Below are 49,148 nucleotides of genomic sequence, written 5' to 3' on the forward strand. Positions count from 1 at the left end.
GAGCCATTCCTGCACAATATATTCTAGTGGAATATACTGAGACATATAGACAACCTTCCAGGATAAATCCCAAAAGGCTCCAATAAGGAACGGCCCAATTTAACCGATCACATGACGCCTGAAAGCCGCCACAGACCGGAGCCGCCGCCCACATGTCCCTTCATCTAACCGACAATGTCAAAGAACCGACAACCTTAGCGGGACAGCAATCCTTCCCTGAAACCTTGTCCAGGGGAGGTGCATCCCGTCTATGTTGGCGACCGTTCCAAACGCTCCCTGATGGCAGCGCCCCGTCCGGTGAAAAGCCCTCTAGATACCACCGACCAAACCGTCAACACACTTTTTGAAACTTTCGTGAAGGGGACCGCATCGACAAGCGAAAACCCCTCAAATTTAGGGGATTTTGCTGCATCGGAAAAAAGAAGGGCGCAGAAGGCCAGAACCCTCCGCACCCCATATCGTATCCCTTCTCATCGCGAATCGGCGAATCAAGCCATTGAAACAGCCCGAGAATCACTGACTCCGATTCAGGCCAGCGGTTCGCCTTCCCAGATTTCGGTATCGACCTGTGCCTGCGCCTCCCTGGGATAGCGCGGCCCCGACGCTGCATCGAAGGGGAAGAGCGCATCGACCGCAGCGATCAGGTCCGTCGACCATTCGCGCGACAAAGTCTCCAAATCCTCGTCCAGATGGGCGATGCTGGTCGTCCCCGGAATCGGCACAATATGATCGCCCTTCGCCAGCAACCAACCAAGGCATAGCTGGGCGGGGGTACAGCCTGCTTCGCCTGCCAGTGTCGCCAGTTGCCCCGCCAATGCCAGATTTGCCTCCAGATGCGGCGCCTTGAAACGCGGCATGAAGGCGCGAATATCGCCCTGCGGCAGATTGGCAGCATGGGGATTGCCCGCGAGCAGCCCGCGTCCAACCGGCGAAAAGGCGACGAAACCCACGCCCAGTTCGGCGCAGGCATCCAGTACCGCCACTTCGGGATTGCGGGTCCAGGGCGAATATTCGGTCTGCATCGCCGCGATCGGATGCACCGCATGCGCACGGCGCAGCGTCGCCGCCGACATTTCCGACAGACCGATCGCACCGATCTTCCCTGCTTCGAGGCCGCGAACTAATGCACTCACCGAATCCTCGATCGGCACATTGGGGTCAAGCCGGTGGAGATAATAGAGATCGATATGGTCGACCTTCAGGCGCCGGAGCGAATCTTCCAATGTCTTGGTGATCGCGGCAGGCGAACCGTCCAACCCACGCTTGCCGTCAACCTCGCCCAGCACGCATTTGCTGGCCAAGGTAAATTCCCCCCGCCGGTCCATTAACGTCCGGCCCAACAATTCCTCATTCGCGCCGAAGCCGTAAAGGGCGGCGGTGTCGAAGAAGGTGACGCCGGCATCGAGCGCGTGACGCAGAAGCCGTTCAGCCTCCGCCGCGTCAGGACGCGGCAGATAGGCGTGGGACAGGTTCATGCAGCCAAGGCCGATGGCCGAAACGGTGAAGGCGCCGATTTTGCGAGTGGGAAGGCTGGTCATCTCTACAGGGGTAATCCTACATAATTTTCCGCGATCGTCGTCTGCGCCGCGACCGAGGATGCGATATAGTCGAGGTCGGCGACCTGCATCCGGCGATCGAACGCATCGCTGTCGGGGAAGCGGTGCATCAGCTTCGTCAATTGCCATGAAAAGCGTTCGGATTTCCAGACGCGGGCCAGCGCCTTGTCCGAATAGCCGGCCACCGCGTCGCTGTCATGATTTTTGAAGAAAGCGATCAGCGACTGCGACAGATAATGCACGTCCGACATCGCCAGATTCAGACCCTTGGCACCCGTGGGTGGAACGATATGGGCGCTGTCGCCCGCCAGCATCAGCCGGCCATGGCGCATCGGTTCGAACACGAAGCTGCGCAGCGGTGCGATGGACTTTTCCAGTGCCGGGCCACGGGTCATGTGCGCGGCCGCTTCCGGCCCCAGACGAACGGCCAGTTCGTCCCACAGGCGATCGTCTGGCCACTCCTCGATCTTCTCGTCCAGAGGCACCTGAATATAATAGCGGCTGCGCGTTTCCGACCGCATCGATGCCAGGGCAAAGCCGCGCTCGTGATTGGCGTAGATCAGTTCATGGTTACAGGGCGGCACATCCGCCAAAATGCCGAGCCAGCCGAAGGGATAGACTTTCTCATAGGCGGTGGAGACCGATGCCGGGATCGCCTTGCGCGACGGCCCATGGAAGCCGTCGCAACCGCAGAGGAAAGCGGCATCGATGCGATGACTGGCACCATCCTTGTTATAGGTGAGATAAGGCGCATCGCTGTCCACATTATGCAGCGCGACATCGGCTGCATCGTAGATGATTTCCAGCCCGCGTTCCGGCGCCGCATCCATCAGGTCGCGCGTCACCTCGGTCTGGCCATAGACCATCACCTGCCTGCCGGTGAGTGCGGCAATATCTATGCGGATCAGTCGCTCCCCATCGGCCAGATGGAAACCGTCATGCGGCAATCCCTCCGCATGCATCCGCGCGCCCAGACCCAGACGATCCATCAGATCCGTGGTGGTACGCTCCAGCACGCCCGCCCTGATGCGGCCCAGCACATAGTCCGGCGATGCCCGCTCGACGATAACCGCATCAATGCCTTCTGCGCGCAGCAGATGGCCAAGCATCAGTCCGGCGGGGCCTGCGCCGACGATGGCGACCTGGGTCTTCATGATCATCCTCTCCAACCTATGCAGAATTGAAGGAGAAGATGCCGCGCCGCGCCTGTGACGCCCATGGCCGGAACAGCCATTTATTTGGACGATCGATCATCCTGAATGGCAAGTATCGATATTAATCGGCTTATTTCATAGCAAATAACCTGCTCTGGCGGCGGATCAGCAATGGACAATCCATCCGCATCCTTTTCCATCATGCGGCAGGAAGAGTCACCACGCTGTCGGGTGCATCGCGCAACCGAAGATAGAGTTTGCCATCCTGCGGCGCGGGGGCCTTGAGCGTCGATCCGGTATAGCCCTGCGCCACAGGCGCGGCCTGATCCAGCGCGGGCGTGCCACCCACCGCGTCGATCAGGAAGAGGTCGCGTCCCTTGATGGTGCATCCCTCCGCCTTCACCTCACAGGAAACAGCCTCAATCTGCGGCAGGCGCGCCAGTGTCACCAGCGGCTGCCAGTCGCTCGCCTCGTCACCGTGGCGCAAGCGAAAGCGCAATGGCCCGAACAGCGACGGTGGCATGGCCTTGGGGTCCAGTGTCGCAACCATCACCTGCGGACCTTCAAGGCGCACGCCATTGGATGCGGTCAACCGGATCGCCGCACCATCGTCAGCCGGTGCAACCTCGATCAGATCCCCGGCCGTGAATTTCGTGCCATCATTGGCGCGAACGGAGAAAACCAGCCTGCCATCGTCGGGCAGCAGCGCATCGCCCGTTAATGTCAGCGCCTTGCCGTTGGCAGGCGGGGCGCCCGCTGTGATGCTCTTACTGAGCAAACCGACCTGCGGCCGCGCCGCCGTTACCGTCATGCCCAGACCGACCGTCCGTCCATCGCGCAGCTTGACCTTGGCAATGACGTCGCGTCCCTGCTCCAATGTCCCACCGCCATCCGATGCGACCAGTCGCAGCCGATCCACCGACCCGTCACGGGTCAGGCCATCCGGGCGCAAGAGCAGACCCGCGACATCGACGCTTTCCACCTGATCCAGCCGCTGCCCCGACAGCAGTGCGGTGCGATCCCCGGCATGCAGTTGCAATCCATCCAGCTTGCTCGCCTGCGCATAGCTGCGCAGCGATATGCTGGCTGGTTGCGCGACGCCCTGATATTTGACCTCGATAGCGAGCGGACCCGGCCTGCGGTCGGCCAGAGGCAAGATCAGCGCCAGCCGGTCCTGCCGCTCCACCTTCCATTTGACCTGCTGGGTCGCATCCCCCTGTCGCACAGTCACACTCTCGACACAGGCTGGCGCGCCGCCTTTCAGCATCAGATCATTATCACGCCCGACCACCAGAGCCGGCGTCTCACCGTCTACCGCCCAACCCTTTTCGTCGGGCATCTGCAACGTGAAATCCGGGCCTTCGAAGCGGTCGAAACCCCATTGGCCATAAAGATGCCCCTGCGCCGTTCCCTTGAATGTCGCGGGCAGCACTGCATCGCGAGCCAGCACATAGCCGCCCCGGTCCGCGCGTGCCTCCACCGGTAGTTCCACCGTTTCGCCCGACGCCGATTTCAGCGCCAGCATCATCGATCGGGCGTAACTGGTGGAATAGATCAGCGGCGCCCCTTCCACCGGCAGCACGGCATCCGGCCGCGCCGCGCAGATCGGTCCGCTGGCCCCACTGCGCAGGCGGGGCGGACTATTGGCCTCGATCGCGGGCATGGCGACGACCATCACCGACTTGGGCTTCTGGAACGAAGGCGCGCTATTCAGCAGCAGACCGATTCCGTCACCCTTGCGCACACTCAGCGTGGGGAGATAACCGAATTCGGGATTGCTGAAGGCGCCGAATATCTTGGCAACGTCCCGCACCACGGCGATGTAGGCGCTGTAATAGCCATAGCCCGCCTCCCGCGTGGCGCTGAGTTGCAGGGCGAGATCGGTCGGCGCGCCCGTCAGCGTCTCCGCCATGGAACTGGTGTGCACATCTGACAGCACCAGCGTATCCCGGTTGTCGAGCAAACAGGAGGCCTGCATCTCGATCACCTTGGACAGGCATTCCTCATTCAGCTTCATCGACAGGCTGCGCGCCAGAACGGGCGCGAGCGTGCGAAGATATTCGGGATGGCTGTTATCCTGCGCGCGGATCGCCCCCATGAAAGCGTCCAGCCGCGACCGGTCGAGCGAGGCCTGGTTGAGATCCTGCGTCGCACGCACGAACTCGCCCGGCTTGCCCCGTACAGAATCGGCCAAGGTTCCTTCGGCGCCGCCAGTATCAGGCACCAGAAATGCCACCATCTGTCGCGCGCCCTTGGGCACGGTCAGGGTCAGCAGCTTGTCCTTGGGCTTCTTCCGCCAGGTTTCGGCAAAGCTGATCCAGTCCTTGGGCGGCGGATTGGTCGCGCCGCGCAGGAAGGCCGACACCAGGATGAAGCGAGCCCCTTGGTCCCCTTGCAGGTCCGCTTCGACCGTCAGCTTATCCCCTTCGGAAAGGCTGGGAACCTGCGCAATGGGCAGGCTTTGGCCGCCGCGCGTCACATTCACCCGCAGCGACGGACCGGTCAGTTCGAATGGTGCGGGGTCGGCAGCATAGGATGGCACCGACACCAGCAGCACCGCCGCACACAAAGTGAAACGCATCATCCTGTTGAACAACAAAAGCCTATTCCTGTCATCGGGCAGCCAGGCCACCCTCTACACCGTCCCTCCCCCGCCAAGGGACAAAAGGCGGATGGTTGGAGTAACGCCGCTTCGCACAAAGTTGTTCATCCTGCATGAACAACGCCTGTCCCCGCCGTTGAAATGAAACCGATCAATGCCCGATGATCAGGCAAGCATCGTCATTGCGGTGCAACAGGCAGCCACACTGCACTGGCCGCATCGCCGCCCCAATGAATCGTCTCGGTCGCCTTCTGATAATCACCGGGCTTCGCCTCCATGATCGAGGGCACCCAGCTTTGCGGGTTGCGATCATAGAGCGGGAAGAGGCTGGACTGGACCTGCACCATGATTTTGTGGCCGGGCAGGAAGACATGATCGACATTGGGCAGCGTCCATTGGAAGGCATAGGTCTTGCCCGGCTCCAACGGCGCGGGGGTCGCAAAACCGTTCACATAGCGCCCCCGGAAAATCTCGATCCCGATGCCCAGTTGATAGCCCGCCATGGTCGGATCGGCCGAATTTTCCTGCGGATAGACATCGATCAGCTTGACCACGAAATCGCTGTCCCGCCCGCTGGTGGCGGCGCGCAGGTCCACCTTGGGCGCACCCTTGATATGCACCGGCTTGTCGAGCGTGCCCGTTGCATAGCTCAGCACGTCCGGCCGCCCGTCGACGAAGCGCTGGTCATGGACCAGCCAGGTGCGCCATTCGTCTCCTTGCATATGGATCGGCCGGGGCAGCATCGGCACCGGCTTGGCCGGGTCGGACACATAGCTGTCGCTGCCCGCCTGCGGCTTGCTCCACGACAGGCCGAAATTCTGCCCCAGATAAAGCGGCGTATAATCGCCCGCCGGCCATTGTTTCGACACTTCCCACCGGTTGGTGCCGCTGGCGTAGGTCAGCACAGGCGGCGTGTCGCATTTGGGCGCGACCGTCTTCAAATGGCAGTCCAGGAATGGCTTCATATAATTGGTACGGAATTGCAGCCCGGTGTCGCCCTCCCATTTGAGCGGTCCCAGTTCGCGGGCTTCATAATTGACCTGGCTATGGCGCCAGGGGCCGATCGCCAGACTGAGCAGGTCATTATTGGCATCCTGCTTTTCCAGCGCCTGATAGACGGCGGGCGCGCCATAGCTGTCCTCCTGATCCCACTGCCCCACCACCAGCATGGTCGGCACGGTCAGCTTGCGCGCAGCCAGCAGCTTGTCGACCGCCTGCCCCTGCCACCAGGCGTCATAGGACGGATGCTCCAGCACCTTGCGCACGACCGGCAGGTCGGTCAGGCCATAGGTGCGGGCATAATCGCCGGCCGATCCGGCCGCCAGATAGGCTTCATATTCGTCGCCCGTCCCCTTGGGCACGGACCCGCCGCCCTTCTTCACCGTCTGGCCCAGATCATAGTCGAAGCCGAAGGTGCGGAAGGCCCCATTATGGAACCAGTCGTCGCCCATCCAGCCATCGACCATCGGGCTTTGCGGGACGGCGGCTTTGAGCGCCGGATGCGGATCGATCAGCGCCATCAGCGATGTGAAGCCCAGATAGGAGGAGCCGGTAATGCCGACCTTCCCGTTGCTTTCCTTCACATTCTTCACCAGCCAGTCGATCGTGTCATAGGCATCGGTGGCATGATCGACCTTGGTCGGGTTGAGGAGGCCATGCAGCGGGCGGTTCATGACATAGTCGCCCTCCGACCCGTCGAGTCCGCGCACATCCTGATAAACGCGGATATAGCCGTCATTGACGAACGCCGCGTCCATGACGGGCAGGATTTCCTCGATCTTCTGGCTGCGATTCCGACTGGTTGCCTTGTCCGCATTATAGGGCGTCCGGCTGAGCAGGATCGGCGCGTCGGTAACACCCTTGCGATAGACGATGACGGTGTAGAGTTTCTTCCCGTCACGCATGGGGATCATCACCACCTTGCGCACATAGTCGGCCTGCGGGCGAACCCAGTCATAGGCCTTCACCTGCTCGTTCATCATCGTGTCGGTCGGCCCCGTCGCACTATCCTGCGCAGCGAGCGGCAGGACGGGCGAAAGCAGGGCGAGCGCGGCAGCGCTCAGGCAGGCGACGGTGCGGAAGGGCTTTTTCATATGTCATGGGTTACCGGCCGCCATCGCCCGGTCAAGCGGGAATCAGACGCCTGACACAGGCAATATTATAACCGCCGCCCGCACGCCCGATCCGGCATCGAAAAGCGGGGATCGGTCGTGAAATGCGTATCGCTCAGGCCTTGCAGAAAGGCGATGATTGCAAGCATATCCTGTTCGGGGATCGCTTTGCCATGACGACGGATGGCACCCTCCAGCGTCCGTTCGCTCCCGTCATGCCACCATGGCCCGGTCAGCGCGACATTGCGCAGGGAAGGCGTACGGAATCGACCGGCGTCACCAGACAGACCGGTCCGTTCCACAAGGCCCGGATCACGCGCCGCCACAGCCTCCAACCGGTGATAGTCCATATCGGTCAACAGGCGCCCCGCATGACAGCTGGTACATCCCGCCTGCGCAAAGACCCGAGCGCCCCTTTGCGCGGCCGCTGACAAAACCGTCCGGTCACCCCGCCCGAACCGATCATAGGGACTGTCGAGCGCGATCATCGTCCGCTCGAATGCCCCCAGTGCCGCCGCAACATTGTGCAGGTCGATCCGTCCCCCTCGCTCCGGAAAAGCACGCGCGAACATGCGCCGGTAACAGGCGTCCGCGCTCAGCCGTCGGGCAAGCTCCGCCTCCAGCCCCTTCATGCCCATCTCCACCGGGCGCTCGCCCAGCAACGGCACCAGCACCTGCGCCTCCAGCGTCGTCACATCCGGATCGGCGGCGGTCAGACGGCTGAACCAGCCGACATTGGCCAGGCCAGGGACATTGCGCCGCCCCGGATCGCCATGCACGCCCGGTCGCGTAGCGTTCCCATCGGCAAAGGCGCGCTTCTGTTCATGGCAGGCCGCGCAAGCCATGGTGCCATCGTCCGACAGATCGGCATCATAGAAAAGCCGGCGGCCAAGCTCGACCTTGGCGCTGCTCATGCGATTATCGGCCGGAACCGGCGGCGGCGCGACCCCAGCGGGCAAATCCCAGCGCCATGGCGCCCCGGCCGCGATCAGCAGCAGCGCCGCGATCGCCAGAAAGACGCGCGTCACGGCAGGCGCGTCACCAGCAGCGTCAGGCTATCGGCACCATTGGCAGCGACCTGCACGCTATAGGTGCCGGGCTCCAGACTATAATCCACCATCTTGCGCACGCCGCTGCAATCGGGGCCGTGACCATGGGCAATAGAGGTCGCCGCTTTGCCATCCTTGACCACATCCACCCAAGCGCTCGATCCCAGCGCCACCCGCCATGTGCCGGCCTGCGCCACGGTGAAGCTGGCAAGGCCGCCATAGCTGACCGATCCGCCCGGTTTGGCCGGACGCACGGGATAGGCGATCTTCGGCGTGGGGCTGAGCGCCAGCGTCACCGCCTGCCCGGCCGTCAGCATCGCCTTCGCTGCCGTCTTGCGGTCGACGCCCGCTTTCAGCGGAACCGGGCTGCGCCAGGATTGCAGTTCTGCCGGCAATTCGGCTGGCGCAGAACAGGTCGCAGCCTCCTGCCCCATGGGCATCTGCGCCAATGCAGGAGCCCCGCAGCCCAGGACGACCAGGAGAGGCAGTGGCAGCAGGCTGTTCAAACGCATGATCTCTTTCCCCGAAGACGACGATCTATATACAGCCAAATATAGCGAGTCGAACGACCAAGATAGGGGGATTTCATGCGTATCACTTCAACTGCCCTGCTGCTGGCAGGCAGCATCCTTGCGGCCCCGGCCATGGCCCAGACGGAAGCGGTCCCGCAGCCCGACACGTCGGACCGTTTTTCGCTGGGCCAGATCATCGTCACGGCGCCCCGCGCACAGGGCATTGAAATCGACAGCAACAGCCTGTCTTCCGACGCCATCTATACGTTCAGTCGCACCGCGCTGGACGATGCCGTCAACCTGATGCCCGGCGTTTCGGCTGGCAATAGCGGCGGCACGCGCAATGAGCGGCTGGTCTTCGTGCGCGGCTTCGACCGGTTTCAGGTGCCGCTGTCGATCGACGGCATCCGCGTCTATCTGCCGGCGGACAACCGGCTGGACTATGGCCGCTTCCTCACCACCGACATTGCCGAGGTACAGGTGGCGAAGGGCTATGCCTCCGTGCTCGACGGCCCCGGTGCCATGGGCGGCGCGATCAATCTTGTGACGCGCAAGCCCACCAAGGAATTGGACATCGACGTGCGCGGCACGGTCAATTTCGACAATGATGCCGATTATGCCGGTTACTCCACCTCCGCCATGGTCGGGACGAAACAGGATAATTGGTATGCGCAAGCCAGCTACGCCCGCAGCTTTACCGACCATTGGGATCTGCCCAACGACTTCACGGCGAAGGTGCCGACGCTGGAAAATGGCGGCGCCCGCGACTTCTCCCGGACCGAAGACTGGCGCGTCAATGCCAAGGTCGGCTTCACCCCCAATGCCACGGACGAATATGCGCTCAGCTATACCTATCAGGAAGGGTCGAAGGGCGCGCCGCTGCACATCAGCGATACGGTGACGACAGCCCGTTTCTGGGACTGGCCGCAATGGAACATCACCAGCCTCTATTTCCTGTCGACGACTGCGCTGGGCGATCGCGCGACACTCAAGACCCGCGCCTATTATAACCAGTTCGATTCCATATTGCGGTCCTTCAACGATCGCACGCAGACGACGCAGAGCCGCCCCTATGCCTTCGATTCCCCTTATGAAGATCGTGCCTGGGGTGGATCGGCTCAGCTCGATTTCGATGTGACGGAAATGGACACGCTGCGTCTGGCCTTCCACTATCGCCATGACAAGCATGTCGAATTCCAGACCAGCTTCTCCACCGCCGGTGTCGCAACCACCGAGCCGCGCCAGACCCAGACCGAGGAAACCTTCTCCGCCGCGCTGGAAAATGAATTGCGGCTCAGTTCGGACCTGACCTTCACTTTGGGTGGCAGCTTCGACTGGCGCAACCTGATCAAGGCGGAGGAATATGGCGCCCCGCTCGGCACCTCCGGCGCGTCCGTCCTCTACAACTATCCGCGACGCGACTCCGACACATGGAATTTGCAGGGTCGCTTCGACTGGCAGGCAAGCGATGCGGTGGCGCTACACGCAAGCCTTTCCTCCCGCGCACGCTTCCCGACCATCTTCGAACGCTTCAGTCAACGCTTCAACACCGCCATTCCCAATCCCGATTTGAAGGCGGAACGGGCGACCAATGCGGAAGTCGGCGGAAGCTGGAGTGGCGGTTCGGTCCGGGTCGAAGGCGCGCTCTTCTACAGCTGGGTACGCAACGCCATCTTTAGCGTACCGACCCCGGCCTATCCCTGCACCGCGTCCACCGCCCCGCCCGCCGTCCCCACCGCAGGCTGCGTCCTCACCAACCTGACGCAGAGCCGCAACGTCGGCAAAGGCGAATATTATGGTGTGGAACTGTCGGTGTCCGCCACCATCCTGCCGGGGCTGGATGTCGGCTTCAACTATACCGGGATCAAGCGCGATCTCGATTATGCCGCCAACCCCGCCTTCCGCCCGACCGGCGTGCCGACGCACAAGGGCTTCGCCTATCTGGACTGGGCGCCGACCGAGGGGCTGCATATCGTCCCCAATGTCGACCTTGCCTCGAACAGATGGACATTGTTCACCGCGACGCCGGCTTCCGCTGCGCAGGTCTATTATCGCACCGGCGCCTATGTGAATGCGGGCCTGCGCGTCGATTATGCCCTGACGCCGCAGATCGACATCGGCGTGGGCGGTCGCAATCTGCTGGACGATTATTACACGCTGACGGACGGCTTCCCCGAACCGGGCCGCACGCTCTTCGCCAGCGTCCGGGTCCATTACTGATCGTGCAGGGCGGGGGCGGCATAGGCTGCCCCCGCCAGACGTCCAATAATATGGACGAAACAACATTGCCCGGCTCGCGATCCTTGTTGCCGCTTTAAGCAGCCTCCCCTATTCCCGTCCCATGTCGACGGCGTCCGTTCCCAGCTTCTATCTTTACGGCGAACCGCAGCGCAGCGTGGCGGAAGGCTTCGTCCATGTCGAAAGCCTGGACGACCGGTCCCGTCCCAGCGAATGGACGATCCGCCCGCATGTCCATCGCGATCTCAACCATATCATCCTGATTGCCGAAGGCGGTGGCGCGATGCAGGCGGAAGCGTTGATGGTCCGTTTCGATGCCCCCTGCCTGTTGCTGATCCCGGCCGGCATCGTCCATGGTTTCAGCTGGCACAGTGAATCGCGCGGCCATGTCACCACCATCGCCGATTCCTATCTGCGCCATCTGATCGGCCGCGACATCGATCTCGCACCGCTGTTCGCACGCCCCCATGCCGTTACCCTGCCGCATGAGGAAGGTCTCACCGCCGAAGAGATTATCGGTCGCATGGCCAGAGAATTGGGCTGGGCCGGCCCCGGCCAGCGGGCCGCCGTCGAATCCGCGCTGCTGTCGCTGATGGTGCTGGCGCTGCGACACACGACGTTGGCCGACGCAGCACAACCCGGAACCGCGCGTCAGACAGCCCTGGTCGCCCGCTTGCGCGAACGCATCGAACAGCGTTTCCGCCAGCGCGAGCCAGTATCGGTCCACGCCAAAGCGCTGGGCACCAGCCTTACCGCCTTGCGCCAGGCCTGCGCGCGGGTAGCGGGCAGTTCACCCGCGCAAATGCTGGATGATCGCAGCCTGCTGGAGGCCCGCCGCCTCCTGCTCTATTCGCAAATGTCTGTGGCGGACATCGCCTATGCCGTGGGCTTTGAAGATCCGGCCTATTTTTCGCGCTTCTTCGCCCGCCATGTCGGGCAACCACCCCGCACCTATCGCGCCGCACGCGAACGGCCCCAGCCATGAGCGACGAGATTCGCCATATCCTCGACCGGCTGCGCACGTCGCGCGACAATATCGTCACCCGCGCCCGCCATATGGTCGAATACCATGTTCCGCCCGAACGGCGCGGCCCCGGCTGGGACCGGCATTGGCGCGAACTGGAGGCTTATCTTGACCTGCCGGGCCATTGGTCGGCAAAGGACGGCAATGACGAGTGAAGGGATGATCGATCTTCTGGTGGCGCGCCTACTGCGCGACCATGGCAAAAGCAAACATCATTGGCGCAAGGCGATTGGCCCGATCCGCCTCTATAGCCGGGCTACCCATCCCCATTGCAACTGGGCCGCGGTGCCGACCGGCAGCATCCGCGACGTGGCGCTGATCGAGGACCTGCTCGACGATCTCCGCTTCACCCACCCTATCCTCGCCTGATAGAGAAAGGGCGCGGCCCGCTGTTGCGGCCACGCCCTTCCCTGCGACCCCGAAGGGATTGCCGGCTTAGCCGAGCTGCGTTTCCAGCTCACCCAGCACGCGATAGCAGTCGAACACCTTGGCGACGCTGGAATTGGGATCCCGGCCTTCGCGGATCGCGCTGATGAATTCGCGGTCCTGCAATTCGATGCCGTTGTTGGAGACGGCGACGCCGGCCAGATCCACCGGTTCTTCCTTGCCGTTCACCAGATCGTCGTAACGCGCGATATAGGTATCGGTATCGCCGATATAGCGGAAGAAGGTGCCGAGCGGGCCATTATTGTTGAATGACAGCGACAGGGTGCAGATCGCATCCGTCTCGCTTTTCAGCTGGATCGACATATCCATGGCGATGCCCAGTTCCGGATGGATCGGCCCCTGCATGGCATGCGCCGACACGATCTTGCCCGCCTGATAGGCGAACAGATCGACGGTGTGCGCGGCATGGTGCCACAGCAGATGGTCGGTCCATGACCGCGCTTCACCCTTCGCATTGATATTCTTGCGACGGAAGAAATAGGTCTGCACATCCATCTGCTGAACATTGAATTCGCCCGCCTTGATACGGTTGTGGACGAACTGGTGCGACGGATTGAAGCGGCGCGTGTGGCCGACCATGCAGGTCAGGCCCGTTTCCTGCTGCTTGGCGAGCACCGCCTGCGCATCCTTCCAGCTGTCGGCCAGCGGAATCTCGACCTCGACATGCTTGCCCGCATCCATGCAGGCGATCGCCTGTGCGGCGTGCATCTGGGTCGGCGTACACAGGATCACCGCGTCGACATCATCGCGCGCCAGCGTCTCGTTCAGGTCCGTGGTAACATGGCCGATGCCATATTTCTCCGCGACCTTCTTCGTCGCTTCCAGTTCGCGACCGATGATCGAGGTGACGGTCACACCGTCGATATTCTTGAGACCATCAAGATGCTTTTCGCCAAAGGCGCCGGCACCAGCCAGGGCAATACGCATGAGGAACTACTCCATTATTAGCCCCTCCCCTTCAGGGGAGGGGTAGGGGGTGGGGGAGTGAGGCAAGCGCTGCGCTCAGTTGGACAGCCCCCACCCCAACCCCTCCCCTGAAGGGGAGGGGCTTTATCTAGCTATTCCGCCGCGATCGCCGTCACGTCGCTGCCGGTCATGTCCAGTCCTTCGCCATTGTCGGGGCGCAGCACCATATGGCCGATCGCGGTGTTGGAGCAGGGCACATGATAATGGCGATGCAGCATGCGGGTGTTCTTGCCGAGCGCGCCGCGCATCACCAGCCACATCACCAGTTCGATGCCTTCACTGCCCGTTTCGCGCAGATATTCGATATGCGGGATGCGGCGCAGATGGTCGCTGTCACCGATCAGCCCGTCCAGGAACATATTGTCCCATTCCTTGTTTATCAGCCCCGCGCGCGGTCCCTGCAACTGGTGGCTCATGCCGCCCGTGCCCCAGATCTGGACGTTCAGATCCTCGGGGAAGCTCTCGACCGCCTTGCGGATCGCCTCGCCCAGCGCCCAGCAGCGGTTGCCCGACGGCGGCGGATAAGTGACCACATTGACAGCCAGCGGCACCACCTTGCACGGCCAGGCGTCGGGCTTGCCGAACATCATGCTCAGCGGCACGGTCAGGCCATGATCGACATCCATCTCGTTGATGATGGTCATGTCGAACTCGTCCAGGACCAGGCTCTGCGCCATGTGCCAGGCGAGGTCAGGATGCCCCTCCACGTCCGGCACCGCGCGCGGCCCCCAGCCCTCGTCGGCCGACTTGTAACGCTCGCCACAGCCGATCGCGAAGGTCGGGATGATCTTCATGTCGAAGGCGCTGGCATGATCGTTATAGACCAGGATGACGACGTCGGGCTTTTCGGCCTCTTCCCATGCGCGGGTCCAGTCGTATCCGGCGAAGATCGGGCCGAAATAATCGTCGCGATCCTTGCCGAAATCGGACGCCACGCCCAGCAGCGGCACATGGCTCGACGCCACGCCAGCGGTAATACGCGCCATCTCAGCGATCCTCTTTCTTGGCGGCAGCGGCCGCTTCATTGGCCTTGATCGACCGCACACCCTCGGGCGAACGGCCGCCCTGCATCATCATTTCGCGATATTCCGGGAATTTCATGTCGGTCATGGTGCTGACCGCCTCGGCGAAGGGAATGCCGTCGGTCGAAAACAGCTTCGACAGGAAATAGACATTGCCGCCAAGGTCCAGGCAGCGATTATAGTCGCGTGCCAGCAGGGCCTGCTTCTGGTCCTCGGTCAGCGGCCACTCGTCCATATAGGCGCGCTCGTCCGCCTTGAACTTGGCGCGGTTCTCGGCGTTCATCAGGCTCATCGCGAACTGGTTGATATGATAGCCCACCCGCGCCCGCGCGGCGGTGAACACGCGCGTGCCGGGGATATCTTCCATCTCGGCCAGATATTCGTGAATGTCCTGATGCTTGGGATCTTCTGTTATCATAGTCCCCTCTCCTTCAATTTGGCGTCGAGGCGCGGGAAGACGCGACGGGCATTGCCCGCGAAGATCGCAGCGCGCTCTTCGTCACTGATTTCCAACGCATCGACATAGCGTTTGGTGTCGTCGAAATAGAAGCCGGTGGTCGGGTCGATGCCGCGCACCGCGCCGACCATTTCCGATCCGAACAATATATTCTTGTTCTCGATCACGTCGGCCAGCAGGTCGACGCCCGGCTGGTGATAGACGCAGGTGTCGAAGAAAATGTTGTTCATCAGATGCGTCGACAGATCGGGCTTCTTGAGCATGTCGGCGAGGCCACGATAGCGCCCCCAATGATAGGGCACCGCGCCGCCGCCATGGGGGATGATGAAGCGCAGCGTCGGGAAATCCTTGAACAGATCGCCTTCGAGGAGCTGCATGAAGGCGATGGTGTCGGCCGCGATATAATAGCCGCCGGTCGCATGCATCGCCGGGTTGCAGCTGCCCGACACATGGATCATCGCCGGCACGTCCAGCTCGACCATCTTTTCGTAGAAGGGATACCAGTAGCGGTCCGTCAGCGGCGGGTGGGTGAAATGACCGCCGCCCGGATCGGGATTGAGGTTGCAGCCGATGAAGCCCAGTTCGGTGACGCAGCGCTCCAGCTCCGCGATCGAATTGCTCATGTCCGCCTTGGGCGACTGGGGCAGCATGCACACGCCGACGAAGGTTTCGGGGAACATCGCCACGACGCGCGCGATCAGGTCGTTGCAGCGGATCGCCCACTCCTTCGCCACCGCCTCGTCGCCGACATGCGGCGCCATCGCCGATGCACGGGGCGAGAAGATGGTAAGGTCCGCGCCGCGCTCCTTGATCAGGCGAAGCTGGTTCGCCTCGATCGTCTCGCGAATTTCCGCGTCGCTGATCTCGGGATAGGGCGGGCAGGCTGTGCCAGCCTTGAACGCCGCCTTCTGCTCCTCGCGCCAGGCATCATGCCCCTTGGGCAAAACGGTATAATGACCGTGGCAATCGATAATCAGGCTCATCCGCTTCTATCTCCAACCTTATTGCGTCACCCCGGCGTAGGCCGGGGTCTCAGGCGACGGCGCATGACGCCCGCGCCAAAAATTCATTCAATCCTGCGTAATCGCACCGATCTTCGCGCCCAGCCCTTCGGGCGGCACCTTCACGCCCAGCGCACCGATCGCCCGCTGCCGTTCCACCGTGCCGCGCGTCATCGCCGCGCCACTGCCCAGCCCTTCCAGCGTCTTGACCACTTCCTCCATCTCGGCCGCGCGGCGCAGCCCGTGCACCAGCATCCGGTCGAGATTATAGTCCGCCCTTTCGTCCCAAGGCCGAGGCCGCTCGCTCGCATCCAGAGACGCCATCACCTCGTCCAGCACATCCGCCTCGCTGGCGGCCAGCACGCATTCGGCGGTCAGCGCCTCGATCCCCTTGACCATGACCGACCGGATCATCTTGATCGAGGAAGCCCGGCCGACGGCCTCACCCACCACGCGGGTCTTGGCAAAGCCCAATGCCTGCAACCGCGCCTCAACCTCCCCGGCTTTCTCGCCACTCAGCAGCAGCGGCACATTCAGCCGTGCGGGATCGACCGGTGCCATCACCGCGACATCGACATAATGACCGCCCGCCGCCCCGATGGCCTGCGCCGCCGCCTGCTTGGTCTGCGGCGCGACGCTGTTGAGGTCGCAATAGAGCGTGCCCGGCACGATCAGCCCGGCGGCGGCTTGCGCAACAGCCAGGGCCTGATCCGCCGTCACCAGCGACAATATGAGCGATATGCCATCCAGCGCGTCGACCAGCGTGTCGGCGGCAGAAACGCCAGCTTCACCATAACGGGCCAGCATAGCATCCCGCGCGGCGGCATCATCCGTCTTCGCATCGAACACATGGGCAGAAGCGGTCCAGTCCCCCGCCATTGCAAAGGTTGACCCCGCTTCGCCAAATCCGATCAGACCAATTTCCTGCTCCATAGCGACAAGGGATGACCCATCGGATCGGAGGCCGCCAATCGAATCCGCCCCATACTCATAAGAATTTACGAAGTCATCTCTCGGACAGAGGCTTCGACCGCCACCATGAATTGCTGCTGCAAGCGGGTCGGACGCCAGTCTGTGCGGGTTGTCAGGCCGATGGTCCGACTGATTGCACCGGGTGCAGGGCCGATATCGGCCAGCAGCCCCGCTTCCAGTTCCAGCGCCAACTGGTCGTAGGACAACAAGGTCAGATAATCGCCGCCGACCAGCAATTGCCGGATCGTCATGACCGATCCGCACTCGATCGGCACGGCAGGCTCGTCGCCCCCCAATTCCGCAAACATCGCCTTCCACAACTGCCGCAGCGGCGTTCCTTCAGGCGGCAATATCCATGGAAAACGACGCAGCGCATCGGCATCCCATCCGGTCGCCAAGGGATGACCATGCCGCGCCAATATGGTCGGTCGATCCTCGAACAGGGCGCGCTGCTCCAGGTCCAGCGCCATGGCCGGGTCGCGCAGCGCGCCGATCATCATGTCGATCTCGCCGTCCCGAAGCGGACCCACCAGTTCGGCATGCGATCCTTCCGCCACGCTGATATGGACCTGCGGGAAATCGACCCGGAACCGCGCGATCGCGTCAGGTAGCAATCGCGCACGCGACAGCGGCATAGCCCCCACCAAAATGCGACCGCCCTCATCTCCTTTCAGATCGGCCAGATCGGCCAGCCCCTGCCGCAATTCCGCCAGCGCCAGCCGCAATCGCTGCGCCAGCGCCATGCCGGGCTTGGTCAGCATCACCCCCCTACCCCGCCGGTCGACCAGCCGGCTGCCGACCGCCAGCCCCAGATCACCCACCGCCCGGTGCAGTGACGGCTCTGCTACCCCCGTCGCGGCCGCCGCCGCCGCATAACTGCCCGCCCGCGCCAGCGCCACGAAGGCCCGCACCTGCGCCGCCGTCACGCGATTGCTGCCGATCAGCCGCAGCGCCACATCGATCCGGGGTTTCAGCCGCTGCGCCGCCTCCAGCGCCGCCATGCCGCCGGGCTGCCGGTCGAACAGCCGCACGTCCAATTGCGCCTCCAGCTTCGCGATGCCCTGCGTCACCGCCGGCTGGGTCAGATTGACCGACCGCGCCGCCAGACTGACGCTGCCCTGATCGACCACGGCGGCCATCGCGGCGAGGTGTCGGATATTGAACTGATCGGGTTCCATATTTGATGATTATCAAAATTTAATGGCATTGCGCCAGTTCGGATTTGAGCATTTCGCTGCAACTGTCCATGTCGCTGTCCATCTTGGGAGAAGGAACCGGTCCATGTCCAACGTCGTCGTCCAGAATATCCAGCGGGCGGACCTCTCCGTCATTGACGGCCTCGCCAAAGCCGGCGTCGCCACAGTCCATGAAGCGCAGGGCCGCACCGGCCTGCTCGCGCCCTATATGCGTCCCATTTACAGCGGCGCCCGCATCGCCGGCAGCGCCGTCACCATTTCGGCCGCGCCGGGCGACAACTGGATGGTCCATGTCGCGATCGAGCAGTTGCAGGAAGGCGACATCCTCCTCCTCGCCCCGACCAGCCCCTGCACCGACGGCTATTTCGGCGATCTGCTCGCCACTTCGGCGCAGGCTCGCGGTTGCCGCGGCCTCATCATCGACGCGGGCGTGCGCGATGTGCGTGATCTGACGCAGATGAACTTCCCGGTCTGGTCGAAGGCCGTCCATGCGCAGGGCACGGTCAAGAATACGCTGGGCAGCGTCAATATCCCGGTCATTTGCGCCAATGCGCTGGTCAATCCGGGCGATGTCATCATCGCTGACGATGACGGTGTGTGCATCGTGCCCCGCGCCGACGCCGCGTCTGTGCTGGAAAAGGCGCAGGCCCGCGAAGCCGCCGAGGAAGCCAAGCGCGTCCGCCTTGCCGCCGGCGAGCTTGGTCTCGACATCTACAATATGCGCCCGCGTCTGGAAGAAATGGGTCTGAAGTATATTTAAACCGTCAGCCGTTCGTTTCGAGCGTAGTCGAGAAACGATTGAGTTGCCCTGACCGCTTCTCGACTTCGCTCGAAGCGAACGGAGGTTTCAAGTGACAGCACATACCCAATCCCGCGTCATGTGGATGCGCGGCGGCACATCGAAGGGCGGCTATTTCCTGGCGGAGGATTTGCCTGCTGACACCGCCACCCGCGACGCCTTCCTGCTGCGCGTCATGGGCTCGCCCGACCTGCGCCAGATCGACGGCATGGGCGGCGCCGACCCGCTGACCAGCAAGGTCGGCGTCGTGAAGAAGTCGGAGCGGCAGGGCGTCGATGTCGACTATCTCTTCCTTCAGGTCTTCGTCGATCAGGCGATCGTCAGCGATGCGCAGAATTGCGGCAATATCCTCGCGGGCATCGGCCCCTTCGCGATCGAACGCGGCCTTGTCGCCGCGCAGGACGGCGAAACCCGCGTCGCCATCTTCATGGAAAATACCGGCCAGATCGCCATTGCCACGGTGCAGACGCCCGGCGGCACCGTCCGCTATGATGGCGACGCTAAGATCGACGGCGTTCCCGGCAGCGCTGCCCCCATTCCGCTGGAATTTCGCGATACCGCCGGCTCCTCCTGCGGCGCGCTGCTCCCCACCGGCAATGCCTTTGACGAGGTCGAAGGCGTGCGCGTCACGCTGATCGACAATGGCATGCCCTGCGTCGTGATGAAGGCGCAGGATGTCGGCGTCACCGGCTATGAGGATCGCGACACGCTGGACAATGATACGGCGCTGAAAGCCCGGATCGAGAAGATCCGCCTTGCCGTCGGCGAACGGATGAACCTGGGCGAAGTCAAGGACAAGTCCGTGCCCAAGATGATGCTCGTCGCCCCGCCCCGCGATGGCGGCGCGGTCACGGTACGCAGCTTCATCCCGCATCGGGCCCATGCCTCGATCGGCGTGCTCGGCGCCGTCAGCGTCGCAACTGCCTGCCTGATCGAAGGGTCGCCAGCGGCGGAGGTGGCCTCGATCCCGAAAGGCAATCGCAAGACGCTGTCGGTCGAACATCCGACGGGCGAGACGACCTGTGTCATGGAACTGGACGATAGCGGCACGGTCACCAGCGCGGCCATGCTGCGCACCGCGCGTAAATTGATGGACGGAGAGGTTTTTGCATGAGCAATCGCATCACTTCATGGCACGGCAATCCGTCGAAGCCGCTTTACACGCCGCCAGCAGGCGCGATCGATGCCCATTGCCATGTCTTCGGCCCGATGGCGGATTTCCCCTTCAGCGCGAAGGCCAAATATCTGCCCAAAGACGCCGGCCCGGACATGCTGTTTGCGCTGCGCGATCATCTGGGCTTCGCCCGCAACGTCATCGTGCAGGCCAGTTGCCACGGCACCGACAATGCCGCGACGCTCGACGCCATCGCCAAGTCGAACGGCAAGGCGCGCGGCGTCGCCGTGGTCGATCCGGCGATTTCGGAGGCGGACCTTGCCGCTCTGCATAAAGGCGGGATGCGCGGCATCCGTTTCAATTTCTTGAAGCGACTGGTCGATGACGCGCCAAAGGACAAGTTCCTGGAAGTCGCCAAGCGTTTGCCCGCTGGCTGGCACGTCGTCATCTATTTCGAAGCCGACCTATTGGAAGAACTCCGTCCTTTCATGGATGCCATCCCCGTCCCGCTGGTGATCGACCATATGGGCCGCCCCGACGTGACCCAAGGGCCAGACGGCGCCGACATGAAGGCCTTCCGCACCTTCCTCGATAGCCGGGACGACATCTGGTTCAAGGCGACCTGCCCCGACCGCCTCGATGAGGCGAAGAATGGAGTTGGCGGCGATCCGTGGAATGCCTTTGCCGACGCAGTCGCACCGTTGGTCGCCGACTATCAGGACCGCGTCCTGTGGGGCACCGACTGGCCGCACCCCAATATGCAGGATAATATCCCGGACGACGGCCATCTGGTCGATATGATCCCGCGCATCGCACCCACCGTCGAGTTGCAGCGCAAGCTGCTGATCGACAATCCGATGCGCCTCTACTGGCCCGAAGAGCTCGCCTGATCGCCGGATAAACATCAAGAACGCCGCCGCATGCACCATGCGGTGGCGTTCTTACAACCGCTCGCGCATGTCCTGCGCCACGTCATCCAGAAAATCGACGATCGCCCGCACACGTGGCAGACGTTGCAGATCGGCGTGCATGACGAGCCAATAGCTGCGCCACACCTCCGCCCGCCCCGGCAGCAACCGCACCAGTCGCTCGTCCGTCTCCGCCGCAAAGACATGCAGCACGCCCAGCCCCACGCCAGCCGCAACGGCTTCATGCTGCGCCGCGCTGGAACTGGCGCGAAAGCCGATCGTCGCCCCCGCCACAATCTGGTCGAGCGCGATCATTTCAGGAAAACCAGCCAGTTCCTCGATATAGGATACGAAGGCATGGCGGCTAAGGTCGGCGCGCTCTGCCGGAGCGCCATGCCGCGCGACATAGTCTTTCGATGCATAAAGGCCGATCCGATAGTCGGCCAGCTTGCGGGCGACCAGTCGCCCCTTGGGCGGTGGCTTCAGCATCACCGCAATATCCGCCTCGCGCTTCGACAGGCTCGCCGCCCGGCTTTCCGACGCCAATTCCAGCATCAGTCGGGGATGCTGCACCCGTAGTCGCGCGACATGCGGCGCCACCAGATAGGCAGCAAAGGCTTCCGGCGTCGCCAGTCGCACTACCCCTTCCACCTCGCGGTCACGCCCCGCGACGCTGGCCGCCGCCGCCACCAACTCGCTCTCCACCTTCTCGGCATGGGGCGTCAGCGCGAAAGCCGCTGGCGTCGGCGTCACCCCGCGTGGCGATCGGTCGAACAGGCGCGCGCTCAACGCCACCTCCAGCGCGGTGATCCGTCGCGCAACCGTGCTATGATCGATGCCGACGCGACGCGCCGCCGCCAGCATATTGCCTTCGCGCATGACCGCCAGGAACAGGCGCAGATCGTCGGAGTTCAGCATAGGCATTTTCGCACAACCAATGTGTCAGATCACCTGTATCGCTGCCAAACGCACAGGTCTATAGCATTGGTCACGGAAAGAACCGGAGAGGAGCACCGATCATCATGCGATCCATCACCCATTTCATTCATGGTAAGACGGCGCCGTTGCCCGGCGCACGCCTGTCCGATGTACTCGATCCCTCGACCGGCGCGGTTCAGGGGCAGGTCGAACTCGGCACCCCTGCCCTGCTTCAGCAGGCGATCGATTCCGCGCTGGAGGCCCAGCCCGCCTGGGCCGCCACCAACCCGCAGCGCCGCGCCCGCGTCCTGTTCCGCTTCAAGGAACTGATCGAGGCGAATATGGACGATCTCGCCCATATGCTCTCGTCCGAACATGGCAAGGTGATTGCCGACGCAAAGGGCGATATCCAGCGCGGTCTGGAAGTCGTGGAATTCGCCTGCGGCATCCCGCATCTGCTGAAGGGCGACTATACCGAAGGCGCAGGCCCCGGCATCGATGTCTACTCGGTGCGCCAGCCGCTCGGCATCGCGGCGGGCATCACCCCGTTCAACTTCCCGGCTATGATCCCGCTATGGATGGCATCGATGGCGATCGCCTGCGGCAATGCCTTCATCCTGAAGCCCTCCGAGCGCGATCCCTCGGTCCCGGTGCGCCTCGCTGAACTGGCAATGGAAGCGGGCCTGCCGGCCGGCATCCTCAACGTCGTCCATGGCGACAAGGAAATGGTCGACTCGATCCTCGACCATCCGGCGATCAAGGCGGTCAGCTTTGTCGGCTCCTCCGACATCGCCAACTATGTCTATCAGCGCGCCGCAGCCAATGGCAAGCGCGCCCAGTGCATGGGCGGCGCCAAGAATCATGGCATTATCCTGCCCGATGCGGATATGGATCAAGCCGTCGCCGATATCGTGGGTGCGGCTTACGGATCGGCGGGCGAGCGCTGCATGGCCCTGCCGGTCGTAACCCCGGTGGGCGAAGCGACGGCCGAAGCCTTCCGTGCCAAGCTGATCGCCGCGATCGAAACCCTGCGCCCCGGCATCCCGACCGATCCCGACGCGCAATATGGCCCGCTCGTTACCGGCGTGCACAAGGCGCGCGTAGAATCCTATATCCAGATGGCGGCCGATGAAGGCGCAGAGATCGTCGTCGATGGGCGCGGCTTCTCGCTCCAAGGCTATGAGGAAGGCTTCTACCTCGCCCCGACCCTGATCGATCGGGTCACGCCGCAGATGAAAAGCTATCAGGACGAGATTTTCGGTCCGGTGCTCCAGATCCTGCGCGCCGAAACCTTCGAAGAAGCGCTCAGCTATCCGTCCAAGCATCAATATGGCAACGGCGTCGCCATCTTCACCCGCAATGGCGACTATGCCCGCCGCTTCGCCGCCGATGTCGAGGTCGGCATGGTCGGCATCAATGTGCCGATCCCGGTGCCGGTCGCCTATCACAGCTTCGGCGGCTGGAAGCGGTCGGGCTTTGGCGACCTCGATCAATATGGCGAGGATGGCGTGCGCTTCTACACCCGCACCAAGAAGATCACCCAGCGCTGGCCGACCGGCGGCGCGGTGATCGATCAGAGCTTCGTTATCCCGACGATGAAATAAGGGTTCGGCGGATGGAATCGCTCTCTGCTGGATGGCGATTCCATCCGCCGATATCTTTGCAAGCTGATCCGGCGGGACAGGCGGTGAAGCGCCGTTTCGCTTTCACGAGACAGAAATGATCTGGCAAACTTCTATTTTTCTGAATTCCATATTACTGAAAAACAAAGAATAATTCTCTCCCGGATTGAAAACTTATTTCATCCGCGCCGGAAGTGATATCTTTTCGATCATCCGGGCGTGCCATCTCACCCGCATCGAATTCCGCTACGTCGGCCATTTTGGCGGTCAGCAGCGGGGCGATTTCAGGGAGAGGGCTTTCATGAAAACGAACTTCTATCTTTGCACATTGCTCGCAGGCGTAAGCCTGTTGGGCCTGTGCGACATGGCCATGGCGCAAGGGACATCTGCCAATGCGGACGATATTTCGGCCGCGAAAGACAACGCTGCCAACGGCGTCAGTGCAGCCGACATAGTCGTCACCGGATCGCGCATCATCCGCAACGGATCGGCCAGTCCCACGCCTCTGACCACCGTTTCCACGGAATCCCTGGCTGCGGCAGCCCCAGCCGGCACCATTTCGGACGCACTCAACAATCTCCCGGTCTTTTCCGGTTCGCGTAACCAGTTCAGCAATCCCGGCTCCAACGCGACCGGCGTACAGGGCGGCAACGGTGCCGCCAACGTCCTCAACCTGCGCAATCTGGGCTCCTATCGCACGCTGGTCTTGTTCGATGGTCACCGCATCCCGCCCACCCTCTATAATTCGACCGTCGACGTTGATCTGATCCCGCAGGAACTGATCAGCCGTGTCGACGTCGTCACCGGCGGCGTCTCGGCCGTCTATGGCTCGGACGCGGTGTCGGGCGTGGTTAACTATGTCCTCAACCGCAATTTCGACGGTTTCCGGGCCCATGCCGAGGCCGGCATATCGCAGCGCGGTGATGCCGCAACCCGCGACATCGGCGCCGCCTTCGGCTTCAAGGTCGGGGAGCGCGGCCATTTCGAAGCCAGCGTCCAGCATCGCGAATATGACGGTATCCTCAACCGCGCCTATGATCGCAGCTGGAATAATCTGGCGGCTATGCAGGGCGCAGGGACGGCGGCCAACCCCTATTATCTGGCGACCGACGTCCGTCTCGCCACCTATACTTTCGGCGGTTACATCACGAACGGCGCCCAGCGCGGCAAGCAGTTCGACGCATCGGGGGCCGTCGTGCCCTTCGTGGCAGGCACGGCATCCGGCTCCTCCTGCTGTCAGATCGGTGGCGATGGCGCCTATCAGAATTCGTCCATGTCTTCGCCTTCGCGCGGCACGCAGGCCTTTGCCCGCTTCGACTATGACCTGACCGATGACATTCATGTCTATGTGCAAGGCGCGGCGAACATCAAGAAGAACAAGAGCTACACCGGCTGGAACCAACTGACGGGCCTGACCTTCAATAGCAGCAACGCCTTCCTGTCGCCGGCCGCGCAGACGGCGCTGGCTGGCGCCGGCACCTTCACCATGAACGAGATATTGAGCGGCGCGCCGCGCATCGAGGCATCGTCCAAGACCAATCAATATTATGGCAATGTCGGCATCGAAGGCTCCTTGGCGGACTTCAAGTGGAACGCCACCTACACCCATGGCTATTCGCGGCTGCAGACCACCGTCGACAATATGCCCAATAATCAGCGGCTCGCCGCCGCACTCGACGCCGTCTATGACAGCAGCGGCAATATCGTCTGCCAGGCATCGCTGACCAATCCGTCCGCTTATGGCGACTGCGTGCCCCTCAACATCTTTGGCGCCAATTCCGCCAGCACGGCCGCTCTGGACTATGTGCTGGGCAAAGCCGTCTTCACGACCCATACGATTCAGGATTCGGCCGATATCTCGATCAGCGGGCCGGTGTTCAACACATGGGCCGGCCCGGTCAATGTCGCCCTGTCGGGGGAATGGCGCAAACAGCGCTTCAATGCCGCCAGCAGCGTGTTGCCCACCGACCTCGCCGACTGCACAGGTCTGCGCTACAACTGCACCAGTGCGACCGTCCTCTATCCCACGACCTTCCCCTATAGCGAAACCGTGTCGCAGAGCGTGAAGGAAGCCGCGATCGAGGTCGAAATTCCGCTGCTCAGCGACATGGCTTTCGCCAAGGCACTGACGCTGAATGGCGCGGCCCGCTATACCGACTATAGCACCAGCGGCCATTATACGACCTGGAAGGTCGGCGGCGTCTGGGAAGTGAACGACCAGATCAAGCTGCGCGGCACAGCCTCCCGCGACATCCGCGCCCCTACCCTCTACGACCTCTATCAACCGGTCACGACGGTCTATGGCAATTATACCGATACGACCAAGACCCCCAATGTCACCGCCTATCTGCCGTCGATCAACATGGGCAATAGGAACCTGACGGCCGAAGTGGGGCGCACCTACACCGCCGGCATCGTGCTGAAGCCCGACTTCGTGCCTGGGTTGACGCTGACCGCCGATTATTATCATACCGTCGTCAGCAATGCGATTTCGGTGATTCAGGGCTTCAACGCAGCCGTACAGAAGGGCTGTGTCGACAGTGGCGGATCGTCCATCTACTGCTCGCTGATCCAGCGCGATGCAGCGGGCAATGCGACGGCCTATTATATCCAGCCCTATAATATCGCGAAAGTGAAGACCTGGGGCATCGATGGCGAAGCCGATTATGCCACCCATGTCGGCGGACATCCGCTCAACCTGCGCCTGATGGTCAATTATCAGCCGCATATCTATTATCAGCAGCCGGGCATTCCGACCATCGATCAGGGCGGTGCAGGATGGGGGCTCAACGGCCTGATGCCCAGCCCCAGCGTGACGCTGGCCGGGTTCATCAACTTCAAGCCCAGCGACAATGTCTCGATCGACCTGTTTGAACGCTATCGCAACAAGTTCCGCCGCAGCGGCGTCGCCGCCCATGTGTTTGCTGATGGCCAGGAATATGTGAGGGATTTCGCGACCACCAACCTGACCGTGACGCTTAACACCGGTTCGGGCTGGAAGGTCGCGGACAGCGCCCTCTATTTCAGCGTGACCAACCTGTTCGATGCCAAGCCGCCACTCAGCGGCTATTATAGCGGCACGACATCGGCCGGGGCCTCCTATGAATTTTCGGATGACCCGACCGGGCGCGCCTTCATGGTCGGCTTCCGTATCAAAGGCTGATCGAACGATGCGCCCGATCAAGGCAGCCGCCTTTGCCCTGCTGTCCGCGCTGGCCCTCACCGGGGGCCAGCCGGCATGGGGGCAGGAAGTGCCCGGCATTCGCCCCGCTTTCGTCCATCTGGCCCCCGGCGTGCCGGGCGCCTATTATGAACCTGCCACACCGGGACCAAAGGCCGGGACCGCGATCTTCATCATGCATTCGTCGGCCGATTATCTCAGCTTTTCGGGCTGCACTGAATTGGCAAAGCGCGGCTATCGCGTCCTGTGCGCCAATAATTCCACCAGCAAATCGGGCGCATCGAATGATGGAATGCTCGATCAGGTTCTGCTGGAAATCAAGGCCGGGGTCGCCTGGCTACGCAAGCAGCCCGGCATCGATCATGTCGTCCTGCTCGGCCATAGCGGCGGCGGCACGATCATGAGCGCCTATCAGATGATCGCCGAACGCAGCGTCAAGGCCTGCCAGGCAGAGGAAAAGATATGGAAATGCCCCGATAGTCTGGCCGGCCTGCCACCGGCTGACGGCCTGATGCTGGTCGATTCCAACTGGGGCCTCGCCGCAATGACGCTGTTCAGCATCGATCCCGCCGTCCGGGACGAGGGCAGCGGCATGGCGATCGATCCAGCACTCGACATGTATAATCCCGCAAACGGCTTCGTTCCGACCGGATCGCATTATTCAGCCACCTTCATCAAGACCTTCCTTCAGGCCGAAGAGCATCGGAGCAATGCCCTGCTCGCCCGCGCCCAATCGATGCTGGCGGATATCCAGGCCGGCAAAGGCCCCTTTGCCGATGACGCCCCTTTCGTCGTGCCCGGCGCGATCCTGTTGGGCAGCAACAACAAGCTGTTTTCGCAAGACATCAGCCTGCTGGCGCACAGCCAGCAGGCATGGCCCTTGCTACACGCCGGCGGACGGATCACGCAGACAGTCGTCCCGACGGTACGCGTGCCTGAAAATATCCGCAGCATGACCCCATCCCTGATGCGTGGCGCGCTCAAGACCACGGTCCGGAATTATCTCAACACTTATGCGATCCGCACCGGCCGCGACTTCGGCTATGATGTATCGGGCGTCCATGGCGTGGAATGGACATCGACCTATGCCAGTCCGCCGGGCAATGTGCAGGGCATCGGCGCGCCATTGCTGGTCATGGGCATGACCGGCCATTGGGAATATCTGGCGGCCGAGGAAATCTACAGGCGGGCGGCCAGCGCCGACAAGTCAATCGCCTTCGTGGAAGGCGCAACCCATATGTACACCCCCTGCACCAAATGCGAGCCGGTGCCGGTTGCCTATGGGGACACGCTCAAAACGACCTATGACCATATTGACGGCTGGCTGGCCAAGCCGGGCCGCTTCGCGCCGACTGCGCAGTGAAGGAATATCGCATGACGTTCGGAAATTCACGCCTCGCGCTGGTCAGTCTGGCTACTATCGCGCTGGCCATCGGCACAGCCGCTGCGCAACCAATGCCCACCAGCATCGGCCATGACCCGCAATTGCTGATCGCCGCCATCGGCTCGGTCCCGCTATTGCAGGTAACGAGCCCCTCTTTCGCTACCGACAGCGACATTCCTATCGCCAATAGCCAATATGGCGACAATCGCTTCCCAGGGCTGAACTGGACCAGCGGCCCCAAGGGCACGAAGGCCTATGCCGTCGTCATGCAGGGGCAGTTGAACGCGGCGGACCCTCAAGCGGGCACCAGTGTCCAACTGACACTCTACAACATTCCCGCCAACATCCTGTCTCTGCCTGCCGGAATGACCACGCCGCCCACCGGCAGTGCCTATGGCCCCAATGTCCACGGCGCTGACTCTCCCTATGCCGGACCGCATGCGCATGACACGGAGCGCCATGGCTATCATGTTCAGGTCTTCGCCCTCGACACGCCGCTGGCATTTTCGGGGAAGCCCAGTTTCGACATGCTCAAACAGGCTATGCGCGGCCATGTTCTCGCCGCTGGCGATCTTGTCGGCTATAGTCAGAAACCTGCTTCGGCACCCGGCCCGATCAAGGTGGAAAGCGGTTTGCTGACCGGCGCGGTCGGCCGCGATCCGTCTATTTCAGTGTTCAGGGGCATTCCCTATGCCGCTCCCCCGGTAGGACCGCTGCGCTGGCGCGCGCCCGCAGCACCGCTTGCCTGGAACGGCGTGCGCAATGTGGATACATTCGGTCCGGCCTGCCCTCAACCGGGCGGAGAAATGGCCAAGGGCCTTGCCCAGAGCGAGGATTGCCTGACACTTAATATCTGGACCAATGCCAAGCCGGGCGATCCCGAAAAGCGCCCGGTCTATGTCTGGATCTATGGCGGCGGCTTTATAGGCGGCACCGGCGCCAGCCCGCCGTTCGACGGAGAGGCGCTGGCCCGCAAAGGCGTCATCGTCGTCACCTTCAACTATCGCGTCGGTGTGCTGGGGTTTCTCGCTACGCCCGAACTCAGCCGAGAATCGGGACATGATGCCTCTGGCAATTATGGCCTGCTCGATGACATTGCCGCGCTGCAATGGGTAAAGCGCAACATTGCGGCCTTTGGTGGCGATCCGGACAAGGTGACGATCGGCGGTCAGTCCGCAGGCGCCGGTTCGGTCGGTTTCCTGACCCTGTCCCCTCTGGCCAAAGGGCTGTTCCGGGCTGGCATAGCGCAAAGTCATGCCCGCTATCCACGCGACACCGAGCTACGCTATCTGTCCGTGTCCTGGCGCCCATTGAAGACAGCGGAGAAAGCTGGACAGCATTATGCACAGCAACATGGCGCCAACAGCCTGGAGGATTTGCGCGCCATGCCGTGGGAGAAGCTGATCGAAGGCAGCGCCACGATCGACGCGGATGTCGAAACCGGCAGCGACGGCAAACCGCCTTTGTTCCGCCCGGTCGTCGATGGCTGGGTTATCCCGCAATCCTATTGGGACAGCTATCAGGCAGGCACGCAGCAACCGATCGCCTATGTCGCGGGCAACAATAAGGACGAAACCGGTGCCGTCCCGGAAACCGCCTTTGCCACATTGCGTGCCAGCACCACCCCGCCCCGTGCCGGCATGCCGCAGACCAGCGTCACCGTCGCCCAGTTCAAGGCGTCCGCGCAGCGGAAATTCGGGGCTCTGGCCGGAGAATTCCTCAAACTCTATCCCGCCCGGACGGATGACGAAGCCGCCTTGCAGAATAACGCTGCAGCGCGAGACAATGGCCGCATCTCGACCTGGCTATGGGGCACGCTCTGGCGCAAGGGTAACCAGCATCCCCTACATACCTATTTCTGGACGCATGCGATGCCGGGGCCGCAGCATGACCTGCGCGGCGCATTCCACGGCTCGGAAATTGCCTATGCGTTCAACAGTCTCGATGCGATCGACCTGCCCTGGACGCAGGACGACCGCCGCATTGCAGAAACCATGTCCTCCTACTGGGCCAATATCATCAAGACCGGCGATCCCAATGGACCGGGCCTGCCCATCTGGCCGGTCTATGATCCGCAACTGCCGCAGGTCATGGAACTGGGCGATCATTTTGCGCCTATACCGGTGGCATCGGCTGACAAGATCGCTTTCTGGAAGCGCTTCTATGCAACGCAGCCAGCCTGGTAAGCCGACCCGGTCGCGGTCACTGACACAGTCTTGATCCGCTCTTACGGGCAGGTCACTTTGGTCGGCCGCAGGCTGTCAGGGCCACTATAACCGCCACCTATCCGTCAAAAGCCCAATTCACCCTGTCCCGCTCTGCCGGGCAACGGCGGAGCGGGCGCACGGATCAGCAGCGCACGGGCGAGGCCCGTCAAAGTGTAGACGGCATGTCGCTGCGCACCCCGATTATGGTGATCGACACGGAAGCCCTGATAATGGCGCCGCAGGAGATCCGCCGCGACCAGTTCCGACACGGCGCGGCTCAGATTCGCCTTTCCTGACACACGCACCCTCAGCTTCACTTCCTCTTCGACCGCCGCATCGGTCGGCGATTGCCCCTGCCCTTTCAGTTCAAGCCGCACCCGCTCGGTCAATGCCAGTCGTCGGGGATCACGACCACCCATGGGCGTCAGCGCGTCACACAACCAGTCCCGCAATGTCAGCAGAGCGCCTTCCTGTGCCACCAATGGCCCCGCGCTGCCATCAGATCGCGCCACTTCAGCGATCAGAGTCAGCAGCATATAGGCATAGCGGGGACGCGAACTTGCATGCGCAAGGCGATCAAGCAGCGCCGAAAGATCGCCGCTGCGCGGGGAACGTGGCTGGATGGACGCTTGAAACATAACAGGTAGGAATCAAGCACAAGACGGGACCAAAGGGAATCCCCTGCGAATCGTGGAATGTATTTTTGTCGTGAGTGACACTTTGCCTGAGGGTAAAGTGTCATAAGGGGCACTTTGCTATGAGTGCGGGAAGATATCGATATCAAAACGCTGAGCCTTGATGAAGGGCTGGCGTCTCGTCATTTGATCCGGTGTCGGAACTGACTGCTCCCCACATGATAGCAAAGGCATCTTGACCACCAGCCTGCCTCCATTCTGACGCAGAGGTCTGCTTCCAGGCCTGATGCGCAATGGAGAACTGATATTCTGGCAGATAATGCGTCGGCAGGCGACGCACAAATTCCGACTATCCTGGCTTTGGCGATAAAGCGACGATAGCACCGCAATATGGACGGGGAATTGTCGCCCTATGTCGCTTTTACCATGATCGCCCATCCCCTTTTTGCATTGCGCCTTTTGCCGACAATCGAAAGAGCCGGGCGCTGGATGGGAGAAATCGATCCTGTAGGACAGATTGTCGCTCTCGGGCGTTAACCTTGCGAACAGCAAATCATATTCGGCTATGCTGACGTCACCAGCGCTTAGCCATCTTCCGCGCCTTTGTTGATGCGTATGTCCGCTAGGTCGCTCCGGAGGGATTGAAACCTGACCTGACGGTCTCGCAAGACAGGAGCAAGCCGTCTTTCATAACCCAACGTTGCGCAAAATCGGTGTTTCTCCGGGGAAACCGACCGAAAAGGTGACCATCTCATTCTGTGTATTCGATAGACATAGAACGAGAGAGCATTTTCGTGGATATGTGCGGAGATATGATGGAGGTCGTGCTGATTATCTGCTATTAAAATCGCACGTGTCGGCGGCAATTTGCCCGGCGCGTCATCCGAAAATTTTCTGTATCAGCAGATGTAACCAAACCCCTTATTTGGTTACATTGAAATATGCGCTAGACCGCAGATATGAGCGGTTATTCTTATAATTCAGATCACGCCCTGCTCCTGCTTGGCAGGCTTGATGGCAGGCTTCAATCCAGCCCCGTCGCGGACATCTGGCTCGCAAGGGCACGTCTCCGCGGCGCAGCAACGCTAGCCAATGCTGCAGGTGTACCGATCGAGGTGCGGGACCTTCAAAACTGGATAGCGGGGCGGACAGCTCCACCCCGCCATAGCGAAGGGTTGAATGACCCGCTCTCGGTCGCAGCCTTGTTTCACTTTGCACTCTCGGCCGCTGAAGATGGACAGGATTCCCTGTCGCGAGCTACGTTGAACCTGTCACGAGACTTGTTGGATGATAGGGAAGAGGCCACGTTGTGGGCGCAAGAGGACCTTGTCCGTTTCGGTCCACTCTGGCGGGCCGCGCAGGAGGTTCTTGGTGCGTCTTATGCCGCTCCGTCCCTCCTGACCATCGCAAAGCGCTTGGCCGAGGTTCGCCAGTCCGTGACAGTCTCGCCGGTAGAAGGACCGCTGATGACGACGTCAGACGGGCGCCAATGGCGTATTGCATCCGCCCGTCCGGATATGGCCTGGCTGGCAGCCTGTCATATGCCACTCGCCTTGCAACGCTCGGGGCTCGCCCTTCGGCTGCTTCCATCCTTTACCGACATGCCAAGGTTGCCGCCAGAGGATGTAGAAGAGTTTGCGGCCGTTCTTCAGGACCGTATCCTTAAACGCGCAAGAGAGGGGCTGGCGGATCTCAATCGTCTTGAAGCGCAGATGGATCGGTTGCCTATTGATCTTAACGTAACACGCCGGAGCAAACTGCCGCTGCTGATCAGGCTGGAACTGGCCTATCCGGGCTTGAGCAGGATCGCTGTATCCCGCTTGTTGGGTGTATCGCACCAAGGAGCGACGAAGCTGGTCGAGCAATTCAGAGCTTTCTCAAAGCCATAGTTGAGGCTGCGGCTCTGGTACTTATCCACTCTCTAAAAAGAAGAATTGGCTCACTACCGTTATAAGGTTTCTAATTAGGTTAAAGAGTTAAGCGAACCGGGACATTGTCCGAATCGCCTGAATCCGGCGATTCGGATAGCCGGCCGGTTCCCGAAATGACGGGCTATCGTTCCTGAAATGTCGAGCCATCTGTTCCTGAAGGATCGGCTATCCGTTCCCAAAGGTGCGAAGCCCGTTCCTGATAGATCGAAGAGCCGTTTCAAAGGTGCGGAAGGCGTGGAAATTTGAATCACTTCGTACCATAGCCTGACCAAGCATGTTCAATTCCGGCCCAGCTTCACCGAATGATATTTGAGCCGTAATCGAACGGTCATGCTGCATCTGGGAAACCCGACACATCGGGAACGGGATGCCGATCAGGAGAGCAAGGCCCCTCCCCTGCTCCGGCTGGTTTACAGACTGTGCCGGCTTTTCTCATGAAAACGCCGGACAAAACCGATAAACGCTTTCTGATAATTGACGGGCGTTCGTTCGACATCGCTGCCGATCCAAGCCCGGAATTCCTGATGAAGGGTCTGATAGTCCCAGCCCGGACATTCGGCGCGCAATGTCGCCAATGTTGCATCCGTCAACTCACCGGCGCTGGCACGGGACGACAGGCTGACGACACTGCGGCGGATGAGAGCGCTCGCGTCGATCTCGACCGCATCATCGGCGGCTTTCGGAGCAAGCTGCATCGTGCTCGAACCGACAGTTGACGTTTCCTTTTCCCGCTGCGCGGTTGAAGGAAGCGCTACTGCCGTCTTGCGGCGGCGCATCCGCAATGAAGGTTCCCGCTTGCCGTCGGGCTGCTCCAGTTCGAGACTATAGCCGGGCAGTGGGTCGCGATCGGCGATCTTGGCGATCTCGAATTTGAAACGGCGATAAGCGCCTTCTGCACCCGATTTCTCAAAAAGGGTTGGCATGGAGATGGCAAAACCCGCCTCCCCTGCCCCGCCGGCATGTTTGCGGGCAACCTTGTAGAGCCAGCGTTCGCGTCCGCCCGTCAGGTCGAAATAGGCGCGATCGATGGAGAGCACGCCGCCTTGCATCAACACGCCCTCATAAAACCAGTTGGAAAGTTCGATCGTCATGCCGCGAGATCGCTCGGTACGCTCGTCGACCAATTGGGTCCAGCCATCAAGCCAGGAGAAAGTGGCTTCGCGCCGATTCTCGGCCCGGATGTTGGTCTTGATCGTCGTGGCGACAAGTCGATCGAGCGATTGACCCAATAGCTCGTAGGCGCGGCCGGTGGTCGGGCGATGAATGGCACGCAGCAAATCATAGGGCATGAGGTGCAGCTTGCGTGGAATGTCATTCAGGCCTCGACGCGCCATGTCGGCCAGAACTGAAGCGCAGTAGATCAGGATATCCGCGTCCCAGATCGTCGCCATGCCATAATCAGGGTTGGCCGATACATGGACCCAGGCCTTGCCATCGGGGGAGGTGTAGTCGATCGGCTTCACGCGCTTCGACTTGGCGAGCGAAAAGAAAGGGCGTTCCATCATCTCGCGCTGGTCGCGCAACGGCATATCCGCGATATAGGGCAGGAAGAGCTCGAACTGATCGTTGATCGTGGCGTTGGGCGCGCGGGTCATGAGAAAGATGATCCAATGGTAGAGCAAGACAACCCGACTTTGCAGGGCATATGCTGGACCCAGACAAAGGCGAGGGGTTGGTGATAAAGCGGCACGGAAGAAAGCCGTTTCCCCGGGGAAACGGCTTTCTGTATGTAGCTATCGAAGAATAGAAGGCGAAGCGTAAGGCTTGGCGGCGGATGGCTACCGGGGTCGTTTCCCCGGGGAAACAGCCCTGCAAGCACGGGCCGGTTCATTCTGATCCGCCGCGCGCTTGTCACCTCTGAAGACCCAGGCCCTGTTGCTCCAGATGGGCGAGCGTATCACGCAGGGCATCAATCAGCGCCTCGGTATCCGCGCCTGAGCCAGCATGTAGCCGCAATGTGATGCCCTGACGGCTCACCGACTGAACGGACAGAACTGGGCGACCCAGCGGACTGTTCCAGACATAGGGCTCGGCCTTGGGAGTGGCAGTTGCGGCCCGGGGGGCATCCAGCAGTCGCTTGAGGACATCGGCAGCTGCCAATGGCGTGCCGCCATTTTGACGCAGCATAGCCTGCTCGCTTTCGAGGCCGGCGGCGGCGGCCCGGATCGCCATGGCGGCTTTCTGGTCGTCCAGCGCCTGGGCCAGCGAATAGGCCGGCTTGAGCTGGACATCGGAGGGCGAAGCAAAGGCGCTGATAACCGCGTCCGGAATCCCCGCGACCTTGATCATTTTGCTCAGCCAGCCCTTGGACAATTTCAGGCGCTCCGCCATCCGGGTCAGGTGGCTGCCATAATGGTCGTTGAGCGCCTGCGCATAATTGCGGGCGCGCTCCAGATCGGAGACATCCTTGCGCGCGCGATTTTCCAGATCGGCGAGGCGGAACGCTGCTTCGTCATCCAGCACCGCGACCTGTGCGACGAATTGAACGTCGGGATAGCTGTGCTTGCGCAGCCAGCTGATCGACCAATGGCGTCGAGTGCCTGCAATGACCTCATAATCATGGTCGGGATCACCCTCGACCCGGCGCACCACGGCGGGGACCTTCTGGCCGCCTTCTGCAACGATGGAATCGATCAGTTCGCGGCAATTTTCTTCGGACAGATGCGCATAAAGACGCGCATTGCCGGGCCATATCCGTACGCGCGCAGGGTCCAGCAGGAGTTGCGTAACCTGACGCACCTCTCCTGAAGCCAAACGTGCAAGTGCAGACTCTCGGCCGAGTAAGGTTGTACCGCGTGCACGATCTCGCTCCACGCGCGGTGCGACAGGAGCAGGCGTGGGGAAAGTAGTTTCCTCTACCGGATCCTGAACAGGCGGTGGGGGGGCTGTTGCTTCATCAGACAGCAGGGCGGCCAGATAGTCAGATTGCTTACGCGCCATGGAACTGTCCTGAAGCAATGGAACATAAAGTGAACAATCGGAAAGGCGAGATTTGCACTCTAAGGTGGCGGATATCACCCGACATTGACGATATCCTCCTCCCGCGCGGGCGCGACCCGGCCCCAACCTTGCCGGACCAAAGCCTCGATCTGGCCCATAGCCTGGTCCAGATTGGCCCGGCAGCGCTTGTGCGTGCGTGGCGTGCCGATCGGCTTTTCCAGTTCGTAGACGGTCATCATGCGCAGGGCGGCATGGCTGATTTCCGCGGAATCCAGGATAGGCACTGGCAGGAGGGCAGGGCCGAAGCTCTGCTCCATGATCGCCCGAACCATCGCATGGCTGGGATCGTTGGAATCGAACTTCGAGCAGATCAGTCGCACGAAACTATAGTCGACGGCGATGCCCGCGCCCTGCAACTGGCCGATCACCTGATCCATCATCGACAGGAACTGCACCGTCGAACAGAAATCGGGCGTCGTTGCCGCCAGTGGCACCAGCAGCGCATTGGCTGCCTGCATCACCGCCAGACTGATCGTGCCGAGCGCTGGCGGTGGATCGAGCAGCACGATGTCATAGCCGCGGGCCAGATCCATCAGCCCTTGCTTGAGCTTGCGGAAACGGGCTGCGAGCACCGACCCGCCGTCGCTGCCAGCCGCCGCCAGTTCATATTCCACGTCGAACAGTTCCAGATTGGACGGGATGAGGTCGACATTGGGCCAAGCCGTGCGCTTGACGGCGTAGAGAAGGTCGACCTGTGTCGGATCGATCGACAGATAGGGATAAAGCGTCTCTTCCCGCTGGATGTTGAAATGCGGGTTGAAGCCGAACAATGTCGTTGTCGTCGCCTGACTGTCGCAATCGACGACCAGTACGCGATAGCCCTGCACCGCGAAATAATGGGCCAGATGCGTCGTGACGGTAGACTTGCCGACGCCGCCCTTGAAATTCTGCACCGCGATGATGGCCGGCACATCGAGCGGCGCGCGTTCGGGCGTGGCGCCCAGCACTTGCCGCATGTTGAGCAGTTCATCGATCGTATAGCCGGGGCGACGGCCATTTTCAGTCGGCGGGGCAGGGGGCAGGCGGCCATCATCTTCCGCCATGCGGATACGATTCGTGGAGCAGCCCAACAGTTGCGCGGCCTCGGCAATGCCAAAGCGCACGTTCAGTTCCTTGCGGCTATCGGGCAGAAAAGCCTTGCGACGCAGGCGTTCCACCATCTTTTCGCCGGCCTCGGCCAGATCGCCGATCTGGTCAACCACTGCGTTCATTTTGTCCCCCGGACATTGGCTTGAAGCTTAATGTCGTGGACTATTGCAGACTTCATTCAAATCTGCAATGTGCGAGCGTCAGGGAGGCAGGTTTGGCTATTCTGCCCATTTTGCATTCCAACTCTATTTTATGATCGGAACTGCAACAGGACGACATCATGCGCGCAAGGATGCGCGCAAACGCCGCCGTGCTTGCTTTATTGCCGTGTTTTCGACGCGCCGCTTGCCCAATTGTCGGGGCCTGACGCTGCGCTGTCTTCAGGGCCGATATCCAGCATCGGCTGACCCGCCGCGCCATGGCGCTGCCAGACGGGCAGGCCGGTGCCGTTGGGATTGCCGTTCTTGACGAAATTTACCAGATATCCGCTGGAAATCCGCCCAATGGCGCGATCGGCAGCAGTGGTCGCCGCGCCATATTTTATCCCCACCGTGTCGAAGAAATAGGGGATTTCGCTGGCATGCCCCGCGCCCTTTGTCTCGGCTGTTCGCGCCGATGCAGCGACGTAGGAAAAGCGATAATAATAGGTCGGCACGCCTTGCGCGACGAACTGGTCTGCCATCGTCCGGGCGCCCGCGATCATTGGACCGGACGGCCCGCCAATATCATCACTGGTCGCGCCGACCATCACCGGCACCCTCGCGAAATGCCCGGCCTGATAGGCGGCTAAGCTGTCGACCGCGATGCGGCCATCCGCAATGGGGCTGCTATGATCGCGCGGTGCGCCACTGAACAAGGCGGCCAGATTCAACCCATCCACAATATCGTCTGCCGGGAGGGCGCGCAATTTGGCGAGCGCGTCGGGACTATCGGCTGCCACGCCCTTCTTCGCGCCAAAGGCAGCGCCCAGCACTTGCGCCCCTGCCAGCGTGGCGTCGCCCATCGGCATCGGTCCGCCCGACTGGATCACCGCCTTGCTGAACAGCCCCTGCGCCATGGGCGAGGTCAGCAGCGCATGCACGGACATGCCGCCAGCGCTTTCGCCGATGATGGTGACATTGGCGGGATCACCGCCAAAAGCCGCGATATTGGCCTGCACCCAGCGCAGGGCCGCGATCTGGTCCATATAGCCATAATTGGCGAGCAGACCCTTGTCCGCATCCGCCTTCGTCAGGGCAGGATGGGCGAAGGTACCGAAGCGGCCCAGCCGATAGTTGAAACTGACCACCATGATGCCCTGCCTGGCCAGCGCATCGCCTGCATAGGTCGGCGGGGACGAGCCACCGTTTACGAACCCACCGCCATAGATCCAGACCATGACCGGCAATCTGCCCTTGGCCGCTTCCGGCTTCCAGACATTGACGAACAGGCAATCCTCGGCCGGCGGGGTGCCGAGCGGCGCCGCATCGCTGGGGAAGGGGAGTTGCATGCAATCATGCCCGTAATGGCTGGCATCGCGTATCCCCTGCCAATGCGCGACGGGTTGCGGCGCGCGCCAGCGCAAGTCGCCGACCGGTGGCGCTGCAAAGGGAATGCCCTTGAAAGAGGCGACCCCTTCCGCCGCCACACCGCGCAATGCGCCGTCGCCTATCGTCACTTCCGGCGCGTCAGGGGCAGCCAGGCTGGGGGGTGAATATAGGGCAAGGGCCAGCGCTAACAGGCGTGTCGACTTGGACATGGCTTATCCTCTCCTCGTAACGGGGGCTATTCTGTCTCGAAAGGTGTCCTCAATCCAGAGGTAGCGTCACGGCACGGGCTTCGCGGGCGGACAGCCATGCCGCTTCGATCACTTGCTGGACCGCGACCGCATCCTGTGTGGAAACGGGCAGGGGGCCTCCGGTCAGCAAGGCTTCGGCTACCCCGGCATAAAAGCGTTCCTGGCATCCGGTTTCTGCCGGATGCCGTGTCATGCACCCGTCGCCATCGCGATGTTCGACCGGATCGTCATCCACGCCCCACCCCCTGTCGCCCGGTCGCAGCCCGGCGATCAGTTGGGCCTCCTGCGGATCGAGTTGGCGCTTGATGAGGGTGCCTTCGGTCCCATGAACCGTGAAGCGCGGCGCACCACCTTGGTCTCCACCCGGCGCGTTCAGGCTGGCATGCAGCACGATCCGCTTGTCGGCGTAGCGCAAGATTACATGCGCCCAATCGTCCGCGCTCGACCCCGCTCGCAGTGCTGTAATATCCGCGCTGACGGCGTCGGGCGATCCGAACAGGGCCAGCGCCTGATCCACCAGATGTGGCCCCAGATCGAACCAGACGCCCGATCCTGCCGATCCATCTTCCCGCCAGCGATCGCGGATTTCCGGTCGGAACCGATCGAAATGGCTTTCGAAATGGGTGACGCGACCGACCGCGCCAGTTTCGATCGCTGTCTTGATGCTGAGGAAATCGCTGTCGAAACGGCGATTGTGAAATACCGCCAGCCGCCGGTCCACGCTCTGCGCCAACGCCGCCAGCTCGCGCGCTTCCCCCAGCGACAGGGCAAAGGGCTTGTCCACCACGACATGTTTGCCCGATCGCAGCGCATCGGCGGCCAGCGCTGCATGTGTCGCACTCGGTGTCGCAATGACAACCAGATCGATCGCCGGATCGGCCAGCAAATCCTCCACTTGCTCGACACAGGCGATGGCAGGATCGAGCGCGGCAACCTCCACCTCCCGACTGGTGACGATCGCTTTCAACTCCAGCCCGGCCGCCGCCCGGATCAGTGGCGCATGGAAAACCCGGCCGGCCATGCCATAGCCGATCAGCCCGACCCCGATGCTCATGGCTTTAATGCTCCCGCTACGACAGGTGCCAGTTTGCCGACGATCACCGTCACGCCCTTGTCATTGGGATGGATGCCGTCAGGCAGTTGCAGCGATCGTTTGCCGATCACGCCGTCCAGCATGAAGGGATAGAGGGGCGCATCATAGCGTTTGGCAAGATCGGAATAGATGGGGTTGAAGGCGGCTGCATAGTCCGGCCCCATATTGGGCGATGCGAGCATGCCGGTCAGCATTACCTTGATCCCCCGCCGCTTCGCCTCGCTCAGGATCGCACCCAGATTGGCGCGGGTTTCTTTGGGGCTGAGGCCGCGCAGCATGTCGTTGCCGCCCAGTCCCACCAGCATCAGGTCAGGTTTGCGCGGCAAGCCGTCCAGCGTGAAGGCGAGACGCGCCAGACCGGCCGCCGTCGTGTCGCCCGACACCCCGGCATTGACCACCCGTACCTTCATGCCGCGCCGGTTCAGCGCCTGTTCCAGCACTGGCGCCAGTCCCTTGTCCTGATCCAGATTATAGCCGGCATAAAGGCTGTCGCCAAAGGCCAGGACCAGTTTTGCGTCGGCGATCGGGGCGGCAGCCGAGACAACCGCATTGCCGGTCTGTGCCGTGTCGGCCGGCGGGGGAGGGGGCGGCGCCTTGTCGGAACAGCCACTCGCCAGATGGACAAACAGCATCATCGCCCCATATTGCAACAGTCTGCCCGCCAAGGAGCGCTCCTTTTTCATGCATTTGCCCATCGATCCCGCCACTATCGCGATCCGCGCGCACAATGTCACCCTCTCGCTTGGCACGTGCGATGCGCCGGTAGCGATCCTGAAGGGCGTGGATCTGTCTATCCTGCGCGGCGAAAGCGTCGCCATATTGGGCGCTTCGGGATCGGGCAAAAGTTCGCTGATGGCGGTCCTCTCCGGCCTCGAACGCGCCAGTGGCGGTCATGTCGATGTCGGCGGCGTCGATTTCGGGACGCTCGGCGAGGATGAACTGGCCCGCGCCCGGCGCGGCCGGATCGGCATCGTGCTGCAGAGCTTCCACCTGTTGCCGACCATGACGGCACTGGAAAATGTCGCCGTCCCGCTCGAACTTTCCGGCCATGCTGATGCTTTCGCGTTGGCCGCCGAAGAATTGCGCGCCGTCGGCCTCGGCCACCGGCTCGATCATTATCCTGCCCAATTATCGGGAGGGGAGCAGCAGCGCGTCGCCATCGCGCGTGCGGTCGCGCCGCGCCCGACCCTGCTCTTCGCTGACGAGCCGACTGGCAATCTTGATGTCACCACGGGCGCGGCGATCATGGATTTGCTGTTCGACCGGCAAAAGGCGGCGGGCGCGACGCTGGTCATCATCACCCATGATCCCGTCTTGGCGGAACGCTGCGGCCGCATCATCGAAATGCGCGATGGTCAGATCGTCGCGGATCGCGCGGCATGAATGGCCTTGGCTGGCGCGGCTATTGGCGCATCGCCCGGCGGGATCTGCATCTGGGGTTCCGGGGTTTGCGGCTGCTTTTCCTCTGCTTGTTCCTGGGCGTCGCAACGCTGGCGGCGATCGGCAGCCTGACGGCCGCGATCACGCAGGAATTGCGCGACCGGGGCCGGGTCATATTGGGGGGCGATATCGAAATCGCCATGACCCAGCGTGAGGCGGGCTTTGGTGACAAGCAGGCTTTCCGTCAATTGGGTACGCTCAGCGAAACGATTCGCATGCGCGCCATGGCTCAGCGCGTCGGGCAGGGCAGGGGGGATGCGCCTCCGGCGGTCCTTACCGAACTCAAGGGCGTCGACGCCGCCTATCCGCTTTATGGCACGCTGACCCTGAAGGGCAGCCGCTATCAGCCGATGGATGCCGACCATATTTTGATCGGGGAGGCACTGGCCGAGCGGCTGGATATCCGGCGCGGCGAGCGGCTGCACTATGGCCAGGCGGATTTCACGATTGCTGCCATCATCGCCGATGAACCCGACCGACTGGGGGAGGGCTTCACGCTTGGCCCGGTCGCGATCGTGTCAATGGAGGGACTGCGCCGCACCGGGCTGATCCAGCCCGGCAGCCTCTACAATAGCAAATATCGCATCCGCCTGAACCCGCGATATGACGCGGCCACGGTGCGACAGGATTGGGAGAAGGCGCGCGCCAATGAAGGCTGGTCCTTCAAGGATCGCGATCGTGCCGCGCCTGGCGCGGATCGCTTCATCGAACGGATGGGGCAATTTTTGTCGCTGATCGGTCTGGCCGCGCTGGTGATTGCCGGCATCGGCGTGAGCAATGGCGTCGCCTCCTATCTGGCGGTCAAGCGGGGCAGCATCGCGACCCTGAAGGTGCTGGGCGCCACCTCGGCCGACATTGCCCATATCTATCGGCTGCAAATCGGGGCGGTTGCGCTGCTCGGCATCGGCGCGGGGCTAATCGTCGGCGCGGCATTGCCGCCTCTGGTGGTGGCGCTGGCTGGCGATGTGCTGCCGGTCAGTCCCGGTTTCCGCCTGCACCCTGTGCCGCTGATCACCAGCGCCGTCTATGGATTGTTGATCGCCTTTCTCTTCACATTCCCGCCTTTGGCCAAAGCGCGGACCCAGCCCGCAGCAGCCATTTTCCGGGGAGCGGTGGAAAGCCGGTCGGGCCTTGATCGTCGTAGTCTTGGTGCGATGGGATTGGCTGGCGCACTGCTGGTCGCGTTGGCACTGGGCACCGCGCGCGAGCCACTCTTCTCTGCGGCCGTGCTGGGCGCAGTAGCGGCTGTCCTCTTGCTCCTGCTGGGCCTCGGTCTGGCCGTCAGCCATGTCGCGCGTCGTCTGCCCCGGCCGCGTCGCCCGCTGCTGCGTCTTGCCATGGCCAATCTCCATCGCCCCGGTGCACAGACGGCTGCGCTGATCGTGGCGCTTGGGCTAGCTCTCACCTTGTTTGTCACGCTCGCAGGAATCGAAACCAGTCTGGATGCGGAAATTCGCAGCGTCGTGCCACAAAAGGCACCGGCCCAGATCGTGCTGGATATCCCGGCACCACAACAGGCGCGCTTCCGCCAGATCGTCGCGCAGCAAGCGCCCGAAGCGCAGCTCAATATCGTGCCCGTCCTGCGTGGCACCATCACCGCCTTCGGCAAGCAGCGCGTTGCCGATATGAAGCAATTGCCCGACGGCGCCTGGTTTCTGCGCGGCGAGCGGGGCGTGACCTATAGCGCGACCCTGCCCGAAGGCAGCGATCTGGTCGCGGGAAAATGGTGGGCGAAAGACTATCAGGGACCGCCGCTCGTTTCGCTCGACGCCGAAGCCGCCAAGACGCTCAATATAGGGGTCGGCGATACGCTCACCGTTTCGATCCTCGGCCGCGAAATCGAAGCGCGCATCGCCTCCCTGCGCAAGGTCAATTGGGACACGATGGGCTTCAACTATGTGCTGGTCTTCTCACCCGCCACGCTGCAATCCGCGCCGCACAGCGTGGCAGCCACCATCACCATGGACGATCGCCACAATGGCGCGATGACTCGTGCGTTGCTCGCGGCCTTCCCCGGTGTGTCGGTGATCGCGGTCGGCGAAGTGATCGATCAGGTCGGCACCATCCTTACCCAGATGTCGCGCGCCATCCTCGTCGCGGCTTCGGTGGCGATTCTTGCCGGCATCGCCGTGCTGGTCGGCGCCATCGCCGCTTCGCGGCAGGCCCGCAGCTATGACAGCGTGATATTGAAGACGCTGGGCGCCACCCGTGCGCAGTTGCTGGGCGGGCAGGCGATCGAATATGGGCTGCTCGCCGCGATCCTGGCGCTGGTGGCGCTGGCGCTGGGCAGCGCGGCGGCCTGGTTCGTGATCGTGCAGGTCTTCGATTTCGGCTGGGCGCCCGACTGGCCCGTGGTGCTGGCGACGCTGGCGGGCGGGGCGCTGCTGACGCTGGGCATCGGTCTGGCCGGATCGGTGCCGTTGCTGTCCGTCCGCCCGTCCCGCGCCCTGCGTCAGGTCTGATGGCTTATCGGACCTTGAAGCTGTAGCCGCCCTCCACTTTGTGCTGGTCGACGCCCACGACATGCCATTTCAGGTCATAGGTGCCGGCGGGCAGGGCGCGGGGGAAAGTCAGGATCATGGTCTTGCCGTCGACCATGGTCGTCTTGAACCCCTTGATCGGCATGGGTTCATGGTTGGCCATGCCGGGCATCCCGGTCATGGTCAGGTCCGCGCCGCTCAAGGCCGCCTGAAAGGTTTCGGAAAAGGTCAGCGTCATTTTGGTTGGTTTCGCCACGGTCGCATCGGCGGCCGGCGTGGACGACAGCAATTTGCTGTGTGCGCTCGCCACGCCGGGCAGCAACATGGCGACAGCAGCGGCAGTCAGGAACAGACGGTTCATGGCAATCTCCTGCAAGGATAGTTGCAACCTGTTACGCACGGGCTTGCCGGCCCCCTCGCGCCATGCGCATATTTTTTACCCTGCCAGATTGAGGGATGGAAGTGCGCCATGCGTATGTTCGGGCAGGAATGGAGAATGACGCGATGACCGATCTGGACCAGATGCTGGACGCCATGCGGGCAATGCCTGCCGACACGCGGCTGGCGGGCATGGATGATGCCGTGCTGACCGGCATGGTCGAGCGACGCGAACGGATGACCGCGCGCCGCAGCCTGATGTTGGCAAGTATTTTGGCGATCGGGATCGGCTGGATCGGCAGTATCCTGCCCGCCGCCCCGGCGCAGGCCATGCCGATCGGCATGTCGGACTATGCGCCTTCCCGCCTGCTCGGCCAATGACCGCCCGGCGCTATCTGCTCGTCGCGCTGGTCGCCTTTGCCGCATCGCTGGCGGCGGTTCTGGTGACGCGCTTCTGGTTCGCGCCTGAACCCCGCGTCGAAAGCGAAGTGCACAGCCTGCTCCATCAGCGGCTGACTCTCGATGCGGGTCAGGAGCAACGCATCCATGAACTGGAAACCGCCTTTGCGACCCGACGCGCATCGCTGGAAGCGGAAATGCGCGCTGACAATCAAAGGCTGGCGGACGCGATCGCCGCAGAACATGGCTATGGCCCCAAGGTGGCGGAAGCGGTCGATCGATCACACCATGTGATGGGCCAGCTGCAAAAGGACACGTTGCAACATATTTTTGCGATGCGCGCCGTGCTGCGTCCTGATCAGGCGGCGCAGTTCGACGCTGCTATCGTCAAGGCGCTGACTCAGCCCGCCCAGTCCACCCGATAAGGTGAACGATCCGAACCCCGACGATCGCGTGCTGGTCGCTCACGCGCTGGCCGGGCAGCAATCGGCTTATGCCGCGCTGATGCGGCGGCACCGGGATGCCGTGTGGCGGCTTGCGCGCGGTCATGTCGGCGACGGGGATGTCGCACTGGACATTGTGCAGGAAAGTTTCGTTTCGGCCTTCGCCGCCCTTGCCCGCTATGATGGCACGCGATCATTCCGTGTCTGGATTGCCCGCATCGCCCTCAACAAATGCCGCGATTGGGCACGCCGTCGTGCCGTCCGCAGCTTCTTCACCTTCGCCAGGCCGATCGACGACGCGCTCGATATCGCCGATAGCGCAGGCACGCCGGAAGACGCGCTGCAATCGCAGCGCGCCGTCGCCCGGATCAATGCCGCCATCGCATCATTGCCCGCCAATCTGAAAAATGTGCTGCTGCTCCGCACGATCGAACAGATGAGTCAGGCGGAGGCGGCGCAGGTGCTGGGCATTACGGAAAAAGCAGTCGAAACCCGACTCTATCGCGCGCGCGCCAGACTGGCGGAAATTTTGAGGGATTGATCCCCCATCCGCGTATGAAGGGGCATGCAGAACTTGTCCCTCGATCGCCGCGCAATGATCAAAAGCGCTGCTGCCCTGACTCTGGCTGGCGCCTTTCCCGCCTGGGCGCGCAGCGGCACGCCTGGGCTTGTTCATGCCAGCACCGGTTCTGGCATTCTGTCCGGAAACTCCATCGCGCTTCAGATCGGCGAGAGCCATTTTTCGACCGGCGGGCGTTCAGGCCACGCCGTGACCGTCAACGGCACGCTGCCCGCGCCGCTGCTACGCCTGCGGGAAGGCGAGACGGTGCGTATTGCCGTTACCAATAGCCTGAAGGAGCAAAGCTCGATCCATTGGCACGGGCTGTTGCTACCCTTCCAGATGGACGGTGTGCCAGGCGTGAGCTTCCCCGGAATCGATCCGGGCGAGACATTCATTTACGAGTTTCCGCTCACCCATGCAGGCACATTCTGGTATCACTCGCATTCCGGCATGCAGGAGGCAGAGGGGCTGTTCGGTCCGATCGTGATCGACCCTGCCAGTACCGATCCGATTGCCTGCGATCGCGAGCATGTGCTTGTGCTGTCGGACTGGAGTCCGATCCACCCCCATGAACAGATGCGCCGCCTCAAGATGATGAGCGGCTACTTCAACCGCCAGCGCCAAACGCTCTGGGGGCTCCTTGCCGGTAAGGACCAGTCGCTCGCCGATCGACTCGCCTGGGCGAAGATGCGCATGGACGCGACCGACATTTCGGACGTGACTGGATCAACCTACAGTTTCCTTATTAACGGCCACGGTAATGAGGAGAACTGGACCGGGCTGTTCGCACCGGGTGAGAAAGTGCGTCTGCGCGTCATCAATGCCTCTTCGATGACCAATTTCAACTTCCGCATTCCCGGCTTGCCGCTCACTGTAGTGGCGGCGGACGGCAATGCCGTGCAGCCGGTCGAGACCGATGAAGTGCAGATTGCCATTGCCGAGACCTATGACTTCGTCGTCCAGCCCGGTGCCGTGGAAAGCTATGGCGTTATTGCCGAGGCTGTCGACCGCTCCGGGCTCGTGCGCGCGACACTGGCTCAGCGTCCCGGACTCGTTGGTGAAATGCCGGAACTGCGTTCGCGTCCAGTCCTCACCATGCGCGACATGGGAATGGACATGGACGGCATGGACATGGGCGAGGGTGGAGTGATCGACCTCAGCAAACCTGCCAATAGCTCAATGAGCGGCCACTCAATGTCGATGCGCGATCCTTCCGTAGCACCGGGCGTGAAGATGGGACCCGGCGTCGCCACGCTCTCGCCGATGCCGGTGGACCGGCTGGCGGATCGCCCAACCGGACTGGAAGCCGTCGATCACCGCGTGCTGACTTATGCCGATTTACGTTCGCGCGACCCCAATCCCGATCCGCGCGTGCCGAGCCGTCAAATCGATGTGCATCTGACCGCGGCGATGGAGCGGTATATGTGGAGTATGGACGGTGAGGCGATGTCGGAAAACCCGGCGCCGATCCCTTTCCGTCTGGGCGAGCGCGTGCGCGTCAATCTCATCAACGACACGATGATGCCGCATCCGATCCACATCCATGGCCACTTCTTCGAACTGGTCAGCGGCGAGCCCGGGAATCGCGCGCGCAAGCATACCGTCAACGTGCTGCCGGGCGGCAAAGCCTCGTTCGATCTCACCGCCGATGCTGAGGGTGATTGGGCTTTTCACTGTCACATGCTGCTGCACATGCATGCCGGGATGATGCGCGTTGTGACTGTCCGCAGGGAAGGGTAAGCCGATGGCGCATCTCCTCCCGACGCTCACTTCGCTTTTGCTGTTAGCTGGGGCTCCGCTTACTGTTCAGGCTCAGGAAAGTGCGGCGGTATCTCAACAGGCCGATGAGCATAGCGGAATGGATCACGGGCCCATCGCCCCATCTCAGATCGATAGGCAAAGCATGGATCATTCGGGCCAAGCCTTGCCTGCGAGCACCATGTCCGACGAGCCGGGCGATGCCCCGCCGCCGCCGGTGCCCACGGATTTCCCTGCCGAACGCTTCTTCGCAGCCGAGCGCATGGCAGCTTCGCGCGCAGCGATGATGAAGGAGATGAATTTCAGGACTTTCGCGCTTCAGATTGATCAACTGGAATTTCGCACCGGCAAGGGTGGGGATGGCTTTGGTTGGGAAGGGCAGGCCTGGTATGGCGGTGATGTCGATCGGATTGTGCTGGCTAGCGAGGGTGAGGGGACGTTCGGTGCGCGGGCCGAACGTATCGAATTGGGGGCCTACTGGCGTCATGCAATCGACCCTTGGTTCAACCTGCAACTCGGTATGCGGCAGGACTTCCGCCCGGATCCGCAGCGAACTTATGCGTTAGTGGGGCTCGAAGGGCTGGCACCTTACTGGTTCGAACTACAAGGGCAGTTGCTTGTCTCCAACAAGGGTGATGTCCATGCGCGTGGCAAAGCGGGGTACACCCAGCGCATCACCCAGTCGCTCGTGGTGGAGCCCGAGGCCGAGGTTGATTTCGCGTTTCAGGACGTTCCCGCACTAAATGTCGAGGGAGGTTTCGAACGCCTCGAACTGGGGGCGAGGCTTCGCTACGAGCGAAATCGCTCTCTGGCGCCCTATATTGGCGTCAATTGGGAGCGCAAGCTTGGTGGAACGGCAGAGCTCGCACGTGCTGCGGGGCAGGGTGTGTCCGGCGTATCGGCAGTCTTTGGCGTGCGTGCGATGTTTTGATTTTCGCTGCGGTATTTAGTTCGAGAAGGGGTGAGAATGCTCTTCTTCAGCCGATTGTCCCGACATTCACCTCAGCTCGGCAATCTATAGTCCATCGGAAGCTGGACGGGAAAGCGCCGGCGTGGAGAGCACGCCTGACGCAATGGCGGCGATCGGCTTCATGGCTCAGTGGAGCAGCCTGTCCGCGGCCTTTGCCATATTGTCCGTTCTGGTCCTGCTGGTTGCCTATCAGGCGCCTCGGACGACACCCAAAGGGTGAGTTGATCGGACCATTGGTGTGAGTCGAGCGATAGAATCACCGGAGTTTCTCGATTCTGACGTTAAATCAGGGGTTTGATTCTGGGTTTTGGTGGATTGGCGATTGATGCTCGGGGATGTGGGGTTTCTGCTAGTTTGACGTAAATATCTGTAAATAAACAATATTTATGTCTCCTGCACGAAAGTTTCAAAAAGTGTGTTGACGGAATTAGCGGTCCTATCTAGAGGGCTTTTCACCGGACGGGGCGCTGCCATCAGGGAGCGTTTGGAACGGTCGCCAACATAGACGGGATGCACCTCCCCTGGACAAGGTTTCAGGGAAGGATTGCTGTCCCGCTAAGGTTGTCGGTTCTTTGACATTGTCGGTTAGATGAAGGGACATGTGGGCGGCGGCTCCGGTCTGTGGCGGCTTTCAGGCGTCATGTGATCGGTTAAATTGGGCCGTTCCTTATTGGAGCCTTTTGGGATTTATCCTGGAAGGTTGTCTATATGTCTCAGTATATTCCACTAGAATATATTGTGCAGGAATGGCTC

At 62.0% G+C, this 49,148-nt stretch carries 41 protein-coding genes; 20 read left to right on the forward strand and 21 right to left on the reverse strand.

The window, feature by feature from the left end; translation table 11 throughout:
• Positions 1–527 precede the first annotated feature (527 nt).
• From BMY84_RS26375 to BMY84_RS26400, 6 genes are all read right to left on the reverse strand, one after another.
• Positions 528–1,538 (reverse strand): aldo/keto reductase, encoded by a 1,011-nt coding sequence (locus BMY84_RS26375; protein ID WP_093087922.1) that lies wholly within the window; start codon positions 1,536–1,538, stop codon positions 528–530.
• Positions 1,539–1,540: 2 nt separating this feature from the next.
• Entirely contained in the window at positions 1,541–2,710 is a 1,170-nt protein-coding gene (pobA, locus tag BMY84_RS26380; RefSeq protein WP_093087923.1) for a 4-hydroxybenzoate 3-monooxygenase, read from the reverse strand.
• A 199-nt stretch (positions 2,711–2,909) separates the two neighbouring features.
• Positions 2,910–5,294 (reverse strand): hypothetical protein, encoded by a 2,385-nt coding sequence (locus BMY84_RS26385; RefSeq protein ID WP_093087924.1) that lies wholly within the window; start codon positions 5,292–5,294, stop codon positions 2,910–2,912.
• Positions 5,295–5,491: 197 nt separating this feature from the next.
• On the reverse strand, positions 5,492–7,405 hold the full coding sequence (locus BMY84_RS26390; protein WP_093087925.1) for a CocE/NonD family hydrolase: 1,914 nt from the start codon (positions 7,403–7,405) through the stop codon (positions 5,492–5,494).
• 65 nt (positions 7,406–7,470) lie between these two features.
• A complete protein-coding gene (locus BMY84_RS26395; RefSeq protein WP_093087927.1) occupies positions 7,471–8,451 on the reverse strand; it encodes a cytochrome-c peroxidase in 981 nt (326 codons plus the stop codon).
• Positions 8,448–8,984, reverse strand: a complete 537-nt coding sequence (locus BMY84_RS26400) for a hypothetical protein (RefSeq protein ID WP_256215458.1) — start codon at positions 8,982–8,984, stop codon at positions 8,448–8,450. Before BMY84_RS26400 ends, BMY84_RS26395 begins: the two co-directional genes overlap by 4 nt.
• A gap of 75 nt (positions 8,985–9,059) precedes the next feature.
• On the opposite strand from BMY84_RS26400, the gene BMY84_RS26405 reads away from it, so the two are divergent.
• From BMY84_RS26405 to BMY84_RS26420, 4 genes are all read left to right on the forward strand, one after another.
• Positions 9,060–11,204 carry a TonB-dependent receptor plug domain-containing protein gene (locus BMY84_RS26405; protein WP_093087928.1) on the forward strand — a complete coding sequence of 715 codons (2,145 nt, stop codon included), beginning with the start codon at positions 9,060–9,062 and terminating at the stop codon, positions 11,202–11,204.
• A 121-nt stretch (positions 11,205–11,325) separates the two neighbouring features.
• Positions 11,326–12,207, forward strand: a complete 882-nt coding sequence (locus BMY84_RS26410) for a helix-turn-helix domain-containing protein (RefSeq protein WP_093087930.1) — start codon at positions 11,326–11,328, stop codon at positions 12,205–12,207.
• A complete protein-coding gene (locus BMY84_RS26415; protein ID WP_093087931.1) occupies positions 12,204–12,401 on the forward strand; it encodes a hypothetical protein in 198 nt (65 codons plus the stop codon). Before BMY84_RS26410 ends, BMY84_RS26415 begins: the two co-directional genes overlap by 4 nt.
• A complete protein-coding gene (locus tag BMY84_RS26420) occupies positions 12,391–12,615 on the forward strand; it encodes a hypothetical protein (protein WP_093087932.1) in 225 nt (74 codons plus the stop codon). The genes BMY84_RS26415 and BMY84_RS26420 overlap by 11 nt, the downstream gene beginning before the upstream one ends.
• A gap of 66 nt (positions 12,616–12,681) precedes the next feature.
• Here the strand turns inward: BMY84_RS26420 and BMY84_RS26425 are convergent, their stop codons facing one another.
• The 6 genes from BMY84_RS26425 to BMY84_RS26450 form a co-directional block, all read right to left on the reverse strand.
• Positions 12,682–13,620: a Gfo/Idh/MocA family oxidoreductase gene (locus tag BMY84_RS26425; protein ID WP_093017337.1), complete on the reverse strand. Its 939-nt coding sequence runs from the start codon at positions 13,618–13,620 to the stop codon at positions 12,682–12,684.
• Between the two features lie 131 nt (positions 13,621–13,751).
• Complete coding sequence (locus tag BMY84_RS26430; protein ID WP_093087934.1) at positions 13,752–14,645, reverse strand: class III extradiol dioxygenase subunit beta; 894 nt, start codon at positions 14,643–14,645, stop codon at positions 13,752–13,754.
• A 1-nt stretch (position 14,646) separates the two neighbouring features.
• A complete protein-coding gene (gene ligA / locus BMY84_RS26435; RefSeq protein WP_093017341.1) occupies positions 14,647–15,099 on the reverse strand; it encodes a protocatechuate 4,5-dioxygenase subunit alpha in 453 nt (150 codons plus the stop codon).
• Entirely contained in the window at positions 15,096–16,121 is a 1,026-nt protein-coding gene (locus BMY84_RS26440; protein ID WP_093087935.1) for an amidohydrolase family protein, read from the reverse strand. Before BMY84_RS26440 ends, ligA begins: the two co-directional genes overlap by 4 nt.
• Before the next feature lie 87 nt (positions 16,122–16,208).
• Positions 16,209–17,072 carry a DUF1932 domain-containing protein gene (locus BMY84_RS26445; protein WP_093087936.1) on the reverse strand — a complete coding sequence of 288 codons (864 nt, stop codon included), beginning with the start codon at positions 17,070–17,072 and terminating at the stop codon, positions 16,209–16,211.
• Between the two features lie 65 nt (positions 17,073–17,137).
• Positions 17,138–18,289, reverse strand: a complete 1,152-nt coding sequence (locus BMY84_RS26450) for a LysR family transcriptional regulator (protein WP_093087937.1) — start codon at positions 18,287–18,289, stop codon at positions 17,138–17,140.
• A 103-nt stretch (positions 18,290–18,392) separates the two neighbouring features.
• Here BMY84_RS26450 and ligK point away from each other — a divergent pair, with 103 nt between their 5' ends.
• From ligK to BMY84_RS26465, 3 genes are all read left to right on the forward strand, one after another.
• Entirely contained in the window at positions 18,393–19,067 is a 675-nt protein-coding gene (gene ligK / locus BMY84_RS26455; protein ID WP_093087938.1) for a 4-carboxy-4-hydroxy-2-oxoadipate aldolase/oxaloacetate decarboxylase, read from the forward strand.
• Positions 19,068–19,185: 118 nt separating this feature from the next.
• Positions 19,186–20,220, forward strand: coding sequence for a 4-oxalomesaconate tautomerase (locus tag BMY84_RS26460; protein WP_093087939.1), 1,035 nt, complete (start codon positions 19,186–19,188; stop codon positions 20,218–20,220).
• Entirely contained in the window at positions 20,217–21,110 is an 894-nt protein-coding gene (locus tag BMY84_RS26465) for an amidohydrolase family protein (RefSeq protein WP_093087940.1), read from the forward strand. Before BMY84_RS26460 ends, BMY84_RS26465 begins: the two co-directional genes overlap by 4 nt.
• Positions 21,111–21,161: 51 nt before the next feature.
• Here BMY84_RS26465 and BMY84_RS26470 read toward each other — a convergent pair whose 3' ends face one another.
• Positions 21,162–22,052, reverse strand: a complete 891-nt coding sequence (locus BMY84_RS26470) for a LysR family transcriptional regulator (protein WP_256215459.1) — start codon at positions 22,050–22,052, stop codon at positions 21,162–21,164.
• 98 nt (positions 22,053–22,150) lie between these two features.
• On the opposite strand from BMY84_RS26470, the gene BMY84_RS26475 reads away from it, so the two are divergent.
• The 4 genes from BMY84_RS26475 (at position 22,151) to BMY84_RS26490 (ending at position 30,419) form a co-directional block, all read left to right on the forward strand.
• Positions 22,151–23,650, forward strand: a complete 1,500-nt coding sequence (locus BMY84_RS26475) for a CoA-acylating methylmalonate-semialdehyde dehydrogenase (protein ID WP_093087943.1) — start codon at positions 22,151–22,153, stop codon at positions 23,648–23,650.
• A 319-nt stretch (positions 23,651–23,969) separates the two neighbouring features.
• Complete coding sequence (locus BMY84_RS26480; RefSeq protein WP_143075177.1) at positions 23,970–26,831, forward strand: TonB-dependent receptor plug domain-containing protein; 2,862 nt, start codon at positions 23,970–23,972, stop codon at positions 26,829–26,831.
• A 7-nt stretch (positions 26,832–26,838) separates the two neighbouring features.
• Positions 26,839–28,212 (forward strand): alpha/beta hydrolase family protein, encoded by a 1,374-nt coding sequence (locus BMY84_RS26485; protein WP_218147044.1) that lies wholly within the window; start codon positions 26,839–26,841, stop codon positions 28,210–28,212.
• Positions 28,213–28,223: 11 nt separating this feature from the next.
• Positions 28,224–30,419 (forward strand): carboxylesterase family protein, encoded by a 2,196-nt coding sequence (locus BMY84_RS26490; RefSeq protein ID WP_093087946.1) that lies wholly within the window; start codon positions 28,224–28,226, stop codon positions 30,417–30,419.
• A gap of 104 nt (positions 30,420–30,523) precedes the next feature.
• Here the strand turns inward: BMY84_RS26490 and BMY84_RS26495 are convergent, their stop codons facing one another.
• The gene (locus BMY84_RS26495) at positions 30,524–31,078 is read right to left on the reverse strand and encodes a hypothetical protein (protein WP_093087948.1); all 555 of its coding nucleotides are present in this window, start codon (positions 31,076–31,078) and stop codon (positions 30,524–30,526) included.
• A 956-nt stretch (positions 31,079–32,034) separates the two neighbouring features.
• Between BMY84_RS26495 and BMY84_RS26500 the strand changes: the two genes are divergently transcribed.
• Positions 32,035–32,964, forward strand: coding sequence for a hypothetical protein (locus BMY84_RS26500; RefSeq protein WP_093087949.1), 930 nt, complete (start codon positions 32,035–32,037; stop codon positions 32,962–32,964).
• Between the two features lie 452 nt (positions 32,965–33,416).
• Here BMY84_RS26500 and BMY84_RS26505 read toward each other — a convergent pair whose 3' ends face one another.
• The 6 genes from BMY84_RS26505 to BMY84_RS26530 all read right to left on the reverse strand — a co-directional run bounded on the left by BMY84_RS26505 (position 33,417) and on the right by BMY84_RS26530 (position 40,648).
• Positions 33,417–34,601 carry a replication initiator protein A gene (locus tag BMY84_RS26505; protein WP_093087951.1) on the reverse strand — a complete coding sequence of 395 codons (1,185 nt, stop codon included), beginning with the start codon at positions 34,599–34,601 and terminating at the stop codon, positions 33,417–33,419.
• 256 nt (positions 34,602–34,857) lie between these two features.
• Positions 34,858–35,946: a ParB/RepB/Spo0J family partition protein gene (locus BMY84_RS26510; RefSeq protein ID WP_093087952.1), complete on the reverse strand. Its 1,089-nt coding sequence runs from the start codon at positions 35,944–35,946 to the stop codon at positions 34,858–34,860.
• Between the two features lie 74 nt (positions 35,947–36,020).
• Positions 36,021–37,217: an AAA family ATPase gene (locus BMY84_RS26515; protein WP_093087953.1), complete on the reverse strand. Its 1,197-nt coding sequence runs from the start codon at positions 37,215–37,217 to the stop codon at positions 36,021–36,023.
• Between the two features lie 197 nt (positions 37,218–37,414).
• On the reverse strand, positions 37,415–38,833 hold the full coding sequence (locus tag BMY84_RS26520) for a carboxylesterase/lipase family protein (RefSeq protein WP_093087955.1): 1,419 nt from the start codon (positions 38,831–38,833) through the stop codon (positions 37,415–37,417).
• 49 nt (positions 38,834–38,882) lie between these two features.
• Entirely contained in the window at positions 38,883–39,926 is a 1,044-nt protein-coding gene (locus tag BMY84_RS26525; RefSeq protein WP_093087956.1) for an oxidoreductase, read from the reverse strand.
• A complete protein-coding gene (locus tag BMY84_RS26530) occupies positions 39,923–40,648 on the reverse strand; it encodes an arylesterase (protein WP_093087958.1) in 726 nt (241 codons plus the stop codon). The genes BMY84_RS26525 and BMY84_RS26530 overlap by 4 nt, the downstream gene beginning before the upstream one ends.
• Here BMY84_RS26530 and BMY84_RS26535 point away from each other — a divergent pair.
• A complete protein-coding gene (locus tag BMY84_RS26535) occupies positions 40,647–41,348 on the forward strand; it encodes an ABC transporter ATP-binding protein (protein WP_093087959.1) in 702 nt (233 codons plus the stop codon). The two genes, BMY84_RS26530 and BMY84_RS26535, sit on opposite strands and share 2 nt — an antisense overlap.
• Positions 41,345–43,867, forward strand: a complete 2,523-nt coding sequence (locus BMY84_RS26540) for an ABC transporter permease (protein ID WP_093087961.1) — start codon at positions 41,345–41,347, stop codon at positions 43,865–43,867. Before BMY84_RS26535 ends, BMY84_RS26540 begins: the two co-directional genes overlap by 4 nt.
• Before the next feature lie 4 nt (positions 43,868–43,871).
• On the opposite strand, the gene copC is transcribed toward BMY84_RS26540, so the two are convergent.
• The gene (gene copC, locus BMY84_RS26545) at positions 43,872–44,246 is read right to left on the reverse strand and encodes a copper homeostasis periplasmic binding protein CopC (protein WP_093087962.1); all 375 of its coding nucleotides are present in this window, start codon (positions 44,244–44,246) and stop codon (positions 43,872–43,874) included.
• 143 nt (positions 44,247–44,389) lie between these two features.
• Here copC and BMY84_RS26550 point away from each other — a divergent pair, with 143 nt between their 5' ends.
• From BMY84_RS26550 to BMY84_RS29500, 6 genes are all read left to right on the forward strand, one after another.
• The gene (locus BMY84_RS26550) at positions 44,390–44,644 is read left to right on the forward strand and encodes a hypothetical protein (protein WP_093087971.1); all 255 of its coding nucleotides are present in this window, start codon (positions 44,390–44,392) and stop codon (positions 44,642–44,644) included.
• Positions 44,641–45,087 (forward strand): periplasmic heavy metal sensor, encoded by a 447-nt coding sequence (locus BMY84_RS26555; protein ID WP_093087964.1) that lies wholly within the window; start codon positions 44,641–44,643, stop codon positions 45,085–45,087. The genes BMY84_RS26550 and BMY84_RS26555 overlap by 4 nt, the downstream gene beginning before the upstream one ends.
• Position 45,088: 1 nt before the next feature.
• Positions 45,089–45,646 (forward strand): RNA polymerase sigma factor, encoded by a 558-nt coding sequence (locus BMY84_RS26560; RefSeq protein WP_177204214.1) that lies wholly within the window; start codon positions 45,089–45,091, stop codon positions 45,644–45,646.
• 24 nt (positions 45,647–45,670) lie between these two features.
• Complete coding sequence (locus tag BMY84_RS26565) at positions 45,671–47,407, forward strand: copper resistance system multicopper oxidase (protein ID WP_093087965.1); 1,737 nt, start codon at positions 45,671–45,673, stop codon at positions 47,405–47,407.
• Positions 47,408–47,411: 4 nt separating this feature from the next.
• Positions 47,412–48,356 (forward strand): copper resistance protein B, encoded by a 945-nt coding sequence (locus BMY84_RS26570; protein ID WP_093087967.1) that lies wholly within the window; start codon positions 47,412–47,414, stop codon positions 48,354–48,356.
• Positions 48,357–48,477: 121 nt separating this feature from the next.
• Entirely contained in the window at positions 48,478–48,615 is a 138-nt protein-coding gene (locus tag BMY84_RS29500) for an MFS transporter (RefSeq protein ID WP_143075178.1), read from the forward strand.
• Positions 48,616–49,148 lie beyond the last annotated feature (533 nt).

This window comes from Sphingobium sp. AP50, from assembly GCF_900109095.1.
Classification (GTDB): Bacteria; Pseudomonadota; Alphaproteobacteria; order Sphingomonadales; family Sphingomonadaceae; genus Sphingobium.

Excerpts from the sequence above, each read along its gene's own strand:
- BMY84_RS26495 (WP_093087948.1), bottom strand. The coding sequence starts at position 31,078 with ATGTTTCAAGCGTCCATCCAGCCACGTTCCCCGCGCAGCGGCGATCTT.
- ligA (WP_093017341.1), bottom strand. The coding sequence starts at position 15,099 with ATGATAACAGAAGATCCCAAGCATCAGGACATTCACGAATATCTGGCC.
- BMY84_RS26540 (WP_093087961.1), top strand. The coding sequence starts at position 41,345 with ATGAATGGCCTTGGCTGGCGCGGCTATTGGCGCATCGCCCGGCGGGAT.
- BMY84_RS26400 (WP_256215458.1), bottom strand. The coding sequence starts at position 8,984 with ATGCGTTTGAACAGCCTGCTGCCACTGCCTCTCCTGGTCGTCCTGGGC.
- BMY84_RS26450 (WP_093087937.1), bottom strand. The coding sequence starts at position 18,289 with ATGGAACCCGATCAGTTCAATATCCGACACCTCGCCGCGATGGCCGCC.
- BMY84_RS26420 (WP_093087932.1), top strand. The coding sequence starts at position 12,391 with ATGACGAGTGAAGGGATGATCGATCTTCTGGTGGCGCGCCTACTGCGC.
- BMY84_RS26410 (WP_093087930.1), top strand. The coding sequence starts at position 11,326 with ATGTCGACGGCGTCCGTTCCCAGCTTCTATCTTTACGGCGAACCGCAG.
- BMY84_RS26565 (WP_093087965.1), top strand. The coding sequence starts at position 45,671 with ATGCAGAACTTGTCCCTCGATCGCCGCGCAATGATCAAAAGCGCTGCT.
- BMY84_RS26505 (WP_093087951.1), bottom strand. The coding sequence starts at position 34,601 with ATGACCCGCGCGCCCAACGCCACGATCAACGATCAGTTCGAGCTCTTC.
- BMY84_RS26570 (WP_093087967.1), top strand. The coding sequence starts at position 47,412 with ATGGCGCATCTCCTCCCGACGCTCACTTCGCTTTTGCTGTTAGCTGGG.
- BMY84_RS26535 (WP_093087959.1), top strand. The coding sequence starts at position 40,647 with ATGCATTTGCCCATCGATCCCGCCACTATCGCGATCCGCGCGCACAAT.
- BMY84_RS26550 (WP_093087971.1), top strand. The coding sequence starts at position 44,390 with ATGACCGATCTGGACCAGATGCTGGACGCCATGCGGGCAATGCCTGCC.
- BMY84_RS26490 (WP_093087946.1), top strand. The coding sequence starts at position 28,224 with ATGACGTTCGGAAATTCACGCCTCGCGCTGGTCAGTCTGGCTACTATC.
- BMY84_RS26375 (WP_093087922.1), bottom strand. The coding sequence starts at position 1,538 with ATGACCAGCCTTCCCACTCGCAAAATCGGCGCCTTCACCGTTTCGGCC.
- BMY84_RS26465 (WP_093087940.1), top strand. The coding sequence starts at position 20,217 with ATGAGCAATCGCATCACTTCATGGCACGGCAATCCGTCGAAGCCGCTT.
- BMY84_RS26530 (WP_093087958.1), bottom strand. The coding sequence starts at position 40,648 with ATGAAAAAGGAGCGCTCCTTGGCGGGCAGACTGTTGCAATATGGGGCG.
- BMY84_RS26525 (WP_093087956.1), bottom strand. The coding sequence starts at position 39,926 with ATGAGCATCGGGGTCGGGCTGATCGGCTATGGCATGGCCGGCCGGGTT.
- BMY84_RS26485 (WP_218147044.1), top strand. The coding sequence starts at position 26,839 with ATGCGCCCGATCAAGGCAGCCGCCTTTGCCCTGCTGTCCGCGCTGGCC.
- BMY84_RS26500 (WP_093087949.1), top strand. The coding sequence starts at position 32,035 with ATGAGCGGTTATTCTTATAATTCAGATCACGCCCTGCTCCTGCTTGGC.
- BMY84_RS26390 (WP_093087925.1), bottom strand. The coding sequence starts at position 7,405 with ATGAAAAAGCCCTTCCGCACCGTCGCCTGCCTGAGCGCTGCCGCGCTC.
- BMY84_RS26445 (WP_093087936.1), bottom strand. The coding sequence starts at position 17,072 with ATGGAGCAGGAAATTGGTCTGATCGGATTTGGCGAAGCGGGGTCAACC.
- BMY84_RS26440 (WP_093087935.1), bottom strand. The coding sequence starts at position 16,121 with ATGAGCCTGATTATCGATTGCCACGGTCATTATACCGTTTTGCCCAAG.
- copC (WP_093087962.1), bottom strand. The coding sequence starts at position 44,246 with ATGAACCGTCTGTTCCTGACTGCCGCTGCTGTCGCCATGTTGCTGCCC.
- BMY84_RS26470 (WP_256215459.1), bottom strand. The coding sequence starts at position 22,052 with ATGCCTATGCTGAACTCCGACGATCTGCGCCTGTTCCTGGCGGTCATG.
- ligK (WP_093087938.1), top strand. The coding sequence starts at position 18,393 with ATGTCCAACGTCGTCGTCCAGAATATCCAGCGGGCGGACCTCTCCGTC.
- BMY84_RS26430 (WP_093087934.1), bottom strand. The coding sequence starts at position 14,645 with ATGGCGCGTATTACCGCTGGCGTGGCGTCGAGCCATGTGCCGCTGCTG.
- BMY84_RS26415 (WP_093087931.1), top strand. The coding sequence starts at position 12,204 with ATGAGCGACGAGATTCGCCATATCCTCGACCGGCTGCGCACGTCGCGC.
- pobA (WP_093087923.1), bottom strand. The coding sequence starts at position 2,710 with ATGAAGACCCAGGTCGCCATCGTCGGCGCAGGCCCCGCCGGACTGATG.
- BMY84_RS26405 (WP_093087928.1), top strand. The coding sequence starts at position 9,060 with ATGCGTATCACTTCAACTGCCCTGCTGCTGGCAGGCAGCATCCTTGCG.
- BMY84_RS26520 (WP_093087955.1), bottom strand. The coding sequence starts at position 38,833 with ATGTCCAAGTCGACACGCCTGTTAGCGCTGGCCCTTGCCCTATATTCA.
- BMY84_RS26480 (WP_143075177.1), top strand. The coding sequence starts at position 23,970 with ATGAAAACGAACTTCTATCTTTGCACATTGCTCGCAGGCGTAAGCCTG.
- BMY84_RS26475 (WP_093087943.1), top strand. The coding sequence starts at position 22,151 with ATGCGATCCATCACCCATTTCATTCATGGTAAGACGGCGCCGTTGCCC.
- BMY84_RS26385 (WP_093087924.1), bottom strand. The coding sequence starts at position 5,294 with ATGATGCGTTTCACTTTGTGTGCGGCGGTGCTGCTGGTGTCGGTGCCA.
- BMY84_RS26510 (WP_093087952.1), bottom strand. The coding sequence starts at position 35,946 with ATGGCGCGTAAGCAATCTGACTATCTGGCCGCCCTGCTGTCTGATGAA.
- BMY84_RS26555 (WP_093087964.1), top strand. The coding sequence starts at position 44,641 with ATGACCGCCCGGCGCTATCTGCTCGTCGCGCTGGTCGCCTTTGCCGCA.
- BMY84_RS26460 (WP_093087939.1), top strand. The coding sequence starts at position 19,186 with ATGTGGATGCGCGGCGGCACATCGAAGGGCGGCTATTTCCTGGCGGAG.
- BMY84_RS26515 (WP_093087953.1), bottom strand. The coding sequence starts at position 37,217 with ATGAACGCAGTGGTTGACCAGATCGGCGATCTGGCCGAGGCCGGCGAA.
- BMY84_RS26425 (WP_093017337.1), bottom strand. The coding sequence starts at position 13,620 with ATGCGTATTGCCCTGGCTGGTGCCGGCGCCTTTGGCGAAAAGCATCTT.